General features: G+C 39.4%; 36 protein-coding genes. 31 read left to right on the top strand and 5 right to left on the bottom strand.

The window, feature by feature from the left end:
* The 22 genes from ADF68_RS11735 to ADF68_RS03730 all read left to right on the top strand — a co-directional run.
* On the top strand, window positions 1-2,034 hold a 2,034-nt coding region (locus ADF68_RS11735; RefSeq protein WP_049548703.1), incomplete at its 5' end, for an LPXTG cell wall anchor domain-containing protein.
* A 690-nt stretch (window positions 2,035-2,724) separates the two neighbouring features.
* Window positions 2,725-3,609, top strand: a complete 885-nt coding sequence (locus ADF68_RS03625) for an acyltransferase (RefSeq protein ID WP_049539555.1) — start codon at window positions 2,725-2,727, stop codon at window positions 3,607-3,609.
* A 2-nt stretch (window positions 3,610-3,611) separates the two neighbouring features.
* Window positions 3,612-4,841, top strand: a complete 1,230-nt coding sequence (locus tag ADF68_RS03630) for a glycosyltransferase family 8 protein (RefSeq protein WP_080979379.1) — start codon at window positions 3,612-3,614, stop codon at window positions 4,839-4,841.
* A complete protein-coding gene (locus tag ADF68_RS03635) occupies window positions 4,831-5,724 on the top strand; it encodes a glycosyltransferase family 2 protein (RefSeq protein WP_049539552.1) in 894 nt (297 codons plus the stop codon). The genes ADF68_RS03630 and ADF68_RS03635 overlap by 11 nt, the downstream gene beginning before the upstream one ends.
* A gap of 75 nt (window positions 5,725-5,799) precedes the next feature.
* Window positions 5,800-9,018 (top strand): SP_1767 family glycosyltransferase, encoded by a 3,219-nt coding sequence (locus tag ADF68_RS03640; RefSeq protein WP_049548677.1) that lies wholly within the window; start codon window positions 5,800-5,802, stop codon window positions 9,016-9,018.
* A 14-nt stretch (window positions 9,019-9,032) separates the two neighbouring features.
* Window positions 9,033-10,211, top strand: coding sequence for a glycosyltransferase family 8 protein (locus tag ADF68_RS03645; RefSeq protein ID WP_049539548.1), 1,179 nt, complete (start codon window positions 9,033-9,035; stop codon window positions 10,209-10,211).
* 45 nt (window positions 10,212-10,256) lie between these two features.
* Window positions 10,257-11,264: a sugar transferase gene (locus tag ADF68_RS03650; protein ID WP_049548678.1), complete on the top strand. Its 1,008-nt coding sequence runs from the start codon at window positions 10,257-10,259 to the stop codon at window positions 11,262-11,264.
* 235 nt (window positions 11,265-11,499) lie between these two features.
* Complete coding sequence (gene secY2, locus ADF68_RS03655) at window positions 11,500-12,729, top strand: accessory Sec system protein translocase subunit SecY2 (protein WP_080979377.1); 1,230 nt, start codon at window positions 11,500-11,502, stop codon at window positions 12,727-12,729.
* Between the two features lie 15 nt (window positions 12,730-12,744).
* Window positions 12,745-14,319 carry an accessory Sec system protein Asp1 gene (asp1, locus tag ADF68_RS03660; protein ID WP_049548679.1) on the top strand — a complete coding sequence of 525 codons (1,575 nt, stop codon included), beginning with the start codon at window positions 12,745-12,747 and terminating at the stop codon, window positions 14,317-14,319.
* Window positions 14,309-15,841 carry an accessory Sec system protein Asp2 gene (gene asp2, locus ADF68_RS03665; RefSeq protein WP_049548680.1) on the top strand — a complete coding sequence of 511 codons (1,533 nt, stop codon included), beginning with the start codon at window positions 14,309-14,311 and terminating at the stop codon, window positions 15,839-15,841. Before asp1 ends, asp2 begins: the two co-directional genes overlap by 11 nt.
* Window positions 15,841-16,326, top strand: a complete 486-nt coding sequence (gene asp3, locus ADF68_RS03670) for an accessory Sec system protein Asp3 (RefSeq protein ID WP_049548681.1) — start codon at window positions 15,841-15,843, stop codon at window positions 16,324-16,326. The genes asp2 and asp3 overlap by 1 nt, the downstream gene beginning before the upstream one ends.
* Window positions 16,310-18,688, top strand: a complete 2,379-nt coding sequence (gene secA2, locus ADF68_RS03675) for an accessory Sec system translocase SecA2 (protein WP_049548682.1) — start codon at window positions 16,310-16,312, stop codon at window positions 18,686-18,688. The genes asp3 and secA2 overlap by 17 nt, the downstream gene beginning before the upstream one ends.
* A gap of 12 nt (window positions 18,689-18,700) precedes the next feature.
* Complete coding sequence (gene gtfA / locus ADF68_RS03680) at window positions 18,701-20,221, top strand: accessory Sec system glycosyltransferase GtfA (RefSeq protein ID WP_049548683.1); 1,521 nt, start codon at window positions 18,701-18,703, stop codon at window positions 20,219-20,221.
* Window positions 20,205-21,551: an accessory Sec system glycosylation chaperone GtfB gene (gene gtfB / locus ADF68_RS03685; RefSeq protein ID WP_049548684.1), complete on the top strand. Its 1,347-nt coding sequence runs from the start codon at window positions 20,205-20,207 to the stop codon at window positions 21,549-21,551. The genes gtfA and gtfB overlap by 17 nt, the downstream gene beginning before the upstream one ends.
* A complete protein-coding gene (gene asp4, locus ADF68_RS03690; protein WP_000161926.1) occupies window positions 21,544-21,723 on the top strand; it encodes an accessory Sec system protein Asp4 in 180 nt (59 codons plus the stop codon). Before gtfB ends, asp4 begins: the two co-directional genes overlap by 8 nt.
* A gap of 4 nt (window positions 21,724-21,727) precedes the next feature.
* Window positions 21,728-21,952 (top strand): accessory Sec system protein Asp5, encoded by a 225-nt coding sequence (gene asp5 / locus ADF68_RS03695; RefSeq protein ID WP_049548685.1) that lies wholly within the window; start codon window positions 21,728-21,730, stop codon window positions 21,950-21,952.
* A 349-nt stretch (window positions 21,953-22,301) separates the two neighbouring features.
* The gene (locus ADF68_RS03700; RefSeq protein WP_049548686.1) at window positions 22,302-23,024 is read left to right on the top strand and encodes a pseudouridine synthase; all 723 of its coding nucleotides are present in this window, start codon (window positions 22,302-22,304) and stop codon (window positions 23,022-23,024) included.
* A gap of 110 nt (window positions 23,025-23,134) precedes the next feature.
* Entirely contained in the window at window positions 23,135-24,469 is a 1,335-nt protein-coding gene (gene pepC, locus ADF68_RS03710) for an aminopeptidase C (RefSeq protein WP_049548687.1), read from the top strand.
* A 138-nt stretch (window positions 24,470-24,607) separates the two neighbouring features.
* A complete protein-coding gene (locus ADF68_RS03715) occupies window positions 24,608-25,924 on the top strand; it encodes an ISL3 family transposase (protein WP_049548688.1) in 1,317 nt (438 codons plus the stop codon).
* A gap of 261 nt (window positions 25,925-26,185) precedes the next feature.
* Window positions 26,186-26,764 (top strand): DUF4230 domain-containing protein, encoded by a 579-nt coding sequence (locus tag ADF68_RS03720; protein ID WP_000493216.1) that lies wholly within the window; start codon window positions 26,186-26,188, stop codon window positions 26,762-26,764.
* A gap of 166 nt (window positions 26,765-26,930) precedes the next feature.
* Window positions 26,931-27,176, top strand: a complete 246-nt coding sequence (locus tag ADF68_RS03725; RefSeq protein WP_004238875.1) for a hypothetical protein — start codon at window positions 26,931-26,933, stop codon at window positions 27,174-27,176.
* Window positions 27,177-27,538: 362 nt separating this feature from the next.
* Window positions 27,539-27,934 carry a leucine-rich repeat domain-containing protein gene (locus ADF68_RS03730; protein ID WP_075230488.1) on the top strand — a complete coding sequence of 132 codons (396 nt, stop codon included), beginning with the start codon at window positions 27,539-27,541 and terminating at the stop codon, window positions 27,932-27,934.
* Window positions 27,935-28,168: 234 nt separating this feature from the next.
* Here the strand turns inward: ADF68_RS03730 and ADF68_RS03735 are convergent, their stop codons facing one another.
* From ADF68_RS03735 to adhP, 4 genes are all read right to left on the bottom strand, one after another.
* Window positions 28,169-29,080: a PTS system mannose/fructose/sorbose family transporter subunit IID gene (locus ADF68_RS03735; RefSeq protein ID WP_049548689.1), complete on the bottom strand. Its 912-nt coding sequence runs from the start codon at window positions 29,078-29,080 to the stop codon at window positions 28,169-28,171.
* A 14-nt stretch (window positions 29,081-29,094) separates the two neighbouring features.
* Entirely contained in the window at window positions 29,095-29,907 is an 813-nt protein-coding gene (locus ADF68_RS03740) for a PTS mannose/fructose/sorbose transporter subunit IIC (protein ID WP_049548690.1), read from the bottom strand.
* A 29-nt stretch (window positions 29,908-29,936) separates the two neighbouring features.
* Entirely contained in the window at window positions 29,937-30,926 is a 990-nt protein-coding gene (locus tag ADF68_RS03745; protein ID WP_049548691.1) for a PTS sugar transporter subunit IIB, read from the bottom strand.
* Window positions 30,927-31,468: 542 nt separating this feature from the next.
* Window positions 31,469-32,488 (bottom strand): alcohol dehydrogenase AdhP, encoded by a 1,020-nt coding sequence (adhP, locus tag ADF68_RS03750; RefSeq protein ID WP_049548692.1) that lies wholly within the window; start codon window positions 32,486-32,488, stop codon window positions 31,469-31,471.
* A gap of 369 nt (window positions 32,489-32,857) precedes the next feature.
* Here adhP and ADF68_RS03755 point away from each other — a divergent pair, with 369 nt between their 5' ends.
* The 8 genes from ADF68_RS03755 (at window position 32,858) to ADF68_RS03790 (ending at window position 40,894) form a co-directional block, all read left to right on the top strand.
* Window positions 32,858-34,135, top strand: coding sequence for a glutamyl-tRNA synthetase (locus tag ADF68_RS03755; RefSeq protein ID WP_049548693.1), 1,278 nt, complete (start codon window positions 32,858-32,860; stop codon window positions 34,133-34,135).
* 74 nt (window positions 34,136-34,209) lie between these two features.
* Entirely contained in the window at window positions 34,210-35,694 is a 1,485-nt protein-coding gene (thrC, locus tag ADF68_RS03760) for a threonine synthase (RefSeq protein WP_049548694.1), read from the top strand.
* 60 nt (window positions 35,695-35,754) lie between these two features.
* On the top strand, window positions 35,755-37,035 hold the full coding sequence (locus tag ADF68_RS03765) for an MATE family efflux transporter (RefSeq protein WP_049548695.1): 1,281 nt from the start codon (window positions 35,755-35,757) through the stop codon (window positions 37,033-37,035).
* 3 nt (window positions 37,036-37,038) lie between these two features.
* Window positions 37,039-37,653, top strand: coding sequence for an HAD-IA family hydrolase (locus ADF68_RS03770; RefSeq protein ID WP_049548696.1), 615 nt, complete (start codon window positions 37,039-37,041; stop codon window positions 37,651-37,653).
* Between the two features lie 176 nt (window positions 37,654-37,829).
* Window positions 37,830-38,924, top strand: a complete 1,095-nt coding sequence (locus ADF68_RS03775; protein ID WP_049548697.1) for a LysM peptidoglycan-binding domain-containing protein — start codon at window positions 37,830-37,832, stop codon at window positions 38,922-38,924.
* A gap of 149 nt (window positions 38,925-39,073) precedes the next feature.
* Window positions 39,074-39,937 (top strand): DUF2262 domain-containing protein, encoded by an 864-nt coding sequence (locus ADF68_RS03780; protein ID WP_049548698.1) that lies wholly within the window; start codon window positions 39,074-39,076, stop codon window positions 39,935-39,937.
* Window positions 39,938-40,095: 158 nt separating this feature from the next.
* The gene (locus ADF68_RS03785) at window positions 40,096-40,521 is read left to right on the top strand and encodes a MarR family winged helix-turn-helix transcriptional regulator (RefSeq protein WP_049548699.1); all 426 of its coding nucleotides are present in this window, start codon (window positions 40,096-40,098) and stop codon (window positions 40,519-40,521) included.
* 10 nt (window positions 40,522-40,531) lie between these two features.
* On the top strand, window positions 40,532-40,894 hold the full coding sequence (locus ADF68_RS03790) for a DUF1304 domain-containing protein (RefSeq protein WP_049548700.1): 363 nt from the start codon (window positions 40,532-40,534) through the stop codon (window positions 40,892-40,894).
* Between the two features lie 47 nt (window positions 40,895-40,941).
* On the opposite strand, the gene ADF68_RS03795 is transcribed toward ADF68_RS03790, so the two are convergent.
* A complete protein-coding gene (locus ADF68_RS03795; protein WP_049548701.1) occupies window positions 40,942-41,799 on the bottom strand; it encodes a DUF975 family protein in 858 nt (285 codons plus the stop codon).
* 116 nt (window positions 41,800-41,915) lie between these two features.
* Between ADF68_RS03795 and tgt the strand changes: the two genes are divergently transcribed.
* Complete coding sequence (gene tgt, locus ADF68_RS03800; protein ID WP_049548702.1) at window positions 41,916-43,058, top strand: tRNA guanosine(34) transglycosylase Tgt; 1,143 nt, start codon at window positions 41,916-41,918, stop codon at window positions 43,056-43,058.
* Window positions 43,059-43,245: the final 187 nt, after the last annotated feature.

Genomic DNA, 43,245 nt, shown 5'->3' on the forward strand with positions numbered 1-43,245 from the left:
AGCACATCAGCAAGTACATCTGCATCAACGAGCGCAAGTACGTCAGCAAGCACGTCAGCTTCAGCAAGTGCAAGTACGTCAGCAAGCACGTCAGCATCAACGAGCGCAAGTACGTCAGCAAGCACGTCAGCTTCAACGAGCGCAAGTACATCAGCAAGCACGTCAGCCTCAACAAGCGCAAGTACATCAGCAAGTACATCAGCCTCAACAAGCGCAAGTACATCAGCAAGTACCTCAGCGTCAACGAGCGCAAGTACGTCGGCTAGCACGTCAGCTTCAACAAGTGCAAGCACATCAGCAAGCACGTCAGCGTCAACGAGCGCAAGTACGTCGGCTAGCACATCAGCTTCAACAAGTGCAAGTACATCTGCATCAACGAGCGCAAGTACGTCAGCAAGCACGTCAGCTTCAACAAGTGCAAGTACGTCAGCAAGCACGTCAGCGTCAACAAGCGCAAGCACCTCAGCAAGTACATCCGCTTCAACAAGTGCAAGCACGTCAGCCTCAACAAGTGCAAGCACATCGGCAAGTACGTCAGCATCAACGAGCGCAAGCACCTCAGCAAGTACATCCGCTTCAACAAGTGCAAGCACGTCAGCAAGTACGTCAGCCTCAACGAGCGCAAGCACCTCAGCAAGTACATCTGCTTCAACAAGTGCAAGTACATCGGCAAGCACATCGGCTTCAACCAGTGCAAGCACGTCAGCAAGTACATCAGCCTCAACGAGCGCAAGCACGTCAGCAAGTACGTCAGCCTCAACGAGCGCAAGTACATCAGCAAGCACATCGGCTTCAACGAGCGCAAGTACGTCAGCAAGTACATCTGCTTCAACAAGTGCAAGTACGTCAGCAAGTACATCTGCTTCAACAAGCGCAAGTACATCGGCTAGCACGTCGGCGTCAACGAGCGCAAGCACCTCAGCAAGTACGTCGGCTTCAACGAGCGCAAGCACATCGGCTAGCACGTCAGCCTCAACAAGTGCAAGCACGTCAGCAAGTACGTCAGCCTCAACAAGTGCAAGCACGTCAGCGAGCACGTCAGCCTCAACAAGTGCAAGCACATCCGCAAGTACATCAGCTTCAACAAGCGCAAGTACGTCGGCTAGCACGTCCGCTTCAACAAGCGCAAGTACGTCAGCAAGTACGTCGGCCTCAACAAGTGCAAGCACATCCGCAAGTACGTCGGCCTCAACGAGCGCAAGCACATCAGCAAGTACGTCCGCTTCAACAAGTGCAAGTACGTCCGCAAGTACATCCGCTTCAACGAGCGCAAGTACGTCAGCAAGTACATCGGCGTCAACGAGCGCAAGTACATCAGCAAGTACGTCAGCCTCAACAAGTGCAAGTACGTCAGCAAGTACATCAGCCTCAACCAGTGCAAGTACGTCAGCAAGTACGTCAGCCTCAACGAGCGCAAGCACCTCAGCAAGTACATCTGCTTCAACAAGTGCAAGTACATCGGCAAGCACATCGGCTTCAACCAGTGCAAGCACGTCAGCAAGTACATCAGCCTCAACGAGCGCAAGCACGTCAGCAAGCACGTCCGCTTCAACCAGTGCAAGTACGTCAGCAAGTACATCTGCTTCAACGAGCGCAAGTACATCAGCAAGTACATCAGCTTCTGAGTCAGCAAGCACAAGCGCATCAGAATCAGCAAGCACAAGCGCGTCAGAGTCAGCAAGCACAAGCGCGTCAGAATCAGCAAGTACATCAGCTTCTGAATCAGCCTCAACAAGTGCCTCAGAGTCAGCGTCAACAAGCGCCTCTGAATCAGCAAGCACAAGCGCTTCTGAATCAGCAAGCACATCAGCTTCTGAGTCGGCATCAACAAGTGCGTCAGAGTCAGCAAGCACAAGCGCATCTATGATTCATTCGACTAGTCAAGCTCCTCAAACTGATACAACTAAGACACGTAAGCAACTTCCAAATACTGGAACAGCAACATCGGCTACAAATCTACTCCTAGGAGTTGTAGCAGGTCTAACAGGATTAGGATTAGTAGCTAAACGTCGTAAGCGCGATGATGAAGAGTAAGCCTTGTTTTATAAAGTTGCTAAAAGACTAGGTAAGCTATGAGAAAACCTCCAAGGATTGTAAAATTCTTGGAGGTTTTTGTCTATAGGAAGTGAGTATTAGCTGGTTGGAGTTTTGTTGATTCGTAAGACTCGTTTAAAATATAGTAGATTGAAATAAGTTGTGAACAAAGAGATTAGGAAATTCAAATCAATTTCTAATAATGTTTTAAAATCTGTAGCGTACTATTCTAGGTTCAATCCACTATAAAAAAGAGCAGAAATTTCCACCTCCAAAATACATATATCATAGTTTTGTTAGAAACTCTTTCATTGTTTTCCTAGAATAGAGTAAGGTTCATTAATTAGTTGGTTAATCTCCAAGCTACGATATTTCTTAAGTAACATGTTAACAAAAAAGTGCACTTTGATTTTAATTGAGTATAAATCAGTTGAAATTCAATATTTATTGTCTAGAGCTAGAAAAAATAAGGTTATGAGCTTTATCTCACTTTATGAAAGTGTGCAAAAATGGTATAATATATAGTAGATTTTTGCATCTAAAAATGGATGTATTATATAGAGATGCTTGATTTGCTATCACATGAAGATTATAGGAGAATTAGGTTATCAACAATCAATTGCTCTAAAACAATGAGAACAATGTTTTTGGTCAACAAATGATATAAAATGAAAGAATCGAGAATAAGGTATGGATTTTAGAAATGCAGTACAGTTAATTGGAGATTTTCATCATGTTGAAGTGTCACCAGATGCTCGTCTTGATTTGGGAGCAGATATCACAATTCGGTCGTTTGCAAGTATTGAAGTTTCAAGTGGTGCGAATTTGAAAGTAGGAAATAGGGTCTTTTTTAATGACCATTGTTCAATCCGCTGTACTGAAGAAATCACCATTGGTCATGATACAATGTTTGGGGATGGAGTACGAATTTTTGATTCGAATCATCAATTCAATAACTATCATGTGTTTAAAACTGCAATGAGCGGCGCTCCTGTTCGTATTGGTCGGGATTGTTGGATTGGTGCCAATACCGTTATTCTTAGAGGAGTTACTATTGGTGATAATGTCATCATAGGTGCTAATTGTCTCATCCACCAGGATATTCCTAGTAATTCAATCGTCACTCATAGTGAAACATTAACGATTAAGCCCAAGAATATTGCCAAATTCCATGCCTTTGTTTATACTTACTCAGATCAGTTGGAAGGTTTGGAGTATTTGCTAGCTAGTTTACCTGAAGTTGATTTTCATGTTGCGGCACCAACGAATGTTTCAGATTTTTTAAGAAGCTTTTCCAGATTTAGTAATTTTCAACTATATGAATATTGCCAATCGAGAGAGGTTTCAGATCGCATTTTAGAGTTGGCGGATGTCTATCTAGATATCAACAATTGGAGTGAGGTAGATAATATTGTCGAGCGCGCTTTGGCAATCGGGAAGCCGATATTTGCGTTTGACACAGTAGTCCATCGAACTGCTGAAGGAGTACAAGTGTTTAGCCTAGAAGATAAAGAAAATATGGTGGTGGCCATTCGTCACCAACTAGAAAAAATTGACAGTGGAGAAAAGGAATGAAATTGTATCAAAAAGCGATAGCTCTTGGAGCTGATCTTCATTACCTTGATAAGGTAGAAACCGTGATAAAGTCAGTATCGGTTCATAATCATGAAGTGAAATTTTATGTGTTTAATGATGATCTACCTAGCGAATGGTTTTTATTGATGAGAAATCGTCTGAAGGTTATTGGGTCTGAGATTGTCAATGTCAAAAAAACAGCTCATAATCTTCGAGATTTCCACTTGCCAAATGCAATCCTGTCCTATGCTGCTTTCTTTAGGTATTTCATAGCAGATGAAGTACAAGAAGACAGGGTTCTCTATTTAGACTCGGATACGATTGTTAATGCAAATTTAGATGACTTATTCACCTTAGATTTACAGGGCTACGCTATCGCAGCTGTTCAAGATTTTAATCACGAAGGTTGGTTAACAACTTTTAATTCAGGTGTGATGTTGATTGATGCAAAAAAATGGCGAGAAAAAAATTCAACACAAAGTCTACTAGAGTTGACAGCCCAACACCATGAACATGTCTATGGGGATCAAGGTGTTCTCAATATGTATTTTGGTGATCAGTGGCTTCATTTGGATAAAGAGTATAATTTCATGGTTGGCTTGGATCAGTTTTTACATTTAAAAGGAAATACTGACTGGTACAAATCTAACTATTATGGAAATCATGAACCAAAGATTATCCATTATACTGCAGAACACAAACCTTGGACTCACTTGAGCTTAACGCGTTTTCGTAAGATATGGTGGTTTTATTATGGATTGAACTGGAACGACGTATTGTTAAGCTCAGACATCACCAAACGATCTTTTGGGGAGCTAGTAGGTGCTCCTTTATATCATACTTGTATTTTTACAAATAGTGCTGCAATGGAGTCCTTGGAATATCTTCTATCTGAACTTCCAGAAGTCCACTTTACGATCTTGGCGCATACAAACTTTGCTCCCTTTGTCGTTGACTTTCAATCACATCTGAATCTGTCACTTTTTCCAAATTTTAACCCTTTTAACATGAAAGAAACGTTGGATAAGATGGACTTTTACCTAGATATCAATCACGAAGGTGAGATTGCCAATATTATCGAGGAAGTTCAGAAACGAGATAAACCGATTTTTACCTTTGACAATACCAGTCATGATTCAAGTGGAAGAAGTCGCGTATTTTCATCAGCTGAACCAGACAAGATGGTAGAAGCTATTCGGAAATTTTTAGGGGAAGAATTGAATGGAAAATGAATTGATTAGTGTTATAGTTCCCATCTATAATGTTGAGAACTACTTGAGAATGTGTTTAGATAGCATTCAAAATCAAACCTATAAAAATTTTGAGTGTTTATTAATCAATGATGGATCTCCAGACAATTCGGCAGAGATTTGTAGAGAATATGTAGCTAAAGATTCTCGTTTTCGCTATTTTGAGAAAGAAAATGGTGGGGTATCATCAGCTCGAAACTTAGGAATTGAACGTTCGGAGGGGGTGTACATTACTTTTGTTGACTCTGATGATTGGGTAGAACCAGATTATTTAGAAGTGTTATATTCTATTATTGTTCAAGAAAAAGCCGATATATCTGTATCTACTTATAAGCAATTTAATACTAAAGAGAATTGTTGGTATCTGCATTCTTTTCAAAGAGGATACGAAAAGCGCGTTTTTAAAAATGATGAATTGATTAATGAATTGATAGATTTAAATGTTTTTGATTCGTCTTATGGCTTTGCAAGTTGTAAATTGGTTCGTAAGGATAGTATCGGATGTATTCGTTTTAATAATAGTACTAGTTTTTGTGAAGATATGGAATTTTGGTTTAAATTATACTTAATTGTTCAAAAAATTGTTTATATCAATAGAGATAGTTATAATTATCGTACAGATATGAATGCCGCAAGATATTTTACACCAGAAAAAATTCGTAGTGATGTAGAACAACGGTTAAAATTTATTACTTTTCTTGCTGTTAAAAATTTTAATATAGGAAAATATATAGAGAATTTTATCGAACATTTGAAATATTCAAAATATATTTTATTAGAAAGTGTAGGAATGGAAAGTTCAACTGATACATTGAGGTGGATTGAAGAACTGTTATATTTATTAGAGATAAGTCATAAGATGTAAACCGTTATAATCAGAATTACCTGAAAGACTTAGAATAATTAAGTTAGTTTTTAAAATAGAGATAAAAGGATTCATATGAAGGCAATTATACTTGCTGGGGATAAACAATATCTTACCCCAATACTTACGATGATAAAGTCTATTTTGTATTATAATCAACAGGTTAAGATTTACATTCTACATCAGAATATCCCTAGCGATTGGTTCCATGAAGTCAAGATTCAAGTGGAAAGGTTAGGCAGTCTTGTAGAGGATATTTTTATCGGTGATGTGATTGATCCAGAGTGGAAAACCCAAGCGCATATCTCCCCCATAGCTTATGCTCGATACTTAATTCCACAACTGATTACAGAAGATAGAGTAGTCTATTTAGATAGTGATATTATTGTGCATGGAGATTTGAGTCCACTCTTTGACTTAGATTTGGGTGACTACTCTGTAGCGGCAGTTAGGGATGCTGATGGCAATGGATTTAACTCAGGGATGCTGGTCATTGATTGTCAAAAGTGGAGAGAAAAAGATATTACCTCCTTGTTGTTTGATAAGACAGTGGAGTATATGTCCTACCTGGAGCAGACGACTACAGAAGGTTTCAATGGGGATCAAACCATTTTCAATTTAGTCTTCCAGAATCATTGGCTAGAGTTGGATAAGCATTTTAACCTTCAAGTTGGTCATGATGTCATTGCTTTTTATAGCCATTGGGATTCACACTTTGAGTTGGATAAAGAACCTTTGATCATCCATTATACGACCTATCGAAAACCATGGTCCACTTTGATGGGCTATCGTTATCGAGACTTATGGTGGGCATTTAGGAATGTTAGTTATGAACAGATTGCTGACCACTATGCAGGACGTTTTACCATCAAGAGAGTTTATGACCTTCATAATGTCAATCTATTTACATTCACAGATTCGCAGGATTTTCTGTATATTGAAGAACTAGCTCAAGCTCTTCCTGATGTTGGATTCCATATCGGAGCCTATACAGATATGGGGCCAATTCTAATGGCTTTGGACAAATATCCAAATGTGCATCTCTATCCTAGCATGGTTGGGGCAGTGATTGATGAAATGATTGAGAAGTCAGACGCCTATCTGGATATCCATAAAGGGAGTCCGATGGGCTTTATCGTCAATCGCTATACCAGTGCGGGCAGACCAGTATTGACTTTTGATATGACCAACAAAAATCAATTGAAAAAAACAGTAGTTTCGTCTCAGTCTCCCCAGTCAATGATAGAAGTAATTAAAGAGTTAAAGAAAGATAAAATGGACATGAAGGCAATTGTACTAGGGGCCAATTATCAATATGCAGATAAGGTATTAACGACAATCAAATCCATCTGCTGTCATAATCGAGGACTTCGTTTTTATCTGATTAACAGCGATTTTCCGACAGAATGGTTTTTCAATCTCAATCGTAAGTTGACGAAGTTAGACTGTGAAATCGTCAATGCCCGTGTCAATAGTTCTCATATTAGCCAATACAAGACCAATATTCACTATGCAACATTTTTGCGTTATTTTATCTCAGATTTTGTTGAGGAAGATAAAGTTTTATATCTAGACTGTGACTTGGTTGTCACAAGAGACTTAAGTCCTCTATTTGATGTTGAATTAGGAGACTATCCTTTGGCAGCAGTCAAGGATCTGGGGGCTCAAGTATATTTTAATGAGCATGGATTCAACGCAGGTGTCTTGCTCATCAATAATCGCCTTTGGAAGCAAGAAGAAGTTCGCAAACAACTGATTGAAATGACTAATGAGTTGCATGATAAGGTTGCTCAAGATGATCAAAGTATTTTGAATCTCTTATTTAAAGACCGTTGGTTGGCTTTGGACTTTAAATATAACTGCATTACCTTGCACACACATTTCTCAGATTATCGACCAGAACCTGGGACTTATCCACCGATTATTCATTATTTGACAGAGAGAAAACCATGGGGATTGTATGAACGCTCCATCTATCGAGATGTTTGGTGGTATTATAACGCTCAAGAGTGGTCAGACATGAGTCAGATGACGCCTTGTCTGACAAAAGATCAGGTGAGTCAATACACAGGGGTTCAACATTCAGCCCTAGTCTATACCTTCTCAAGTGACTTGAGAAATATGGGTTACTTGATTGAAAATTTACCAGATGTCAAGTTTTATGTAGCAGCTCCCGTTATGGTGGCGGATAGTATTACAGCTTTACTGGCCCACCCAAATGTCTCTGTCTTATCAGATATTGCAGGACAACCACCTTTGATTGATAGCTTGGTTGAAGGCTGTGACTTCTTACTGGATATCAATGCTGAATCCGAAGTTGATGGGATCATTGGCCGTTTCCGACAAGCAGGAAAACCAGTATTTGCATTTGAAAGTGTAGCCCATGGAGAACAAGGTCAGTTTCTTTATGACCAAGCACATCCTGAGGAGATGGTTCGAGCTATTGAAGCCTACTGTCAAAATGGAGAGTTGCCTGTAAAAAAGCTGCAATCCTACCCAAAGGTACTGGATATCCAGCAGAGTCTTGATTATATACTGGAGCACCATTCTTCTGTCATTCGTTATGGAGATGGGGAAATGGATATTATGATGGGACATGGGATTCCTTATCAAGACTATGATGAGACATTGGCAGAACAGCTTAGAAGTATGATCCAACTGGAAAGCTCTCCAGAATTGCTGGTTTGTCTTTCAGATGTTTTTGAAGGATTGGAACGCTACAATCCCGAAGCTGTCAACTTTTGGCAAAAGCATTTAGAGCATTATAAAGAAGCCTATCATAGATTTTGTACAGCAAGTTTCTATGGTTCTACTTTTATATCTCGCCCTTATATGGACCTCAAAGATAAGTCTGCTTCGGTAGCCCACTTTGAAAAATTAAAGAAACTTTGGGATAAACGAGACATCTTGATCGTCGAAGGTGAAAACTCACGTTCAGGAGTTGGTAATGACCTTTTTGACAATGCTCAGTCTGTTGAGCGTATCATCTGCCCTTCTAGAAATGCCTACAGTAAGGTTAAGGATATTCAAGAAGTGATTGAAAATCACGCAGATGGTAAACTAGTATTCTTGATGCTTGGACCTACAGCAAAGGTTTTAGCGTATCACTTAAGCAAAAAAGGCATACAAGCGATTGATTTAGGTCATATTGATTCCGAATATGAGTGGTTTAAGATGGGAGCAACTTCAAAAGTAAAATTCTCACACAAGCATACCGCAGAGCATAATTTTGATCAAGAAATTCAGCTAGTTGTCGATGCGGCTTATGATGCATCTATCATCGTGAAGCTATAGTCAAGGAGTAGTGAATGAATAAAAAAGTATTTGTGTTAGCAGGAGATTACGGTTATATTCGTCAAATCGAAACTACCTTAAAATCTATTTGCTATCACAATAGTGATGTCAAGGTTTATATTTTTAATCAGGATATTCCCCAAGAGTGGTTTGTCTCCGTCAGGGAAAAAATGGCATACCGAAATAGTGAGATAGTTGATATCAAGCTGTTTGGAGGTAATATGCGAAATTGGAGCCTACCACCTGTTGGACAGCACATAAACTTTATGACCTTTGCTCGTTATTTTATACCGAGTTTTGTGTCAGAAGATATTGTTTTATATTTAGATTGTGACTTAGTAGTTACACGTGATTTGACAGATCTATTTTCTATTGATTTAACCAATAAACCTCTAGCTGCTGCAAAAATCATATATGGTTTAGAAGACAGATTTAATGCAGGAGTGTTACTGATCAATAATGCATATTGGAAGGATAAGGGAATCCAGCAGGAACTCATTAACATTACTGAAAGAGAACATGAACACTTACTTGAAGCTGATCAAACAGTTCTCAATCTAGTGATGGGAGAAAATTATGTATTATTAGATGACACCTATAATTTTCAGATTGGATATGATCAGTTGGCTGATAGTAGGGGGCAATATTTTATTTTTGAATTGCCTTTGACTCCATTACCAGCGATTATTCATTATTTGTCTGCTGATAAACCTTGGAATACTTATTCGGTAGGTCGCCTACGTGAAGTTTGGTGGAAATATAATCAACTAGAGTGGTCTCAAATAAATAGTCAAGAAGAACTTGTCGTGAAAAAAGCTAAATATCAAGCATTGATCATTACAGGTAGTCAGCAATTAGAACAAATTCATTATCTCATTAAACATTTACCTGAGTATGATCTTCATATTTTAACTTTTACGGATATGGGAGAAATTCTCAGAAGTCTAGCCAGTTATGAGAACATTAAGTTGCATCCAACTGTTATGAGGTGGATGTGCAGGAAAATGATTGAAGAATGTGATGTTTATCTGGATATCAATCATGAGTTTAAATTTCCTGATGTTTTAGAATGGGTGCAAGAAGCTAAGAAAACAATTTTAGCGTTTGATAATGTGGCCAATCCTTATCATGTAGATCAAGTATTTCCTCAGGATAATCCTCAGGCTATGGTCGATTTTTTGAAGGAACTTTAAGTCTGTGAGTGGTTTATTTTAAAAATACTAAATTAGAGATTCAAAATGAAAATTAATATTACAAATATTTACGGTATGTCTGGTCAAAGTACAGCCTTGATCGCCCAGAATGAGACCGTTAAAATTGCAAAAAAGTTAGACTTTCACGAGCTTAGCTTTTACTTTTACAATATCTATAGTGATAGTCAGGGTGAGTTGAATAGCCGTTTAGATGGCGTTTTAGCTAAGCTGGGTTATGGGGATATCGTTGTTTATCAATCTCCTACATGGAATGGTAGAGAGTATGATCAGGCTTTTATTAGAAAATGTAAGATTTTAAATACGAAAATCATTACCTTTATCCATGATGTCCCTCCCCTTATGTTTCCATCTAACTATTACTTGATGCCTGAGTACATTGAAATGTACAACCAATCAGATCTAGTAGTTGTTCCATCAGAGAAAATGAAAGAACGCCTGATTCAGGAAGGTTTAACGGTTCAAAAAATTATGATCCAAGGAATGTGGGACCATGTTCACGACTATCCTTTGAGACAGCCTGCTTTTCAGAAAAAACTATCTTTTGCGGGTAGTGTAGAACGTTTTGAACACTTATCCAACTGGGCTTACTCAACCCCACTCGATATTTTTTCCGAGTCTAATCAGGAGAATCATAATCCAAGTGTTTCCTTTAAAGGGTGGAAAACAGATCCAGAGTTGCTTTTTGCTTTGTCAGAGGGTGGATTTGGCTTAGTATGGGGAACAAGTGAAAATCCAGCTGATGAGGCAGACTATTATCGATTGAATATCTCTCATAAAGTCAGCACTTATCTTGCAGCAGGAATTCCAGTAGTAGTACCATCCTATCTCTCAAATGCCAGTTTCATAAAGGAAAAAGGCTTAGGTTATGTAGTAGATAGTTTGGAAGAAGCCAGTCGTCTTGTAGAGGGAACGACAGCAGAAACTTATCAACAGATGGTTGAAAATGTATACAAAGTTAGTTATGCCTTGAAACAAGGCTACTTTACAAAAAAATTATTGATTGATGCAGTGATGCAGGTTTTGGATGTTTAGAATAGAATCGTTATGGATTTCCCTCATCCATTAGGATGAGGGAATGCCATTGTTAGCAAAAGATCAATTTATAGATTTAGCTATGTTCATCAGAATATCTCATACTCAATGAAAATCAAAGAGCAAACTAGGAAGCTAGCCGAAGGCTGTACTCTAAGTACGGTAAGGCGAAGCTGACGTGGTTTGAATTTGATTTTTGAAGAGTATCATCACTCGAATAAAGTAGGAGAAACATTTGAAGAAAAAATTAACATCAGTTGTCGTGAAACGGGTTATGTGGACGATTTCTTTCTTATTCATTTACGTTCTAGGAAGTAGATTGACCCTTCCCTTTGTAAACGTTAATGACACGAGTTTTTTGGGTGGAACTGCAGCTTTCTTAGCCTTTTCTACGTCTATAACAGGTGGAAATCTTCGGAGTCTTTCCCTATTTTCAGTTGGACTGTCTCCATGGATGTCGGCGATGATTTTATGGCAAATGTTTAGCATGTCTAAAAAACTTGGTCTGGGTAGTTTACCACTTGAAGTTCAAGATCGACGAAAAATGATATTAACGTTTGTCATTGCTTTAATCCAAGCACTAGCCATTACTCTAAATCTCCCTATTCAGTCAGGGGTGAATTATGGGCTAGTCTTGACCATGAATGTTCTACTCTTGATTGCGGGCACCTTTTTCTTAGTCTGGTTATCGGATTTGAATTCTTTGTTTGGTGTCGGAGGGTCTCTAGTTATCTTGATGTCAAGTATGGTGTCAAGTATGCCACAAAACATCTTAAAAAGCATCAAGGAGTTAGAAGTTGGCCCCTTATTGATTGTGGCTCTTTTGATGCTCTCAATGGTATTTTTAGCGATTGCAGTTAGAGTTCAGAGAGCTCGTTATCGAATTCTGGTAAATAAGATTATGATCCACAATCGCTTTAAACGTTATTCTTATTTGGATATTTTGCTGAATCCAGCTGGAGGAATGCCCTTTATGTATGCCATGTCCTTGGTATCCATCCCACAATATAGCTTGTTGCTTCTTCAAATGGTTTTGCCGAAAGAATCGTGGATTGGAGAGTGGATTAGCCGCTTTGCAATTGGTCAGCCAATTTGGGTCTTCACTTATATTGCTGTTTTATTTATATTAGGAATTGCGTTTGCATTTGTAAATATGAATAGTGAAGAAATTGCTGAGAGAATGAAAAAATCTGGAGAATATATTTATAATATCTATCCTGGAGAAGATACTAGTCGTTATCTCGGAAAATTGATATTTCGTTTTGCAATCATTGGGTCTATCTATATCGTATTTATGGCAGGATTTCCAATGTTGATTGTCTTATATGATCCGCGCTATATGCAACTAAGTATGCTTTCAGGCTTATTTTTGATTTTTAATGGAATGGTGTTTAATATCAAGGAAGAAATCGATGCCTTGACATTAAACGAGAATTATCGACCACTCTTAGAAATCGATTCATAATTGTGAGGAGAAGCTATGTATTATTTCATTCCTTTTTTGGAGCGCAACAATCCATCTTGGCAAGCCAATATTGTGCCTTGGTATAGGACTCCTTATCGCCTAGAATTTGATGATATATTACACCAAATTCGGATTTTTAAACGTCAAGAATTAGAATCTAAGATGCTATGGTTGACTTATCATCCTCATCTACGCTACTTGTTACACAGACAAGATTTGTTGGAGTCGGATGTTTTCTCCGTTTTTGATGCTATTCAAAATATTGAAGCTGAGGAGATGCATCCCTTACAGTTAAAAGACTTGACATGGGATGAAGACTGTGACTTTATCTATACTCCGTTTGTAGTTGTAGTTAAGCAACAAGGGGAACTCTATGCTCATATTGAATATGGTTCAGAAGGCTTTATCAGCTACATCACGTATTTTAAGGATGACCAAGTTGATTTTATTTGCTATTTTGATGATCGAGGCTTTTTATCAAGTCTTGTAGAGTATAGGGATCAAAGACCAGCTACTCGTTATTATTACAATGCAAAAGGACAGTGGCAACTGAGGGAAAATTTGCAGGGAGAAGAGCCAATTGTAAAGATCAATCCAGCAGTAAGCTATCGTTTTGGAAAATTAGTTTATGACAGTATAGATGAAGTCATTTGGGAATTCTTAACAACATTTTTAAATCAAGACTATCAAGTTGGAGATTCATTTGTTTTGGCAGCTAATACCAAGTTTCAAGATCAATTGTTAAAAAAATTACCAAAAGAAGCTCCAAAAATTATAAGTTTCTTTATTGAAAGAAATCAAGCAGATGATTTGCAGGAGCATCGTCAGCTAGTAGAACAGTCTAGATTTTTGATTAGTGATCGGAAAGATTTTCTTGAGCGATTACAAGAGGTTTATCCACAATTTGCTTCTAAAATGCACCATTTACCATCTTTTGATACGCGCTTGAAGCTGGGACTTAGTCAACGATTAAAGGAATCAAAAATTTATGTCCAATTGGATATACAGATGCAACAAGATCCAGAAGTCTTGTATGAAATTTTGCATTTTGTTTCGGAAAATCCCTTGACCGAGGTTGTTTTTTCAGTATTTAATGCAGAAGGTTATCAAATAGAAGCTTTGCAGAAGCAACTCGATTCGCTGATTATGGAACGTCTTAACCCAAGGGATCTGTTAAAGGATACTGTGGTATCTGATGCGGAAAATACATTAGAGGAAAATACCAGAGATGATTATCGCTTTAAGATTATCAATCTAAATGATGAGATGGGCTTAATTCGGGAGTTAGAATATACTCGTTTAATTGTTGATTTGAATCCAGTCGCTAATATTTACACACAGATTGCAGGGATTAGTGCAGGAATTCCTCAAATCAACTTACAAGAGTCAGAATATGTGTCTCACTTACAAAATGGTTATATTCTATCAGATTTATCAGAGTTTAGTAAAGCTGGGCACTACTTTTTAGATACCCTGAAACATTGGAATCAAGCCTTGATTTACTCAATTGATAAGATTCGACAAAATACAGGTGATCAATTTGTAGATAAGTGGGAAAAATGGTTAGAGGAGGCAAAAAGTGAGCAATAAATTACAGATTTTGCAGATAGGTAGCAGAAACTGGAGCCATGACTATGAGCTTCCTGAAAATATGGAGTGGCACTTCTTTTGGCCGAGATCAACGACTGCCATAAAGAAGGTCATGAAAATGGAAGGCTTAAGAACTTTTTCAGCTGTTTTGGTTGAAAATCCTGAGCACTTATCGGATTTGATTCCGTTGATGAGAAAGATCACTCCTTATACGATTTTCTACCCTGATACAGCTGAGCCTCAATCAAAAGATGTTCAAGATTTTTTGAAAAAAACTTGCGCTCAAGCAACAGATTTTTCAAATCCAGCAGAACTTTTGAGACTCCTATCTAAGGCCCTGTTTAGAGGGCAGTATGGGGATAAGTTAGTTTCAATTGATATGATTGTCAATCCTGCTTTTACGGGGAAGGTTCGATATAACGGTTATGAAAATCTAGAACTCCTAGGAAAGTACGGCGACGACTTCCGCCCCTTAATCAGCTGGAAGTATAATATCCGAGCTAGCGAATTTAACCCAGTTGAACTCTGGCTCGAATATGAGAAAGATTGGACTTGTGATATTCGCCTGATCGTTCGAAATATTCAAGATGGATCTACTGCTAATTTTGTCAAAGAGCGAGTTTTCACAGTTGAAGATATGCAGTCAGCCTTGGTACTGGATGATGATTTTTCTTCATTTATCAGTGTTTCTTTAGAAGCTAGAGGAGCAGGACATTTGAAAATAGGAGCTCTTCACCAGCGTTTAACGCGCTACCAGTTTGGTAAATATGTTCTTGGTGGAGGCATCATCCATAATGACAAGCGTGAGGAGATCAATTACTTTTTCTATCCAGGAGACTTTAAACCTCCATTGAATATCTACTTCTCTGGTTATCGTCGAGCCGAAGGATTTGAGGGTTTTGGAATGATAAGATCCTTTGGAGCGCCTTTCCTTCTCTTTCAAGATCCTCGAATTGATGGAGGAGCTTTTTACTTGGGTGATGACTATCTTGAGAATGGCGTTCGAAATGTCATTCGAGAACATCTGGATTTGTTAGGATTCTCAAATAAGGAACTTATCCTTTCGGGTATATCCATGGGGACCTATGGTGCTATGTATTACAGCTCTTTCTTTGAACCTAAAGCTGTGATTGTTTCAAAACCCTTGACAAATTTGGGCTTGATAGCAGAGAGAGGCAGACTTGAGGCACCTGGACTTTTCCCAACCGCCTTTGATATCTTACGCCATCATTCTAAGGGAGATGCTAGCTTAGATGCTATGAGAGCCTTAGATGATCGTTTTTGGACCCCTTTTAAACAGGCAGATTTTAGTCAAACAATCTTTGGCCTCTCTTATATGAAAGAGGAAGACTATGATCCACGTGCCTATGATGACTTAGTAGCTGCCCTTTATCATACGGGAGCTCGTATTATGGTCAAGGGGACCTCAGGCCGCCATAACGATGATAATGATACGACTATAATTTGGCTCAAGAATTTTTATAAGATGATTTTAGAGCAGGATTTTGGGAGAAAGTTTTAATGATGATCAAACGGAATAAAGAAATATATTGGGGAGAATTTAAGGGAGCCAGTTTAGGTGATATGAGGCAAAATACATTTTTGTATGGTTCTATTGTCCTCTATCATTCAAGAGATCATGTTTATCTGGAAAATGCTATGGTGAATTCTGGTACTATGATTCATGAGTGGACTTCAAGTTTTAACTTTCAAGGAAATCGCTTAACCCCAACCTTACCTCTTTTAAAAAGGGGATATCGTTACCGTTTGTCTAGTCGGATGACTGTGCAACCTCAAAATGGTTTATACTTTAGGCTCATCTTTATGGATCGTTATGATAAGCAGGTTGGTCAAGTGATTGAAAAAGACTTGGATTTCACCTTTACTTATCCAGAAGAAGCCTATCATTACAGAGTACAGCTGTTGAGTGCAGGATTTCAAGCAGTTGACTTTCATTCATTTTCAATAGAAGAGGACGATTCTGAGCAAGATGTGGAACAAGAATAGACAATTGAGCAAGGTGAACAAAATCTTGCATCAAATCAATCTAAAAAAAGAAGAGATGGCCTCGCTAACAGATAATGAATTAGCAGGTAAAACTCAAGAATTTAAAGATAGAATTGCTGCTGGAGAAAGCTTAGACGATCTTTTAGTGGAAGCTTTTGCAGTTGTCAGAGAGGCTGATAAACGAATCTTAGGGATGTTTCCCTATGATGTACAGGTCATGGGTGGGATTGTTATCCACCAAGGGAATGTTTCGGAAATGAATACTGGTGAAGGTAAAACCTTGACCGCTACGATGCCAGTCTATCTCAATGCTTTATCAGGGCAAGGTGTTATGCTGGTGACAACCAACGACTATCTTGCCAAGCGTGATGCAGAGGAGATGGGACAAGTCTATGAGTTTTTAGGTTTGACCATTCGCATTCCCTTTTCTGAAGACGATGATGAAGAGTTAACGCCTGAAGATAAGCGGGAAATTTATAGTGCGGATATTGTTTATACTACCAATAGTGGTCTTGGTTTTGACTACTTGATTGATAATCTAGCCTCTAGTGAAGATAAAAAGTACATGCCCGAATTTAACTTTGTTATCGTAGATGAGGTAGATTCAGTCTTGCTGGATAGTGCTCAAACTCCCTTGGTCATTTCAGGTTCGCCTAGGGTTCAATCCAATTTTTATGGAATTATTGACACCTTGATGACAACTCTAGTTGAGGGCCAAGATTATATTTTTAAAGAAGAGAAAAAAGAAGTCTGGCTCACTACTAAGGGTGCCAGAACTGCGGAGAGTTTTTTAGGTATTGATAACCTCTATTCTGAAGAACATGGAGTACTAGCAAGACATCTGACCTTTGCTTTACGAGCTCATACCATGTTTAAAAGGGATAAAGATTATATTATTCGTAAGGGCGAGAAAGACGAAGAGCTAGTGCTGCTAGATCAAAGTACAGGTCGTTTATTAGAAATGACCAAATTACAGGGTGGTTTACACCAAGCTATTGAGGCAAAAGAGCATGTTCCCTTGTCTGAAGAAACACGGGCGATGGCCTCCATTACCTACCAAAGCTTATTTAAGAAGTTTAAAAAAATCTCTGGGATGACTGGGACAGGAAAAGTTGCAGAGAAAGAGTTTTTAGAAACTTATGGGATGTCAGTCATTCGAATTCCTACAAATCGTCCGAATCAGCGAATTGATTATCCAGACAATCTCTATGTTACCCTACCTGAGAAAGTGTATGCATCGCTTGCTGAGATTAAATATTATCATGAAAAAGGTAATCCTTTATTGATTTTTGTTGGATCAGTAGAAATGTCGGAACTCTACTCCTCTCTATTATTACGTGAAGGAATTGCTCATAACGTTTTAAATGCCCATAATGCAGCGCGTGAAGCTCAGATGATTGCAGAGTCAGGTCGTATGGGAGCCGTGACAGTTGCGACTTCTATGGCTGGTCGTGGGACTGATATTAAGCTTGGTCCAGGAGTTGCTGAACTGGGTGGTCTAGTTGTCATTGGTACAGAACGGATGGATAGTAAACGTATTGACTTACAGATTAGAGGACGTTCTGGTCGACAGGGAGATCCTGGCTTGTCGAAATTTTTTGTCTCACTGGAAGATGATGTGATCAAGAAGTATGGACCTTCTTGGGTCCATAAGATGTATAAGGACTATACCGTAAATAAACAGATAAGCCCAGAACTTTTAGAAGGAAGACGCTATCGAAAATTAGTAGAAAAAGCGCAGAAGGCAAGCGATAGCGCTGCTAGATCATCAAGAAGGCAAACCTTAGAGTATGCTGAGAGTATGAATATCCAAAGAGAGATGGTTTATAGTCAAAGAAACCGTTTGATTGATGGTACCGAGGATCTAGATGGTTTTGTTGTGGATGTACTAGATGAATTCATAAAAAAAAGCTTGTCAGAAGAAGTATTTGAAAGTAGAGAGGAACTCTATCATTTTATCGTTAAAAATATCAGTTTTCTTTATCATGCAGTTCCTCGCGAGTTGGATATGACAGATAAGGAAGCCATTAGACGAGTTTTAGAGACAACCATCCAAAAAAGTCTACAAGAGAAACGAACGCTTCTGGAAACTCATGACTTCTTTTCAGATTTTCAGCGTTTAGCCTTGTTAAAGGCCATAGATGATAACTGGGTAGAACAGGTGGACTACCTGCAACAACTGAGTCTAGCGATTGGTGGGCAGTCAGCTGCTCAAAAGAATCCTATTGTCGAGTATTACCAAGAAGCCTATCATGGATTCGAAGAAATGAAAAGGCAAGTCAAGAAGGATATGGTTCGAAATCTTTTATTGAGTCGAGTAGACATTTCACCTGATGGGGAAATTATGGCTTATTTTCCATAAAAAGGGGACAATATGACAATTTACAATATAAATTTAGGAATTGGTTGGGCCAGCAGTGGTGTTGAATATGCCCAGGCTTATCGTGCGGGAATTTTCCGCAGCCTGAATCTGCTGTCGAAGTTTATCTTTACAGATATGATTTTGGGAGATAATATCCAGCACCTAACCGCAAATATCGGTTTTGATGATGATCAGGTTATCTGGCTCTACACTCATTTCACAGACATCAAGATTGCACCGACCAGTGTGACGGTAGATGATGTTTTGGCTTACTTTGAAGGTGTAGAAAGCCGTCGTGAAAGAAATGGGAGAATTGAACGAATCTTCTTCTCAGATGAAGACAAGTTTATCACTTGTTATTTGGTAGATGAGGAAAAAGATTTTGTCCAACATGTGGAGTATGTGTATGCTGGTAAATTGATCCGCAAGGATTACTTCTCATATACACGCTACTGCACAGAGTATTTTGCTCCTAAAGATAATGTAGCGACACTCTACCAAAGAACCTTCTACAATGAAGATGGGACTCCAGCTTATGAGATGTTCATGAATCAAGGGACCGAGGAAGTCTACCGTTTTAAGGATCGAATCTTATACGGGAAGCCTGCCTTGATCCGTTATTTCATGCAGACACTTGGGTTAAGTAAATCAGATCTAGTGATTTTAGACCGTGAAACAGGGATTGGTCAGGTGGTCTTTGAAGAAGCGCGTGCAGCTCACCTTGCTGTTGTCGTTCACGCTGAGCACTATAGTGAAAATGCGACCAATGATGATTATATCCTTTGGAACAACTATTATGACTACCAGTTTACCAATGCAGATAAGGTCGATCTCTTTATCGTTTCAACGGATCGTCAAAAGGAAGTTCTAGAGCAACAGTTTGCTCACTATACCTCGCACGCTCCTAAGATTGTGACCATTCCAGTTGGAAGTGTTGACCAATTAACAAAACCACAAAAGAGTCGTAAACCATTTTCTCTCATTACAGCTTCGCGTCTAGCCAAGGAAAAACATATTGATTGGCTTGTCAAGGCTGTGATTGAAGCTCATAAGGAATTGCCAGAATTAACCTTTGATATCTACGGTAGTGGTGGCGAAGAAGGACGTCTTCATGAGATTATCGCTGCAGGTCAGGCAGAAGAGTATATTAAACTCAAGGGCCATGCAGAACTTTCCCAAATCTATTCACAGTATGAAGTTTATCTAACCGCTTCTACCAGTGAAGGCTTTGGGTTGACACTCATGGAAGCAATTGGATCAGGCCTGCCATTGATTGGTTTTGATGTTCCTTATGGAAATCAAACCTTCATCGAAGATGGTGAAAATGGTTACTTGATTCCAAGCTCATCTGACCATGTCGAAGATGAAATCAAGAAAGCTTATGCAGAAAAAATCTGCCAACTGTATTTGGAGAATCATTTGGAAGGCATGAGAGAAAAATCTTACCAGATTGCTGAGAAATTCTTGACTCAAGAGATTTTGAACAAATGGGAAAATACAATCAAGGAGGTAGTGGATGATTCAGTTATTTGATGTATATAATCAAGAAAGCCAAGATTTGCACTATAGTCTGACTGAAGCAGGACTGTCTGATTTGGCTGTGGTTATTGAACCAGATGGATTTTTACCAGATGGCGTTGTCTCTCCCTTCACCTATTATTTGGGGTATGACAGCGGTAAACCCTTATATTTTAATCAAGTTCCTGTACCAGATTTTTGGGAGATTGCTGGTAATAATCAATTTGGGACCATCAATGATCTCAATCAAGAACGAGGAGTGATTCATTTTGCAGATGGCTTACAGGCTCGTTTGGTGAAAAAAGTCGAATGGAAAACACCAGCAGGTCGGATCTTTCAAGTAGATCACTATAATCGTTTCGGAGCTTGCTTTGCTAAGACTACCTTTGATGCTTCTGGTCAAGCTATTATGACTTCCTATCGGAATGTAGATCAAAAAGAAGTTATTTTGGAAAACCATATCACAGGTGATATTCTCTTGACCTTGGAAGGGCAAGGTTTGCGCCATTTTTCTGGTCGAGTGGCCTTTATCATAGACTTCTTACAAGGTTTGAAAGTGAATCTAGACCACCTTCTCTTTAATACCCTATCTACATCGTTTTTGACTTCCTTCCATTTCCCAGAAAAATCAGGTCAGGATATCCTAGTTTGGCAAGAACCATTGCATAATGATATACCAGGAAATATGCAACTGATCTTGGAGAATGACCAGCTTCGAGCTAAGACTATTGTCATTCCAGATTATGCAACCTATGAACGTGCTCTGCAATTGACAGATGAAAAATTCCATCATAAGTTTAGTCATTTAGGCTATCATTACCACTTTAATCGCGATAATTTTGTTCGTCCTGATGTCTTGATTGTGACCAATTCGGACCAACTAGAGCAAATCGAAAAACTGGTGGAGAGTTTACCAAGGGTTACTTTCCGAATCGCAGCAGTGACAGAGATGTCATCCAAGTTACTGGACATGCTCCGCTATCCCAATGTTGTGCTCTATCAGAATGCCAGTCCCCAAAAGATTCAGGAGCTTTATCAGTTATCAGATATCTACCTGGATATCAACTATGGGAATGAACTGCTTCAGGCTGTTCGACAGGCTTTTGAACACAACCAACTGGTCCTAGCTTTTGAGGAAACAGCCCATAATCGTCGTTATACAGCTCCAAATCATATTTTTGCTAAGGAAGCAGTTAACGAGATGATTCATACCATTGAGTTAGCTCTTTCTCATGTCAAAGAAATGGGACGAGCTCTTGGAGACCAAGGGTACCATGCCAATTATGTAGATCCAATTATGTATCAGGAGCGGATGGAAACCATTTTAGGAGAAAGCCATGACTAAAAAAGATCTATTCTATCAGGATGTTGAAGGTCGCATGGAAGAGATGAAACAACAACCCATCAAAAAAGAAAAATCTACACGTGGTGAAAAAATTAGTAAGACATTTTCTTTTTTGATTGGACTCATCATTTTGATTGGTTTACTGTTTACTTTAATAGGACTTTTGAGGTAGTTAAATGACTGAATTATTGATAATTTTAACCATTATTTTAGCTATTGCCTTAATCATCCTTGTGACCATTCAACCAAGACAAACTCAAATTTTTTCTATGGATGCTACTAGTAATATCGGAAAGCCAAGCTATTGGCAAAGCAATACGCTTGTTAAAGTCTTAACCTTGCTTGTTAGCTTATCACTATTTGTGTTGTTGCTTCTCTTTATGGTTTTAACTTTTAACTAATCTTTATCTGTATTGCTAGAACGTTTGATTTTGACAGTGAAGATTTAAAGAAATTTAAGTTTGAGGAGAAAATTTTAAGAAAACTTTTAGGAATCTAGCTTATACTATAAGCATAAGTTAAGAAGAACTTAACTTTAACTCCTAAAAATTTTTCATAATAATCTCCCTATAAAAAATCAAGTCGCCCAATCAGGCGGCTTATTTTTGTATTAATACTCAATGAAAATCAAAGAGCAAACTAGGAATCTAGCCGCAGGCTGTACTTGAGTACGGCAAGGAGACGATGACGTGGTTTGAATTTGATTTTCGAAGAGTATAAGATTAAGCTTGTTCATGGTATAATAGTGCTATGAGATTAGATAAATATTTAGTTGCATGTGCAGTAGGAAGCCGGACGGAGGTCAAAAACTTTCTAAAGGCTGGGCGCGTGATGGTCAATGGTAAAAAGGAAAAATCTGCCAAGCTACAAATCAATGAAGAGACAGACGAGATTTGTTTTGACGGGCAAAAGCTAGACTACGAGGAGTTTGTTTACTATATGATGAACAAGCCCCAGGGTGTTATTTCAGCAACTGAAGATCCTAAACATAAGACTGTCTTGGATTTCTTGGATGACTATGCACGTGCCAAGGAAGTTTTCCCGGTGGGGCGTTTGGATATCGATACGCATGGACTCTTGCTTTTGACCAATGATGGCCAGTTGGCTTATGCTCTTCTTTCTCCTAAACGTCATGTGGATAAGACTTATCTGGCACAGGTCAAGGGAATCATGACGGATGAAGACATTAAAGCATTTGAACAAGGGATTCCGCTCAAGGACTTTACCTGTCAGCCTGCTAAGCTGGAGCTTGTGTCTCTTGATAAGGAAGAAAATCAAAGTCTGGTTCGGGTGACCATCGCAGAAGGAAAATTTCACCAAGTGAAACGGATGGTAGCATACTGTGGCAAGGAAGTGGTGGACTTGCAACGTCTGACCATGGGAACTTTGACCTTGGATGAAAATCTGAAACGTGGGGAATGGCGTCGCTTGACCACAGAGGAATTAGAAAACTTGCTCGAAAGTGTTGGGTAAACTGTGTAATCTTTGAAAAAGGTGAGGAAAATATCCTTTCCTTTTTCAGTTTTTGGTTGCTTCCTTTGTGAAAAGAGTTATAATAGACTGTAGAATAAAAGGAGGATTTTATGAACGCGATTCAAGAATCATTTACAGATAAATTATTTGCTAATTATGAAGCAAATGTCAAATACCAAGCTATCGAAAATGCTGCCAGCCACAATGGAATTTTTTCAGCCCTTGAGCGTCGTCAAAGCCATGTAGATAACACACCTGTTTTCTCACTTGATTTGACAAAGGACAAGGTCACTAACCAGAAGGCTTCTGGTCGTTGCTGGATGTTTGCGGCCCTCAACACTTTCCGTCACAAACTCATCTCTCAATACAAACTTGAAAACTTTGAATTGTCACAAGCCCACACCTTCTTCTGGGACAAGTATGAAAAATCAAACTGGTTCTTGGAGCAAGTCATTGCGACTGCAGACCAAGAATTGACAAGCCGCAAGGTTAGCTTCCTACTTCAAACCCCTCAACAAGACGGTGGACAGTGGGATATGGTGGTTTCCCTCTTTGAGAAATACGGTGTCGTTCCCAAGTCTGTTTATCCTGAGTCAGTTTCATCTAGCAACAGCCGTGAGCTCAATGCAATTCTTAACAAATTGCTTCGTCAAGATGCTCAAATCTTGCGTGACTTGCTCGCTTCTGGTGCAGACCAAGCGACTGTTCAAGCTAAGAAAGAAGACCTCTTGCAAGAAATCTTTAACTTCCTTGCTATGTCACTAGGTCTTCCACCACGTAAATTTGACTTTGCTTATCGTGATAAGGACAACAACTACCAAAGCGAAAAAGGCATCACTCCACAAGAATTTTACAAGAAATACGTTGACCTTCCACTAGAAGACTATGTTTCTGTGATCAATGCTCCAACTGCTGATAAACCTTACGGTAAATCTTATACAGTTGAGATGTTGGGAAATGTGGTTGGTAGCCGTGCAGTTCGTTACATTAACGTACCGATGGAACGCTTGAAAGAATTGGCGATTGCCCAAATGCAGACAGGAGAAACTGTTTGGTTTGGTTCAGATGTTGGCCAGCTCAGCAACCGTAAAGCCGGAATCCTTGCGACAGATGTCTATGACTTTGAATCAAGCATGGACATTCAACTCACTCAAGACAAGGCAGGACGTTTGGACTACAGCGAAAGCTTGATGACTCACGCCATGGTCTTGACAGGTGTTGATTTGGATGAAAATGGTAAATCAATCAAGTGGAAAGTTGAAAACTCTTGGGGAGACAAGGTTGGGACAGATGGTTACTTTGTTGCCTCAGATGCCTGGATGGACGAATACACTTACCAAATCGTTGTTCGTAAAGAATTACTAACAGCAGAAGAACAAGCTGCCTATGAAGCAGAACCAATCGTCCTTGCACCATGGGATCCAATGGGTGCCTTGGCTGAATAAATGAGATATAAAAAGAACGGTTCTATAATTTTTAGGGTTGATGGAAATTTTCCACCAACCCTATTTTAGTGTATACAAAAAGGCCAACATCCATTATATTAAAAGCGCTGAAACCTAAAACAAAAGGATGATGACCATATGAACAATATACTAGAAGCTACACTACAAATCAAAGATAAAAACATTATTTGGGATAATAAAGTTCAAGAGAAGATATTTAAAAAGAGAAAATCTTTATTTTATGCAGCTACTTATACGCATAAACCAGAATTTTGTACCGTTTGTGGGTGTGTTAGCCGAAATAATAATATCGTTAAAAACGGCACGAAAACATCTCGTATCACTCTCTGTTCTGTTTCAGGCCTAGCGGCCTACTTAAATCTACGCAAGCAGAGATTTCTCTGTAGAGAATGCGGCTCTTCATTTACCTCAGACACTAGTCGAATCGTAGAAAAACACTGTCATATCTCTAAACGCTTAAAAAACGAAATTAAATCAAAAATAAGTGAAACAGTATCTGAAACCTATATCGCAAAAGAAACAAATGTTTCAGTTCATACGGTAAGACGTATCATAGATGATACAACACGTTTACTAAAGATTAAACCATTACACGATTTACCTGAGCATTTGTGTTTTGATGAATTTAAATCCGTCAAATCTTCCGATAGTAATATGAGCTTCATTATTTGTGATAGCACTACACACAAGCTGGTCGATGTTGTACGAGATAGAAAATCTTACAGCTTGAAAAAGTATTTTCATCGTTTTGAGCCTAAGACTAGATTAAAGGTAAAAACTATCTCCATCGACATGTACTTACCGTACATTCAATTAATAAAAGAAATGTTTCCTAACGCTAAAATTATCATTGATCCTTTTCATATCGTACAAGCCTTAAATAGAGAATTAAATCGAACTCGGGTACGTGTCATGAATAAGCATCGCTATAAAGACTCTAAATTATATCGAAAGTTAAAACATTATTGGAAGTTAATTTTAAAGAACTCTAATGAACTTCAGAACTATAAATATAATCGTTATAAGCTTTTTGAAAGCTTCATAACAAGTAAAGGAATCGTAGATTATATCTTAGAAAAAAATCCATCTCTTAAAAATGATTATGAGGTTGTACATTCACTTCGTGAATGTATACAGGATAGAGATTATATAGAATTCAAGGAAACGATTGAAGCAGCTACGCAATTAGACCTATCTCCTGGTTTAAAAAGAGTATTAAAGACTCTTATGACTTACTTGTCATATATTCAAAATACTTGTGAGTATCCAACTAGAACAAATGGCCCTATTGAAGGAATAAACAATAAAATAAAAGTGCTTAAAAGAAATGCCTACGGCTTTAGAAACTATTACCATTTTAGAAATAGGATTATTTTAATAACAAAAATGTTTGGCCCAAAACAAAAAGGAATTAAGCAACAATTAGTTGCTTAATCCCTTCCTAAATTTCTTCATCAACACTATTTGACAAAGAGCCCTTTTTTAGTGCTCAAAATAGCACTCAATTTTAAATGGATTTGGTGTTCAAAAAATATAATCAAATGCAACAAACTAATTTCATTTTTAATAGGCACAATTAATTTTAGAAGATAGTACGAAAAAATATTGACTATTTTCTTTAGAATGTGTAAAATTTAGATAGATTATTTAAAGTGAGGTTTTTTTATCTTGTCTATATTAAAGAAGAAAGTTAATATGTTTAGTGTACTATTGAATGTGGTATTAATAGCTATTATAGCTATTGGAGTGCTATTTTTCTTACCTAAGGAACATAAATCAGAAGTCAAATCGTCAATTAATATCGAAAGTATTGAAAAAGTGAATGAAGTTGTATTTTTGAATGCGGGAATTAATGAAATTATTTCTGAAACAAAAACAACTCAAGTTTTTGGGTTTGATGTGCCGTTCTCTAAAAAAGCAGCATTAGTAATTTTAAATTATAAAGCTAAATTTGGAATTAAAAGTAGTGTAAAGGTTGAACAAATAAGCGAAAAAGAATATAAGGTTATTGTTCCAAAATTGGAAGTAATTGGTGTTGAACTTTCAAAAGATAATCCTTATGATTTATATGATAGTCATGGAGAGTTATTAAGTGGAACTACAGAAGATATTGATACTGGGAAATTGGTCGCTAACCAACTTTCTAGTGATAAACAAGCAGAGTATTTAGATAAATTTAAGAGTGAAATTAAAGAATCTGCAATCAATTATTATAAAACAATATTTTCTTCAATGGATTCTGAAGTAAAAGTAACTATAGAATTTACAGAATAATTTTTGAAATACAAAACCCTGGCCATCTCTGGTCAGGGTTTTGTGTGGTTCTATAATTTTTAGGGTTGATGGAAATTTTCCACCAACCCTATTTTAGTGTATACAAAAAGGCCAACATCCATTATATTAAAAGCGCTGAAACCTAAAACAAAAGAATGATGACCATATGAACAATATACTAGAAGCTACACTACAAATCAAAGATGCACACAATGAAGGTGTTACATTCCATTTCTTAGAGAATATTAAAGAAGTATTGCGTGATGAGAGTGGGAAAGTAACTGGTGTAAAGGTTATTACAATGGAACTTGGTGAATCAGATGAAAGTGGAAGAAGATCAACGCATGAAGTGGCAGGTAGTGAACATATTATTCCATGTGACCTTGTCGTTGCAGCAATTGAACAAAAGTAGACTTTAGTGTTCTAGATGAAAGGTAAAAATTTGACTTTCGGTCAACATCAGAATACAATAGAAATGAACTAATAACAGGGGATGCATATTTAGGTCCTCAATCTATCGCAACCGCAATTAAAGGCGGGTGAGAAGTTGCGACAGAAGTACATGAATCGTTTAAAGAAAACACATAAATAACTTGTGGTGCCTTTCGTTTTTTTACTGGGAAAATTAAGGAACTATAGTTATAAATCCTTAAAGATATTAATATATTAACATGCGTATATTTATAGGAAGAAGGTTATGTCATCTATAGTTGTACTTCTGACGATAAGGTTGTTCGTGTACCAAAGGAAATTAAAGGTAAACCTGTTATCGCAATTGGAGAACGTGGTCTTGCGAACTTGAAACATTGTGAGGCAATCGTTTTACCAGATACAGTACGATATATTGGAAAAGGTGCGTTTACGATTGACAATAAGTTAAAGTATGTCCACTTTGGTAAGTCAATAGAAACAGTAGAAGATGATGTTTTCAACTCTGACAGTTCATTAGAATCAGTTGTATTCCCAGAAGGAACAAAGAGTATTGGAACATTAGTATTCTGGGGGACATCATCAATTAAATCTATTACAATTCCAGCAAGTGTAACAGAAATTACAGAATACTTCTATTTTGTGGATAACTGTAACCCAGATGTAGAAATCCATACACCTAAGGGATCAAAGGCAGAAGAAGTAGCTAAAGCAATGCAACTTAAAGTAGTAAATGACTAAAGGGGAATAGTATGAACAAAAAATTACTATCAGGCTTAGGGACTGACCCCAAAAAGTGAGAATTTAATAAAAACACCCTAGGGCTACCGTCTTCGGTATCCAACCGGAGACAGGTAGTCCAATTTTTGTTGGATTCTTTTTTCATTAGGTTCTTCATCAACACTATTTGACAAAGAGCCAAAAGAATCAGGTGATAAACCTGATTCTTTTTTTGTTTGTATATTCTCACCTAGATTACATAATACCGAAGAAACGAGCTGCGATACCAACTGCAAAGAGGGCAAGGATGATTGTGATTGGAGATACTTTTTTCTTAAGCAACCACATGCAAAGGAAAGTAAGGAGAAGTCCCATCAATCCTGGAATCAATGAGTTCAACTGAGCTTGAAGGCTTTGAGGTTGAACGCTATCCAAGCTCAATCCGCTAAGTGCTTGACCAAGAATACCCTTCAATTCTCCACCTGTAACAGGACCTTCTGGGAAGACGATGTAGGCACCTTCTGACAATTGTTTACCTGGAAGGTTGATAGTGAAGTTGATGGATACCCAACGTTGTACCAGAACGGCAAGGATGAACATACCAAGGATTGAAGCTCCTTTAGTGATGTCTTTCAAGATACCACCTGACATGTCTTTAGTGATTTCAGATCCAGCCTTGTAACCAAACTCTTGTGTATACCATAGGAAAGACATACGGATTGCATTCCATCCAAAGAAGAAGAGAAGTGGTCCAACGATATTACCAGTTGCAGCAAGTGATGCACCAAGGGCACCAAGGATCGGACGTACTGTAAACCAGAAAACTGGGTCACCGATACCAGCAAGAGGCCCCATCATACCGATCTTAACACCTTGGATAGCAGCGTCATCGATATCAGTACCATTTGCGCGTTCTTCTTCAAGTGCAAGAGTAACCCCCATGATTGGAGCAGCTACGTATGGGTGAGTGTTGAAGAACTCAAGATGGCGCTCAAGAGCAGCAGCTTGGTCTTCTTTTTTAGTGTAAAGTTTCTTGATAGCTGGGATCAAAGAGTAAGCCCAACCCAAGTTTTGCATACGTTCGTAGTTCCAAGAACCTTGAAGGAATTGTGAACGCCACCAAACTTTTTGTCGATCTGATTTTGATAATTGAATTTTTTCAGCCATGATTGTTCCCCTTTCTAGTAGTCTTCTAGGATATCACCGATTGGATCGTTAGAAGTTGCAGCTCCTCCACCACCGTTTCCACCTTGTTTAGAAAGGTTGAGGTAGATGAAGGCAAGGGCAACACCGATGACACCAAGGGCAATCAAAGTCAATTGAGAGATTGCTGCAAGAGCAAAACCGATTGCGAAGAATGGCCATACTTCACGAGTAGCCATCATGTTGATAACCAAAGCGTAACCAACGGCAACAACCATAGCACCACCGACAGCCATACCACCTTTAAGCCATTCTGGCATAAGGTTCAATACGCTTTGAACGGCTTCAGTTGGCATTGCAAGCAAGAGTGCAGCTGGGATAGCAATACGTAGACCTTGAAGAGCAAGGGCAAAGTAGTGAGCGCGTTCAACAGCTGCAATGTTTCCTTCTTTAGCAGCAGCATCTGCAGTATGAACCAAACCAACTGAGATTGTACGAACGATCATAGTCAAGAAAAGTCCAGCTACGGCAAGAGGGATTGCAGTTGCAGTTGCGACTGCGATACCTTCAGTAGTAAAGTTACCACCCTTAATCATGATGATTGCAGCTGCAACAGAGGCAAGAGCCGCGTCAGGAGCTACGGCAGCTCCGATGTTTGCCCAACCAAGAGCGATCATTTGAAGTGATCCACCAAGCATAACCCCTGCTTCGAGGTTACCAGTTACAAGACCGATGAGGGTACATGCGACGATTGGTTGATGAAATTGGAATTGGTCGAGGATACCTTCAAGACCTGCGAAGAAGGCAACAACTACAACCAAGATAGCAGAAATGATTGAAATATCTGACATGGTTTTATTCCTTTTCTATTTAATGTAAATTATTGAACGTTAGCTTTGCTAATCAAGTCAAACAAATCTTTTTTAGTGTCGTTTGGTACTTTACGTACGTCAAATTCAACACCAAGGTCACGCATTTTTTCAAATGTAGCAACGTCTTCTTTGTCCATTGACAATACGTTGTTGACCATTGTTTTACCGGTTGAGTGAGCCATTGATCCAACGTTAAGAGTCTTGATTGGCACACCGCCTTCGATAGCACGAAGTGCATCTTGAGGTGTTTCAAATAAGATAAGGGCGTGTGTTTCACCAAAACGAGGGTCTTTTGCAACTTCAATCAATTTTTGGATTGGAACAACGTTAGCCTTCACTCCGTTTGGAGCTGCTTGTTTGATCAATTCTTTACGAAGGTCATCTTTAGCAACGTTATCTGAAGCAACGATGATACGGTTAGCTTTTGAATCTGGTGTCCAAGCAGTTGCTACTTGTCCGTGAAGGAGACGAGTGTCAAGACGTGCAAGATTGATTTTCAATTTACCGTCTCCGATAACTGTTCCTTCTGGAATAGCGGCTTGGGCAACTGGAGCAGTTGCAGCAGTAGCAACTTCCTCAGCTGGATTTAGTTCTTCTGGAAGAGCCTTGATGCCATCTTTGGCTTCTTTAATGATGTTCGCAGCAACTTTAGCCACTCCGGCATTAGCGTCCATGAGGCGCTCTGTATATGCTTGGATTAACATCGGTAAGTTAAGTCCTGTGATGATGGCAAATTTACGCTCAGGGTTTTCTCCCATTACGCGGCTAGCTTGGTTAAATGGAGACCCACTCCAAAGGTCAGCCAAGACTAGAACCTCATCTTCTGCGTCAAATGCAGCCACAGCATTGTTGAACTTGGCGTATAAATCATCTGGACCTTCGTTTGGCATAAAGGTTACAACTTGAACCTTTTCTTGTTCACCAAAGATCATAGATCCTGACTGATGAATACCCGCGGCAAATTCACCGTGGCTCGCAATAATGATTCCGATACTCATTATTGTCATTCCTCCTTATAAAATGTTTGACTCTTAGTTTAAGAAAACTTTAAGACTCCTTAAGTATAAATCGTTTTCAGAAAAAAAGCAACTAATTATAATAAAGAGTGAAAAAAATCCCAAAGCTCTATCTTTACAGATATTGATATATAAACTTTTTTGTGAAATCGTCTATAAAATGGTAAAAAAATTTAATATAAAAAATGGGTGGGCAGAGGTCAATGAATTAACTCACGACTTTCTAGTCCCGGTCCCTGATGTTTCAACAATCCGCTGTTTGTAGAATTTGTCTAGAAAAATGACGTTTTCTTCACTAGTGCTCTTGGGCGTCTAAAAAATGCCCCAAGTCCAATTAGTTGTCGTATCAAAATGTTATACTCAATGAAAATCAAAGAGCAAACTAGGAAGCTAGCCGCAAGCTGTACTTGAGTACGGTAAGGCGAAGCTGACGTGGTTTGAATTTGATTTTCGAAGAGTATTATTGCTAAAAAAACGAGGTGGGATTTTCTGTCCCTACCTCGTTTTGGCATTTATTATTTATCTTAATGAGTAAAGTCTAGAACCATACGACCTTGGATGGTTCCAGCAGCCATTTCATCAAAGACAGCAATGGCATCTTCGACAGGGCGTTTTTGAACGATTGGTACAACCAGACCTTCAGCACCAAATTGGAAGGCTTCTTCCAAATCTTTACGTGTTCCAACGAGAGAACCGATGACTTGGATACCGTCAAGAACTGTTTTGACGATGCTAAGATCCATCATTTCAGATGGGAGACCGACAGCTATTACACGACCGCCTGCACGAACAGAGTCAACTGCTTGGTTAAAGGCAACTTTTGATACAGCTGTTACGACAGCTGAGTGAGCACCACCGTTTGTCTTTTCTTTGATAAGGCCTGGGACATCTTCGACTTCAAGACCGTTAATCACGATATCTGCACCAACTTCTTTAGCTAGGGCAAGTTTATCGTTGTTAATATCTACTGCGATAACGTGAGCGTTGAACACTTTTTTAGCGTATTGAACAGCCAAGTTACCAAGACCTCCAGCACCATAGAGGATAACCCATTGACCTGGCTCAACTTTTGCTTCTTTGATAGCCTTGTATGTGGTAACACCGGCACAAGTGATAGAAGAAGCTTGGGCTGGATCGAGACCTTCTGGAACCTTAACGGCATAATCTGCAGTTACGATACATTGTTCTGCCATACCACCATCTACTGAGTATCCTGCATTTTTTACGGAACGGCAAAGAGTTTCGCGTCCAGTTGTACAGTATTCACACATACCACAGCCTTCAAAGAACCAAGCTACGCTGACACGGTCGCCAACTTTGAGGCTTTTAACATCAGGAGCAACTTCTTTGACGATACCGATACCTTCGTGACCGAGAACGCGTCCTGGAACTTTACCAAAGTCACCATGTGCAACGTGGAGGTCAGTGTGGCAGACACCACAGTACTCAACTTCTACAAGAGCTTCCCCAGTTTCGAGCGGACGGAGCACTTTTTCTTCAATAGCAACACCAGTGCTTTCTGGATTTACAACAACAGCTTTCATAGCTATCCTCCTTGATTAGTCGTTGAGGTGCAGAGGAAAAGGGGCTTGGCTTGAAAAGCTTTCAAGTGAAGTCGAATTTGAACTGCCCTCTTTTTTGTCTATATGTGAATTATATCACTATATTTAATATAATACAAGGGATTTGATGCAAAAACATATGTAATCGCTTAACCGGTTGATGAGACTGTGAAAATTGAACAATGACATCTGACGTCTTATCATAAAATTTCATATAATGAGGAAGTTATTTGGTCTTAAATCTAGGGAGCGAGCTTGCAAACAGATTTTCTAAGGTCCTTCTCTAGGACTTTTTGGTATAATAGAGAGTAATTTGTTTTCTAGTATGAGAAGTTAGAATGAGAGGTATGTATGTCCCCTTCAGTTCAGTTATTAAAAGACCGCTATTTAAAGAATATCAAAGAAAATCCAGATCTCTACATCGGTATTGAGTTGGAGTTTCCGATCGTTCATAAGAAAGGCCAACCTACAGATATTGAAGTCAGCAAGGACTTGATGCATTTTTTGGTTGATGCTCTCAGTCTGAAAGTTGAAAAGGAGGACCAGGATGGAAATCCGATTCAGCTTGTAGAACCGGTGAGTCAAGATCGTATTTTGTTTGAGGTTTCCTACACAACACTTGAGTTTGCCTTTGGTCGAGCTCGGAATATCCAAGAGATCGAAGGCCGTTTTGAGACTTATATGAAGGTAATCCAAGAAAAGCTAGGCGAAAAGAATCATGCTATCCAGGGTTGGGGGATTCACCCAAACTGGGATAGCAATGATAATAGACCTGTCGCTTATCCACGATACCAGATGTTAATGGACTATCTGAAGATGGGCAACAATCAGGAGTCCGTTTCTTTGCATGATTTTCCACAATATGGAGCCTTTATCTGTGGTAGTCAAGTTCAGTTGGATGTATCGACTGCTAACTACCTACGTGTCATTAATGCATTCACTCAGCTTGAGGCAGCCAAAGCCTACTTGTTTGCCAATTCTCAGTTTTCTGGAGCAGACTGGGACACCCAGATTTCACGAGATATCTTTTGGGAAGACTCCATGCATGGGATTTATCCAGAGAATGTTGGTGTCAATGCCAGACTCTTCAAAGATGAGGATGATTTTTTTGATTATCTAGACCACTCTGCGATTTTTACAGCAGAACGAGATGGGGAAACCTACTATTTTTCTCCGATTCGAGCGAAAGATTATCTGTCTACAAGTCAGATTAGGGCTTTTGGGATTAATAGGAAAGAAGTTAGTATAGTTCCAGAGGAAAAAGATTTTTCGAGTCATCGAAGCTACCAGTTTCAAGACTTGACAACACGAGGGACTGTTGAATTTCGTAGTGTTTGTACACAACCGCTAGACCGAACCTTTGCTTCGGCAGCCTTTCATTTAGGCTTGTTGGTGAATCTTGACAAGCTTGAAGCTTACCTAGAAACAGCTCCTTTCTTTGAGAGATTTGGTCGTGACTACAAGTCTTTGAGAAGACAATTTTCTAAGAAACACCTCACAGATGAAGAAACAGCTGGGATTGTCCAGTTCTCCAAAGACTTGCTAGCTATAGCAGAGCAAGGACTTGAGATGAGAGGTCAGAGTGAAATGACTTATTTAGTGCCTTTGAAAGAAGAATTAGACCTATAATTTTCCTATAAAGGAAGAATTTTCTGAAAAATCATGTTATAATGAATAAGACTATAGATAAAGGATAGAGATTTATGACATTAGTTTATCAATCAACGCGTGATGCGAACAATACCGTAACAGCCAGCCAAGCGATTTTGCAAGGTTTGGCAACAGATGGGGGCTTATTTACTCCAGTTAGCTATCCAAAGGTTGATTTGGATTTTGAAACATTAAAAGACGCTTCTTACCAAGAAGTAGCTAAGCTTGTCTTGTCAGCTTTCTTGGATGACTTTACAGCAGAAGAGTTGGACTACTGTATCTCCAACGCCTATGACAGCAAGTTTGATACGCCAGTCATTGCTCCTCTTGTGAAACTAGATGGCCAATACAACTTGGAACTTTTCCACGGTTCAACCATTGCCTTCAAGGATATGGCCTTGTCTATCTTGCCATACTTTATGACGACAGCTGCCAAGAAACATGGCTTGGAAAACAAGATTGTCATCTTGACAGCGACGTCTGGAGATACTGGTAAAGCTGCCATGGCAGGTTTTGCAGATGTTCCTGGAACTGAAATTATCGTCTTTTATCCAAAAGACGGTGTCAGCAAAGTGCAAGAGTTGCAAATGACCACGCAAACTGGCGAAAACACCCATGTTATCGCTATTGATGGAAACTTTGACGATGCTCAGACAAACGTGAAACACATGTTCAACGATGTGGAGCTTCGTGAAAAATTAGCAGCCAACAAGCTCCAGTTTTCATCAGCTAACTCTATGAATATCGGTCGTTTGGTACCACAGATTGTCTATTATGTGTATGCCTACGCTCAGCTTGTTAAAACAGGCGAAATTAATGCAGGTGATAAGGTTAACTTCACCGTACCGACAGGAAACTTTGGAAATATCTTGGCTGCCTTTTATGCTAAACAAATTGGTTTGCCAGTTGGTAAATTAATCTGTGCTTCAAATGACAACAATGTTTTGACAGACTTCTTCAAGACTCGTGTTTATGACAAGAAGCGTGAGTTTAAAGTGACCACTAGCCCATCTATGGATATCTTAGTGTCTTCAAACTTGGAGCGCTTGATTTTCCACCTTTTGGGTAATGATGCGGTTAAGACAGCTGAACTCATGAATGCTTTGAATAACCAAGGTCAGTATGAATTGACAGATTTTGATGCAGAGATTCTTGACCTTTTTGCAGCAGAGTATGCGACTGAAGCGGAAACAGCAGCAGAAATCAAGCGTGTTTATCAAACAGATGCCTACATTGAGGATCCACATACAGCGGTTGCCTCAGCTGTTTATAAAAAATACCAAGCAGCGACAGGCGATGTGGCTAAGACCGTGATTGCTTCAACAGCTAGTCCTTATAAATTCCCAGTGGTTGCAGTAGAAGCTGTAACTGGGCAATCAGGTTTGAGCGATTTTGAAGCCTTGGCTCAACTACATGAAATTTCAGGAGTAGCAGTGCCACCAGCAGTTGATGGCCTCGAAACAGCTCCAGTTCGTCACAAGACAACTGTTGCAGCGGCAGATATGCAGACTGCAGTAGAAACTTATCTAGGACTTTAAAAGAGAGGAAGTAAACTCGGTTGGGAAACTAACTGAGTTTCTTTTCATCAGGAGGAAGGATTGTTTAAGAAAAATAAAGATATTCTCAACATAGCTCTGCCAGCCATGGGTGAAAATTTCTTGCAGATGCTCATGGGGATGGTCGATAGCTATCTGGTGGCACATCTGGGCTTAATCGCAATTTCGGGTGTGTCTGTAGCGGGCAATATTATCACCATTTACCAAGCGATTTTTATTGCTTTGGGAGCGGCTATTTCCAGTGTCATTTCCAAAAGTTTGGGACAGAAAGATCAATCTAGACTAGCTTATCATGTGACAGAAGCACTTAAGATTACCCTACTACTGAGTTTAGTTTTAGGGGTCTTATCCATCTTTGCAGGACGAGAGATGATCGGCCTTTTAGGAACAGAAGCGTCTGTAGCTGAGAGTGGTGGACTATACCTAGCTTTGGTCGGCGGGACAATCGTCCTCTTGGGCTTGATGACTAGTCTAGGAGCCTTGATTCGCGCCACCCATAATCCGCGCCTTCCACTTTATGTGAGTCTTTTATCCAATGCCTTGAATATTGTGTTCTCAAGTATCGCTATTTTTGTTCTTGATATGGGGATAGCTGGTGTAGCCTGGGGGACCATCCTATCTCGTTTGGTTGGGGTTGTGATCTTGTGGTCACAACTAAAACTTCCATATACGAGACCAAGGTTTGGCCTGGACAAAGACCTGCTGACTTTGGCTTTACCTGCAGCGGGAGAACGTCTCATGATGCGAGCTGGAGATGTGGTCATTATTGCCTTGGTTGTTTCCTTTGGGACGGAGGCAGTCGCAGGAAATGCAATCGGTGAAGTCTTGACTCAGTTTAACTATATGCCAGCCTTTGGTGTCGCTACAGCAACAGTCATGCAGGTGGCTCGAGCAGTTGGAGAAGATGATTGGGCAAGGGTAGACAACTTAAGTAAGCAAACTTTTTGGCTTTCCCTCTTTCTTATGTTGCCCTTAACACTCAGTATCTATGCTCTAGGAACGCCCCTAAGTCACCTCTATACTAGTGATCCTGTGGCTATTGAAGCCAGTGTTATGGTGACGCTGTTCTCTCTACTAGGGACTCCTATGACGACGGGAACAGTCATTTATACAGCTGTCTGGCAGGGTTTGGGAAATGCACGCCTCCCCTTTTATGCGACAAGTATCGGAATGTGGTGTATCCGTATCGGAACAGGGTATCTGATGGGAATTGTTCTTGGTTGGGGCTTGCCTGGTATTTGGGCAGGAACGCTTTTGGATAATGGTTTTCGCTGGATTTTCCTGCACTATCGTTATAAGCAATATATATCTTTGAAAGGATGACATATGAAAAAAATTGGATTTATCTGGGATTTAGATGGGACCTTGTTGGACTCTTATGAAGCTATTTTAGCAGGAATCGAAGAGACTTTTGCCCAGTTTGACATTCCTTATGATAAGGCTGAGGTTCGTGCCTTTATTCTACAAACTTCCGTTCAAGATCTGTTGGAAAAGGCGGGAGAAGAAAGAGGCTTGGATGCAGATATGCTCAATCAGGTTCGTGCTCAGAGCTTGGCTGAGAAGAATGCTCAAGTGGTTCTGATGCCAGGGGCGCGTGAAATCTTAGCTTGGGCAGACCAGCAAGGTATTGAGCAGTTTGTTTATACCCATAAAGGGGACAATGCTTTTACAATTTTGGAGAATTTGGGTTTGGCCCACTATTTCACAGAAATTTTAACCAATCAAAGTGGCTTTGCTCGGAAGCCTAGTCCAGAAGCTGCGATTTATCTTTTAGATAAGTATGGATTAAATCCTCAGCAGACTTATTATATCGGCGATCGGACTTTGGATATAGAATTTGCCCAAAATAGTGGGATTCAGAGTATCAATTTTCTTGCCTCACCTGCAACTTGTAATCAACAGATAGAGCGTTTAGAAGATATCAGTTCGTTTTCCTTCTAGAATTTTCTTCAAGAAGAATGTGTCAGCCTGATGACAAGAAACTAACAAACTATTTCAAGTAATGTGATTTGTTACAACGAATGTACAGTTCTGTTAAATAGCCCCAAAAGGGCTTTTTTTCTATTTTCTTTGTGTTATGATAGACAGGTACTACATTTGAAAAGGAGTTTGATAGTATGAAGAAAAGAATTATTTTAGCATCAACAGTAGCCTTGTCCTTTGCCCCTGTATTGGCAACTCAAGCAGAAGAACTAGTATGGACAGCACGCAGTGTTGAGCAAATTCAAAACGATGTTACTAAGAATGAGAATAAAACAAGCTATACGGTTCAGTATGGAGATACTCTAAGTACCATTGCCGAAGCTCTGGGAGTGGATGTGACCGTTCTTGCTAACTTGAACAAGATCAGCAATATTGATCTGATTTTCCCTGAGACAGTGCTTACTACAACTGTTAATGATGAGGAAGAAGTGACGGAAGTTGAAATCCAAACCCCTGACACAGCTCAGGCAGGTGAAAGCACAACTGCAAGAGCAGATTTGACAACCAACCAAGTCACTGTAGATGACCAAACTGTACAGGTTGAAGATTTAACTCAACCAGTTGAAGAAACAGAAGCTCAAGTTGAGCCAGTAGCACCACAAGTGACTGAAGAAGCAGTAGCAGAAACTACAACAGAAGCCTCAGTACCAGCAGCAGAACCAGTGACAGAAACTACGGCAGAAGTTTCAGCACCAGCAGAAGAAGCAGTAGCAGAAACACCTGTAGTGGAAGAAACCACTACAACAGAAGCCCCTGTTACAGAAACTGTAGCAGAGACTCAATCAACACCATCAACTTACCAAGCTGAAGCAAGCCAAGGTTCATCAGCGACTTATGCAGCACCAGCAGCACCTGATTATGCAAGTATTGCAGCTTCAAAGTCAGAAAATGCAGGTCTACAACCACAAACGGCTGCCTTTAAAGAAGAAATTGCTAACTTGTTTGGTATCACATCATTTAGCGGCTACCGTCCTGGAGATAGCGGAGACCACGGAAAAGGCCTTGCAATTGACTTTATGGTCCCAGTAAGCTCAGCTCTTGGAGACCAAATTGCAGATTATGCTATCCAAAATATGGCTAGCCGTGGCATTAGCTACATCATCTGGAAACAACGTTTCTACGCACCATACCCAAGTAAATATGGACCGGCTTACACTTGGAATCCAATGCCAGACCGTGGTAGTATCACAGAAAACCACTATGACCACGTTCACGTATCTATGAACTAAGAGTAATAAGAAGCTATACATTTAAAAGTGTAGCTTCTTTTTGTGTAAAATAGTATTGATAAGTGAAATAAAATCTAAAACATGTTAGAATGTAAGCGAATACAAAATTAAGCTAACGCTTTTAAGCATAGAGAGAAAGGATGAAGTGAATGACAAATCGATTAAAAACTCCATTTGAGAAAACAAGAGATGATTTTGAACAGGAATTTACTGGAGAAATTGTTGAGCTCTTGATTTTTACCCTCCAAAATGTAAATGGGGCTGCTTCTTTAAAAGATGGTTGTAAAATGCCGTCCGTTCATTTTAAAGCTAGTATCAATGTTGAAACTCAGGACTTCTCTGAACGTGAGGGACGTTTGGAATGGGTATTGACTCCTGAGGAATTTGAAGAAAAGAGATGGGGCTTTAGTTTTGAACCCTACAAAATTCATCATATCAAATGCCAAAAACGCCCCTTCATGGAGTTAGAGCCATATATGTCAGAAGTAGCTAATAACTGCTACCACTTGCTGGAATACCTAGATGACCAATCCTCAGACTCTAGGTTAGAGACCTTGATTGAAACCTATCAAAAACCGGTCATCATTCAAGACGATATTGGCGAATTCACCTTAAACAGAGCCTATTCTTGGTTTGAAGGATTTATCACTTACGAGGGTGGTAAGATTCATGCTATCTTTGCTGCGAGTACAGATGAAAGTCTCCCTCCAAGTTCTTTTGATGATCTAAAGAAATTTATGGGAACTTTCCAAGTTCAAGATACTCGGATTAAAGACTATATTGTCAAAGAACTGTGGGAAACAGCTCAAGACTGGATAGATTCAGATGAAAATGATGTAGTGTTAACAGAAGAGTATTTTACCAACTCACTTTCCTTGAGTGAACTATCGATCAACGAAGATGGAGAATTGACCCTCTACTATGATGATCGTGAAGAAATTTTTGCAGGCCATGCCATCGAAGTTGTCATTGATAAAGAGGGAGAAATCCTTCGAGCAGATTTGGTAGGTTAGTGCTGGATTTTGTCTAGAATATAGAAATAATAGCCTTTTGGGATTGAAATCAAGAGGCTATTTTTCGTGAATAAGCAAAATAGTTGCGTTTTTACTAAGATTGCATTATACTTGATAAGTCAATAGTTGATAAATCAAGTGTACGCAGGGAGGTAGAAATGAAAAAAATTAACGACTTACTGTACCAGCTCCATTTAACAGATCAGATGATCACTCAACTTTTTGAGAAACAATTGGGAATTAGTTTGACCCGCTATCAAATCCTGCAGTTTTTACTGCAGCAGTCACCCTGCAACCAGATTGCCGTTCAGGAGAAGTTACAGATTGACCAGGCAGCCTTGACCCGTCATTTTAAGATACTGGAGTCAGAGGGCTATGTCAGTCGCAAGCGTAATCCGGCCAATCAGCGAGAAGTCTTAGTTGAATTAACCCAAGAAGCCAAGAATCAACTCTTAGTCAGTCCGCCTAAACATCATTTGCGAGTGAAGGAACAGATGGACAGCATCTTATCGACAGCCGAGCAGGAAGAGCTGACAGCTTTGTTGACAAAACTAGTATCAGGATTAGAAAAAATAGAATTTTAAGGAGAAAACGATGTCAATCATTACTACCATTTTAGCAACCCTTGTTGCTCTAGAGCATTTTTATATCTTTTATTTGGAAAGTATCGCAACCCAATCAGATGCAACCAGCCGAGTCTTTAATATGGACAAGGAAGAGTTGACTCGCCCCTCTGTCACCTCACTGTTTAAAAACCAAGGAATTTATAATGCCTTGATTGGGGTATTTCTTCTTTATGGAATCTATTTCTCGCAGAGCTTAGAAATCGTAACAATCTTTGTGTTGTTTGTCATAGGAGCAGCGACTTATGGTGCCTTAACAGCAGATAAAAAAATTATTCTTAAGCAAGGTGGTCCAGCAATCCTAGCACTCTTGAGTATCCTTTTCTTAAAATAAAAACAACCAGCACTTTCCATAGAAGGTGCTGGTTTTAATCATTCACATTAAACTTTTCTCCGCTTGATTTCGAGTAATCTTTGATAGAAGAAGAATTGACTACTATAGATATAAGGGAAAGAAGGGATGCTCGCAATTCCAAAGCTAATCCAGGTAAGAAGATACCATGGTAGGAGTTGTAAATCAAGTACGAAGCGTTGGAACTTATAGCCTTTCATAAGGAAGCGACTGGTTTTGAGTACGCGACTTGGCTTGGCAATTCCAATTGCAAGTGTATCACAAAGGAGCAACTCTACTTGGGAATAAGCGTAGTATTGCGGCAGATAGGCAATGGTTCCCAAAATCATCAGAAAGACGCTACCAAAGAAGTAAAGTGCAAAAGTAAGTAGGAAGTGTTCGATATCTGAATTGGTGACGTCGACAGCTGGAAATTCGGGATGAAGTTCTACAAATTTACGAGCCATGGCACTGCTATAAAAGAGCAAGTAGACTCCAAAAAGATTAGGGATGCTCCACAAAAAGAGATAGAAACGCTTGAGCAAGAGAGTTAGAAAGGTCTGGGTGAAGAAGCGATTGTCAAGTAAGGACAGACTATCTTTAAAAGAAAGCTCTATCTCGGAAATTCTGTAAAGATTAATGGTTGTAAAAAGAGCACCAGCTAGGATAATAGAACTTGTGAATCCAACTGCTAGAGGAAAGAGTGAGGACTGGATCAAGCTCATCAAAAAAGTAAAGAAGGATTGCTCAAGAATTCCCTCATCAAGTAGGGATAACGGACTTATGAAGCTGGATAGAATCAGGAAAATGCTTGGTAATAAAAAGACAAGCAATAAACGTGGATGTTCAGCTTGAAACTGTTTAGCTTGTTGACGAACTTCTTTTAAATCAATTTTTGGGTATTTCATTCTTTCATTATACCATAGTTCGTGACAGTTCCCATTTTTTTTGATAGAATCATACAGTATGCCCTTGGGCACAAAGTAAGAACTGGGACTGTTTTTCCCAGCTTCGGAGGTAAAAAATGTCAGATTCACCAATCAAATATCGTTTGATTAAGAAAGAAAAACACACGGGAGCTCGTCTGGGTGAGATTATCACGCCACACGGAACCTTTCCAACTCCTATGTTTATGCCGGTTGGGACTCAAGCAACGGTTAAAACCCAATCGCCAGAAGAGTTGAAAGAGATGGGGTCAGGGATTATCCTCTCTAATACCTATCACTTGTGGCTTCGTCCTGGAGATGAACTCATTGCACGTGCAGGTGGACTTCATAAGTTCATGAACTGGGACCAACCTATCTTGACGGATAGTGGCGGTTTCCAAGTATACTCTCTAGCGGATAGTCGTAACATCACAGAAGAAGGGGTAACGTTTAAGAACCACCTCAATGGTTCTAAAATGTTTCTATCACCTGAAAAAGCCATCTCTATCCAAAACAATCTAGGGTCAGACATTATGATGTCCTTTGACGAATGTCCTCAATTTTATCAGCCTTATGATTATGTGAAGAAGTCAATCGAACGTACCAGCCGTTGGGCTGAGCGTGGATTAAAAGCTCATCGTCGTCTACATGACCAAGGTTTGTTTGGGATTGTACAAGGTGCAGGATTTGAAGATCTTCGTCGTCAGTCAGCTCATGACCTTGTCAGTATGGACTTCCCAGGATACTCTATCGGAGGGTTGGCAGTAGGTGAAACTCATGAAGAGATGAACGCAGTTTTGGACTTCACTACTCAACTCCTTCCTGAAAACAAACCTCGCTACTTGATGGGAGTGGGAGCGCCAGATAGCTTGATTGATGGGGTTATTCGTGGGGTCGATATGTTTGACTGTGTCTTGCCGACTCGTATCGCTCGTAACGGAACTTGTATGACTAGCCAAGGACGTTTGGTTGTCAAGAATGCCCAGTTTGCGGAGGACTTTACCCCGCTTGATCCTGAGTGCGATTGCTACACATGTAAGAACTATACCCGTGCCTACCTTCGTCACTTACTCAAGGCCGATGAGACCTTTGGTATTCGTTTGACAAGTTACCATAACCTTTACTTCTTGCTTAATCTCATGAAGCAGGTTCGTCAGGCTATTATGGATGATAATCTTTTGGAATTCCGTGAGCATTTTGTTGAAAAATATGGCTACAATAAATCAGGTCGTAATTTCTAAGTTTAGTAGGCTAAAGCTGAAATCCTAAGTTTTCTCTTAGGATTTCAGATTGAAGACAAAGTCCTTAGAACTCAAGTTTCCAAGGGCTTTTGTTTTTGTAAAGTCGTATAATAGAGGTAAGAAGAGTTGTGAGGTAATCCCTATGTTTCACAAAGAAAAACCTGATTATAATCGTAAGCAATATGGT

The sequence above is a fragment of the Streptococcus pseudopneumoniae genome (genome assembly GCF_001068775.1).
Taxonomy (GTDB): Bacteria; Bacillota; Bacilli; order Lactobacillales; family Streptococcaceae; genus Streptococcus; species Streptococcus pseudopneumoniae_N.

Excerpts from the sequence above, each read along its gene's own strand:
- ADF68_RS03625 (WP_049539555.1), top strand. The coding sequence starts at position 2,725 with ATGGATTTTAGAAATGCAGTACAGTTAATTGGAGATTTTCATCATGTT.
- tgt (WP_049548702.1), top strand. The coding sequence starts at position 41,916 with ATGTCAGATTCACCAATCAAATATCGTTTGATTAAGAAAGAAAAACAC.
- ADF68_RS03635 (WP_049539552.1), top strand. The coding sequence starts at position 4,831 with ATGGAAAATGAATTGATTAGTGTTATAGTTCCCATCTATAATGTTGAG.
- ADF68_RS03770 (WP_049548696.1), top strand. The coding sequence starts at position 37,039 with ATGAAAAAAATTGGATTTATCTGGGATTTAGATGGGACCTTGTTGGAC.
- asp1 (WP_049548679.1), top strand. The coding sequence starts at position 12,745 with ATGTATTATTTCATTCCTTTTTTGGAGCGCAACAATCCATCTTGGCAA.
- gtfA (WP_049548683.1), top strand. The coding sequence starts at position 18,701 with ATGACAATTTACAATATAAATTTAGGAATTGGTTGGGCCAGCAGTGGT.
- gtfB (WP_049548684.1), top strand. The coding sequence starts at position 20,205 with ATGATTCAGTTATTTGATGTATATAATCAAGAAAGCCAAGATTTGCAC.
- ADF68_RS03755 (WP_049548693.1), top strand. The coding sequence starts at position 32,858 with ATGTCCCCTTCAGTTCAGTTATTAAAAGACCGCTATTTAAAGAATATC.
- asp4 (WP_000161926.1), top strand. The coding sequence starts at position 21,544 with ATGACTAAAAAAGATCTATTCTATCAGGATGTTGAAGGTCGCATGGAA.
- secA2 (WP_049548682.1), top strand. The coding sequence starts at position 16,310 with ATGTGGAACAAGAATAGACAATTGAGCAAGGTGAACAAAATCTTGCAT.
- asp5 (WP_049548685.1), top strand. The coding sequence starts at position 21,728 with ATGACTGAATTATTGATAATTTTAACCATTATTTTAGCTATTGCCTTA.
- asp3 (WP_049548681.1), top strand. The coding sequence starts at position 15,841 with ATGATGATCAAACGGAATAAAGAAATATATTGGGGAGAATTTAAGGGA.
- ADF68_RS03715 (WP_049548688.1), top strand. The coding sequence starts at position 24,608 with ATGAACAATATACTAGAAGCTACACTACAAATCAAAGATAAAAACATT.
- ADF68_RS03780 (WP_049548698.1), top strand. The coding sequence starts at position 39,074 with ATGACAAATCGATTAAAAACTCCATTTGAGAAAACAAGAGATGATTTT.
- thrC (WP_049548694.1), top strand. The coding sequence starts at position 34,210 with ATGACATTAGTTTATCAATCAACGCGTGATGCGAACAATACCGTAACA.
- ADF68_RS03775 (WP_049548697.1), top strand. The coding sequence starts at position 37,830 with ATGAAGAAAAGAATTATTTTAGCATCAACAGTAGCCTTGTCCTTTGCC.
- ADF68_RS03645 (WP_049539548.1), top strand. The coding sequence starts at position 9,033 with ATGAATAAAAAAGTATTTGTGTTAGCAGGAGATTACGGTTATATTCGT.
- ADF68_RS03720 (WP_000493216.1), top strand. The coding sequence starts at position 26,186 with ATGTTTAGTGTACTATTGAATGTGGTATTAATAGCTATTATAGCTATT.
- ADF68_RS03735 (WP_049548689.1), bottom strand. The coding sequence starts at position 29,080 with ATGGCTGAAAAAATTCAATTATCAAAATCAGATCGACAAAAAGTTTGG.
- ADF68_RS03650 (WP_049548678.1), top strand. The coding sequence starts at position 10,257 with ATGAAAATTAATATTACAAATATTTACGGTATGTCTGGTCAAAGTACA.
- ADF68_RS03725 (WP_004238875.1), top strand. The coding sequence starts at position 26,931 with ATGAACAATATACTAGAAGCTACACTACAAATCAAAGATGCACACAAT.
- ADF68_RS03740 (WP_049548690.1), bottom strand. The coding sequence starts at position 29,907 with ATGTCAGATATTTCAATCATTTCTGCTATCTTGGTTGTAGTTGTTGCC.
- ADF68_RS03785 (WP_049548699.1), top strand. The coding sequence starts at position 40,096 with ATGAAAAAAATTAACGACTTACTGTACCAGCTCCATTTAACAGATCAG.
- ADF68_RS03745 (WP_049548691.1), bottom strand. The coding sequence starts at position 30,926 with ATGAGTATCGGAATCATTATTGCGAGCCACGGTGAATTTGCCGCGGGT.
- ADF68_RS03795 (WP_049548701.1), bottom strand. The coding sequence starts at position 41,799 with ATGAAATACCCAAAAATTGATTTAAAAGAAGTTCGTCAACAAGCTAAA.
- ADF68_RS03640 (WP_049548677.1), top strand. The coding sequence starts at position 5,800 with ATGAAGGCAATTATACTTGCTGGGGATAAACAATATCTTACCCCAATA.
- adhP (WP_049548692.1), bottom strand. The coding sequence starts at position 32,488 with ATGAAAGCTGTTGTTGTAAATCCAGAAAGCACTGGTGTTGCTATTGAA.
- ADF68_RS03790 (WP_049548700.1), top strand. The coding sequence starts at position 40,532 with ATGTCAATCATTACTACCATTTTAGCAACCCTTGTTGCTCTAGAGCAT.
- ADF68_RS03700 (WP_049548686.1), top strand. The coding sequence starts at position 22,302 with ATGAGATTAGATAAATATTTAGTTGCATGTGCAGTAGGAAGCCGGACG.
- pepC (WP_049548687.1), top strand. The coding sequence starts at position 23,135 with ATGAACGCGATTCAAGAATCATTTACAGATAAATTATTTGCTAATTAT.